We start from the raw sequence: 45608 nt of genomic DNA, 5'->3' as shown, positions 1-45608 counted from the left end.
AAGCTGTGGTCATCGACCTGGATCGGGTCGCCCTTCGGGCGCCATTGACGGCCCGGGTTGGGCAGCCGGCCGACCATCTCCTTCTTCTTCGTGTCTACGCTGATGACCGGCTTGCCATCGGCCAGGTGGTGCTCGGCCTGCTCGTTGATATAGCGAAACTGGGCGTCGCGGTCGGGGTGTTGTATTCCCTCCAGGGTCTTGGCCTGGGCCTGCAGACTGAACCCGCTGTCCTTCAGTAGTCTCCCCACCGTCGTCGCGGAGACGGGGTGTCCCTGCCGGGTCAGCTCGTCCGCCAGATTGCGCAAGGACTTCGTCGTCCACCGCAGCGGAGACATCGGATCGCCCCGCTCATCCGGCTCCACCAGTGCCATCAGCGCCGGCACGATCTCCGGATCCAGCATCTCGGTTCGTTTGCGGCCGCCGCCCGGCCGCCGAATCCGTCCCGCTGACCCAACGGTATCGCCGACCTCCAGCTCGACAACACCACGGCGGACCGTGGTCTCGCTGGCCCCCGCGACCCGTGCGACAGCCCGAACGCCCCCATGCCCCAGCAGTCTCGCCTCGGACCCCATCAGTAAGCGCCGCTGCCGTTCGTCCAGGTGCGGCAGCAGCACCTCGAACCGGACAGCGAGCCGCCCGAGTTCCCCCTCCGAAATCGCCATACCAGACCAACGAGACATAGACCGGTAGGCGACAACTTGATTCCTTACGGCTCCACCTGCTGAGGAACAGCTTCCGATACGCGGCCCGGCAGGACTGGGAGAAAATCGCGAAGGCGCTCAGGCCCGTCTACACCGCGCCGACCGAGGAAGCCGCGCTGGAGCGGTTCGTGGAGTTCACCGATGCCTGGGGCGGGAAGTATCCGGCGATCGTGAGGCTCTGGGAGGCGGCCTGGGCAGAGTTCGTGCCCTTCCTCCGGTTCGACGTGGAGATCCGGAAGATCATCTGCACCACCAACGCGATCGAGAGCATCAACGCGCGGATCCGCAAGGCCGTCCGGGCCAGGGGGCACTTCCCCACCGAGCAGGCAGCCCTCAAGTGCGTCTACCTGGCCGTCATGAGCCTGGACCCGACCGGCACCGGACGCAAACGCTGGACCATGCGCTGGAAGGCCGCGCTGCAAGCCTTCGACATCATCTTCGACGGCCGGCTCACCGCCGGACGTCGCTGAACAAAACCAATTGAGTCCCACCGTTTACTACACAGACCCGACGACGAACGCGCAGCCAGGACCGTGCGGTCCGGTAAGCGCATCGGAAAGGCCGGATACCGCTGCCCGCTTTCCCTGGCCCTACGAGAGGGGCCAGGGAAAGCGGGGAGCGGCCGGATTCCCGGCTTCGGCCTGTACGCGTCGATCTCCCGCGTTCAAGCCATCAAAGGCCTGGCCCGGGCGCACCGCACCGACCGGCCCCGCGCCTTGTCGCCCGTCAGCGACCACGCAGGTGCGTCAGCCGATGATCGCGACCGGAGCGTCCCATGCGTTGCGGTCAACGGTGATGGTGTGACCGCCGCGGGTTTCCTTGCTGTTGACCATGTACTGGTGGCCGCGGCTGTGGTTGGTGTACTGGGTCGGCTTCCACGGCCAGTCCGTGGTGGTTGTGTTCTTCTTGTCCCACAGTGCGTACCAGAGGTTGCCCGGCAGGTCCGTCTTGTTCGTGGCGGTGGCGATGGCCGCGGCGCTGGAGCTGCTGAAACCGTACAGGCCGCCACGGTAAGTGGCGTTGCGCAGCGTTTTGGTGAAGGAGCGCACGTAGTGAGGGTGGCGTCGTTGCACGCCTTGTCGGTGATGTCGTACGACTCCATGTTCAGGTAGATCGGGCTGCCGGCTTTCATCCCGAGCGCTGACGCCTTGGCCACCGCGTCCTTGGCGTTGCTCGCGCCGACGGAGGCAGCCGTGGAAGCGGTGAACCTCTCCGGGTTGGCGCTCTTCTGGCAGGGCGGCTGCGCGCCGACGTAGAGCGGGATGACCTTCCACCCGATGGCGTTGACCGACTTCACCCAGGACTTGGTCAGGTTGGGCTGGGCGCAGCCACGGTTCTTGCCGCCGATGTAGACGGCGGCGGCGCCGTAAAACTTCGTGTTCCACGCCTTCATCGCACTGAGCGAGGGTGCGGTGCACGTGTCGAACGCCCGACCGGTGTACGTCTTCTGCGCCGGCCAGGCCGTAGCGGCCATGGATGTCTGCGCCGCGAAACCGGCACCCGCGACCACCACGACCCCAGTGGTCGCCCACGCGATGTAACGGCTCTTCCTGGACAGCCGATGTCTGGACATTCCCCACCCCATTCAGTGCGGCCTGTGGCCGCCTCCGACGTACCCGGGACAGCGGCCTGTCCTCTGACAGAGGCCTGACGCAGTCCCGGGTTCAGTTCCGCGCCCACAATGGCGCGACGACCACGCTCCGAAAGTCCGGAGCGCATCGCACAGTAGCCGACACGGGTGTCGTGATCAGGACGAACGCAAGACCCCGCGTGACAGCGAAATGCCTCTCGCCTACCGATCTTCACCTACGTCGACGAACCGAGCAGAACATCGCCGCTCGCCAGGGAGAGTTCCGCGGCTACCAACGCGACAGAAGCCCGAAGGACAGGAACCATGCAAGACCTTCTCCCGCTCCCCCGAGGCCAAGCTTCCAGCCCGCTCAGGCCAGGGGAAAGTACGTCCTCGGCCGACCCGTGACGTCACGTAGACCGTCCACGAGCGACGGTCTCCTCGCCCACAGCGCTTCGGACCGCAGAACATGCCAGGCAAGGACACCAGGTGGGGCGGGTGGGACCCTTCCACGACGCTCCCACGGCGGCGTCGTTACAAAACCCCAGGTCAAAGCCGTTCAGAGCTCATCTTCGATGCGCGAGGACCCGCGTTCGCCACACCCCCGTGAGGCGAACGCCACACGCAAAAACGCCCCCGGAAAACGCGTTTCCCCAGGTCAGAACGATTCTCCCTGGGGACGCTGGGTGGGGCGGGTGGGACTCGAACCCATAAGCGTGACGCCTCTCACCTGCGACGATGCCGAAACAACGGACATAGCCGCCCGTTTCCATCCCGCTGCATCCCCCTCGATCCGGCTCGGATGGGGATCGGTTAGGCGTTCGCCACACCACCCGTTCTCCGTCGCGTACGCGCCCTGCTGCCGAGGTGCACGGCGAGACTGCCACCTTGCAGCGCTATCGGATCGTCTCCGTAAAGCGGTCGGCCAAGCTGTCCCTCTTGGCCGTAAGAAGTGACGCTCCGTAGCGAGGTGCGTCCTTGCCGGCATCCGGCGTCCGGTCCAACCGAGGGCGACTCGTGGACGAATGCGACGATTCCGATGGACTCCCTCGAAGCTCCTCCGAACCAAAGCGGGTTGTGGTGACCGTTTCCTCGATGGAGCTTCGATGCATCCACAGGATGTCGAAGACCCTTTGCTTGGCGAATCGTTTGATCACGCCGGTATCGTGGCGCGCCAGACGGCTATCTATGAGTACACGGGGTGTGGATCATGTCGTTCTAAGAGGAGTGGGGCGAGCTGAAGGCGGCCGCCGCGATGAGGCTGAACTCGGCCGGCGACAGTGGCGGTTCAGGGGCGGCGAAGGGCTCGGCCGACTATGTGGTCTCGGACGACGAGTTGGGGGACATCGGCCACGCAGCGTTCGGCCTGTTCAACGGCCTCGAGTCGACCGGTAAGCACGCGAAGGTGGCAAGTGAGACCGCTGGTACGAGCCTCAAGGGCGACGGGTTCGATACCGGTGCGGCGTTCACGGAAGTGATCGGGACCTGGGAGACGCAGGTGAAGACCCTCCTTCAGGCGTGCGCCCATATCTCCAACCACCTCGACTACACGAAGGCCTCGAAGAAGGCCGACGACGAGTGGATCGAGACACAGCTGCGCATCGTCGGTCCCGTCGCCCCAGAAGCGGACGGGGCCGTTCCCGCCTCGCAGATCAGCAAGTACTTCCAGTAAGGAGCCGCTGCCATGCCCACCTTCGAACAGCTCCTCACTGCCAGACTCGGCCCACTCGACACGGCGGTGACCCAGTGGACCGAGATGATCGGCAAGCTGACCTCACCGCTCCAGACCGACGCATCGGCCATGAAGACCAAGGCCGACAAGTCCAGCTGGAAGGGCGAGAACGCCACCGTCACCAAAGAGTTCGTCACCAAGACCGCCAAGGAATTCGGTGACGCCATCACCGAGGCCGAGTCCGTACGCGACCTCCTCAAGGACGCCCACACCCTCTTCAAGACAGCCCAGGACGACCTCAAGCACACCTACGAGAATCCCCCTCCGGGTATCATCATCTACCCCGACGGCGTCCTCAGCCATCGAATACACCCTGACCGCCGGGCCAAGGACAGCACCGAACCCCTGGCCACCGAGGCACAGTTCGAACAGCTGCGCGGCAAGATCAACGGCATCCTGAAACGCGCCAACGAAGCCGACGAGCTCTGTGCCTGGGGCCTACGCACCCTGATCAAGCACCACCCCAACGACTTCGGAAGCACCGACCTCAGCGGTGTCGCCGACGCCAAGAGGATGCGCGCCGAGGAGCAGCAGCAGGCGGAGAACGGCCGCGAGGCCGCCAAGCTCTACGCCCGCTGGGAACACCTCGACGACGACGAGCGCGAGCGGCTCCTCACACTCGCCGAGGAAGGCAAGGACTCGCCGGCCTTCGCCGAACAGCTGATGACGAAACTCAGCTACCAGGGCCGCGAACAGCAGGACGCCGTGCTGCTGCTCGCCAGCAGCCTGGAGTCGGGCGGCCGCGACGGCCAACTTTCCAGCACCGACGCCCGCCTCTACAAGGCCCTCTCCGGCTCCCTTGCCACCGCCACCGGACCCGACTCCTCGATCGGCTCCCCCGGCGGCGTCACCTCGGCGTGGACCGACAAGCTCATCACCACAGCCCGAGACGGCAACGGCCTGCCCACGCGCCACCCCGGGGCCATCGGGGGCGGCGCCGCGACCCTGAAGGACCTCACGGACCTGATGGCCGCCGACGTCGGCGACAAGGCGTACGACCCGAACGACAAGAACGCCTCCCCGTACGACAAGGACAAGGGCGACCCGGTCTACAGCCAGGCATTCCTGACCGAAGTCGGCGACACCATCCGTGAGTGGGAGACGGACAACGACGACGCCTACGACGGCGTCATGAAGAACTGGCAGGGCACACAGGAAGACCCGATGAAGGGTCTGATGAACGCGATGAGCCGCAACCCCTCCGCGGCCACCGGCTACTTCGACCCGAACACCACGGACAACCTCAAGTACTTCCTCGAGGACCGTGACTGGCCGGGCGGCGCTGTCGAGGACGAGATGCCCGACGAGCTGAAGCAGACCTCGGCCCGCACCGAGTTCGGCGCCACTCTGGAGGCTGCCGCCACCGGCCGCGAGCCGGGCAGCCCGCTGCACGCCGTCCCCACCCACCACGACGGCGCGGAGACCGCGGTCTTCGAGCGGATCCTCAAGGAATACAGCGGCGAGGACGCGCCGAAGAACCAGAGCTCCGTGCCCCTGCCCATGCGCACGAGCATGGGCAACATGATCGGTGACTACGCCTCGGACGTGCACCAGATCCTCGGCAAGAACATGGACGGGCCGACCGACTTCAACAACCTCACGATCGAGCGGGGCGACCTCACCCGTCTCATGCGCGGCGTCGCCGAGGACCCCAAGGCGTTCGGTGTCATGCACCACTCGCAGAGTGTGGTGATCGCCGAGGGACTGAACGGCTTCCCGCCGGACTCGTACCGCAAGGAGGATCCCGAGATGCGCGCCTGGGTCAAGCAGTCGGCGTCGGTGCTCGGCCACCTCGACGGCGTGCGCGGCGACGTCATCTACGACCTCGGCCAGGCAGAGAAGGACACCAACGCCTGGAACCAGAGGATGAACTACCACACCATCGGCGCACCCCTGACGGCCATCCCCATCGTAGGCGACGCGCTCCAGCGCACGGTCGACGCCGGCACGGCCGGGTACATGAACGAGCTCAACGCCACGGTCGACGAGGAAACTCGTAAGAACATGGTCAACCACTTCGAGAACGGCGAGAACCAGATGAACGCCATGATGCGGAAGATGGCGACCGAGAAGGGCCTCACGACGGAGGAGCTGGACGCGAGCCCGGGCGAGTACGAGGACGGTCTCCAGACGACTGCCGAGAACTGGTACCAGCAGGGCATCGAGGACGCCCAGAAGAAGATGGGACAGCCGTAGACATGGACAGGAAGTGGCTGCCGCTGACCATCGTGCTCGGCGCCGCCGGGGTGGCCGTCGTGACGGCGAGCTTCTGGCCTGACGGGGAGAAGCCGCCGCTGCCGCAGACGCTGTGTCATGGGGCGCTCAGCCGGCAGACGGCCGAACTGATCGACGACGGCAAGGGGGGCGAGGTCAGCGCGGAGGAGTGGGAGAGAAAGGGCAAGAGCACCGATCACGCGGTGTTCAAGGGGTGCCAGGTGCTGCGCGCCAACGCGGACAGCGACCACCCCCGAGGGGTCTACACCCTGATCATCGAAGACAACCGGAACGACCCTCACTACAAGCCCAAGAACTCTGTCCCCCTCGGCCCCGGCGTCACCGGCTGGGCGCTTCCCGACAAGGCCGAGGCCAACCTGCCCGCCGGCTGTGCCGCCCGCATGGGCTCGACGGCGCCGAACATCACGGTGGCGCTCATTGCGCCCTCGAAAAAGGGGGAAGAAGAGGAGAAGGACCTCGTCGACCGGGACGACCCCGCGATCCGCAACAATGCGGCCGTGGTGCGGGAGGCCGCCACCAAGCTCGCCAAGAAGTACGGCTGCGCCGCCTGACCGTCGCCTGACCGGTCCGCCCGCCTGCCGCCGCACCTCGCCGCCGCGGCAGGTAGGCCAGGCTCGCGGACGACCCATACCGTTGACCCGATCGTCGGCGCCTGTACTGCCCCTCACGCCACCCGGAAGGCAGCGCCACCTGAAGGCCGGCGGCGACAACGGCACCGGCCCTGCCCCAGAGGGGGTGGACGGCAGTTCGAGCACGTGTCTTTTTATCGGAGCCACTGCTCCACCTCACCCAGGAGTCCTGGTCGAGGCTGAGGGGGTGTGCCCGGTAGGTGGGTGTGCCGCGGGCGCGGAAGCGGATACCAGGCAGAATCCGATTGTGACGCCGGCTCCAAGCACGGGCGATCCGGCGCGGCACCCGGAGCGCGTCCCTCCATTCTCCGCCGCAGCCGAAGCGGGCGGGCCCCGGCGCCGGCGTCTGTGATCAGATCCTTTCCACCCGGATGCGATGGCCCGCCAGGAACTTGTCCATGTCGACGGCACCCGAGGTGAAGACGGTGACCTCGAAGCCGCGCTTCGCAGTCTTGACGGCTACGGCAGCCAGGACTGCGTCGATGGCGTCGTACTTGTGCCCATGCAGCCCAGCGGTCTTCAGCATGCCGCGGGCCAGGGAGATCACCTGATCATCAGTGTGCTCCACATCGATTCGGGACAACGCCCAGTCCCACAGCCCTTGGCGCGCACCCAGCTGAGGGTTCCACGCCTCCAGCGTGGTGAGCGCGCTGGTGACGACAGCGATGTCCAGGCGTGGAGCCGCCTTCACCAAGGCCGTCATCTGACGGTCGCCCTGGACCGTCTTCGACAGCGCTTGGGAGTCGAGGACGAAGGCGCGCCGACGCGCAGAGGGAACACCGGCGCGCTTCGAACGGCTCACGCTGCGGCGCCGGGTGAGCGGTGCTCGTCATGCCAGTCGTCGATGGCCGCGATGCGCTCCAGTGCCGCTCGCTCCTCCTCGGCCGATACAGGACGGAACTCTGTCTCCAGGCGGTCCGTCAACTCCCGGAGCCGGTCCATAGCATCCTGATGCGCCGCGGCTGCCGCGATGTAGGCAGACACCCCCCGGGCATCAACCCGCCCCTTGATCGATTCGACCAGCTCATCCGGCACCGTGATCGTAATCTTCCGAGTCGCCATACTCGGAGTATGCCACGCGGCCCCAGCTATACGCGTGGCGTAACACCAGCCGCGCACGACCCCTTCCTCCCGCCGAAACGGGGGCGCCCCATCGCCTTCCACGGCGGCCGTGGGACCACTGTTAACCCTCCCACGGTCGCGACACCAGAAAAGCCCAGGTCACAGCCGTAGAGGAAACACTGTCGACGCGTGAGAGCCCACGTCCGCCACACCCCGTGAGGCGAACACCTAACGCAAAAACGCCCCGAAAAACACGTTTCCCCAGGTCAGAACGATTCTGCCTGGGGATACTGGGTGGGGCGGGTGGGACTCGAACCCAAACGAGTGACGCCTCTCACCTGCGGAAACGTCACAGAGCCGGACATTCACATCCTGCTGCGTCCCGCTCCGTCCTCCTCGATCCCCGGCGACCGGGGTGCCGTGCGGTACGTACCGCACGGCTACGGGGCGCTCCCGGTGACCGCAGTGGGAGGCGGTCCTCCCGGCGCATCCGCCGCACGGCAGCCGACCGCGCGGCTCAGCCGTCGTGCATGCCGTCGACTTCGTTGCCGCTTATCCCTTGCCCGGCGCAGTCACACTCAGTATCGACCGGGCCCGGGGAGCCGCAGGCGTATCGGTTAGCCTTCCGCCCCAACCTTCGTAGTGGGGCCTGGGGGGTGTTGGGTGGAGTGTTCGCGGGCGTCCGGTGACGTTGACGCCCCGGGCGAGTTCGACGGGTACTCGGGCCTGGGCGGGTGCGCGGTTGACGGTGCGCTGGGTGGGGGGGTTCACCGCTCGGTGGCCGTTTCCGTCCGGTGGGGACCCAGGGGTCGGCGCCGGTGCAGGCGCGGTCGGCCAGGAGGGGACTCCCCGGCGTTCGCAGATCCGGACGATCTTGTGGGTGCGGGCTGCGGTCAGATCGTGGGTGCGGCCCGGCAGGGCGGGTGAGATCCACAGCACCTCGCCGGCCGGGTCCGTGACGACCTGGATGTTCGCCCCGTGTCGGCAGTGCTTGGCCGATTGTCGGCACGGCTGTCGCCGACGCGGTCGCACTCTGCAAGCGTCCCGTCGAGGAGGACGAAGTCGGGGTCATGCTCGCGCAGGGTCTTCAGTAGGACCGGGGCGCGGTCGGCGAGCAGCCGGTGACGGCGGTGACGTAGGCGTGGGCGGTGCCGACGGATATCCCGAAGCCCGCGGCGGTCCGGGCGAGGGGTTTCGTGGTGGCGCAGGTACACGAGCGCGACGAGCGCCCTCTGATGCGGCGGAAGTTCGCACCGTCGGTCACCCTCGCGGGTGACGATGAGCATCATGACCCGCTCGACCAGAGCGTGAGGGAGGTCGAGTGCGGCAGGACAGGGAACCAACAGGACTCCTGTGCCGTGGGGTCGAGACGTAGAACACCTCTCCAACGGCACGGGAGCCCTGTCCGTTGCGGGCCCCGCCTGCACACCAGCTCCGTCACCTGATCGGTGGCCATCCTGAAAGGCTCACTGGCCGGTTTTCACGCACACCGGCCCGTCTTCGCGCTCCGGTCGGTGGTTCCGGCTGATCCCCGTGAGGTAGCCCCCACGACCAGCGACACGTGCTCAGGACGAGTGGGCGGCGCGATGCCGACCGTGTCCGAGCGGTACACAACGGCATCCGCAAGCCGATTCATGAGCGGGATGTACTGGAGACCGACCTCGCGTCACCACGCTCCGCCCGGCTCGGCGACACACACCGACGTTCCCGACGCCCCGGCCGCCGTCGACCGCATCGCCTCCAAACCGTCGACACGGATCACACTCTCGATTCGGCCCCCGTCCTCGCTCAGCATGACGCTCAGCACCGGCACAGCCTCCGCACCCGCCATGCGTACCGTGGTACGCCAGGGAAGACGTGGTCCCTCGACCACCACCTCGCCCGCGTCGCCAGGTCCTGTGGTGTAGGAAATCTCGCTCACGCCCACTCCGGTGACCACGTACTCCACCTCGAAAGACCCAGCCGTGGCGTCCGCAGCCGGCAGGCTGAACGCCTCAGCCCCGCTCACCGCGCCCCGCAGAACCCCGGGGTCCTTCCACCGATCGCTCACCACTTGCATCCTTCCAGAGAGAACTGTTCGAACTGGCCCGTGAGCTTCGGGCTCGACAAGCGTCCAGGCACATCCAAATCGACGTCCCCACCAGACAGCGGCCGATATCCGCGCTCATCGATTCTGCCGTCAATCTGGCCAGAAGATCTGCTGGGCGGCGGTCGGCATCACTGCGGGCTCACCGGCCGAAATGGTCCATCGGTCAGGAATGAAGCGCCTTGTCGGAGTACATAAAGGCCAGTGGGCGCTTGACACCGACTGCCGACATATCCGGGGAGGTACTCAAAGCCTTCACGAGCCGCGTCGGCCACGTGGCAGGGGGGACCGAAGTACAGCTCACCTTTCGGGACACCGTGCTCGACCGTGACCGCTTCCCCTGCCTCGACCGCGATCATGCGGGCTCGAGATTAACGCCACTCACCGGCTCCATCAGCAACAAGGTGGCCGAGATCGGGACGATCAATCCTCTTCAGGCAGCAGGTCGTTGAAGACATCGATCAAGTCCTCCAAGAGATGACCGCGTTGATTCGGTTCCCAATCAGGGCCCGTACCTGACCTCATGAACTCGTCAGACAAATAGTCCAGCACTTCTTGAATTGACTGGCTACTCGGCAGCTTCTTTGCACTGGAAATGGCCAGCATTTTCGGTTGCCCCTCGATGAGGGACATGAAATCACCGAACAGGCGCGTTCCACCGGTGAACCAAGCTGGACGAGCGGCTTCAGCGACTCCGTCATGATGTTCCACAGCTTCTCCATCAATCAATGCATGTCCTTGGGACGCGCTGAACGCTTCCCGGCCCAAGGGCCGCGCGATTTCCCGAAGGTCGTGATCACTCGCCCAAACTCGTTGAGAACGACTGTCGCCCCCCGCCCCTTTCCCTGGAACCGCCACTGCAGACCTCTGTGGTCCACCATGTGAGTGATCTTCTTCGGGTCGCGTACAGCGTCGACCATCTTCTCAAGGTTGACCCCCCGACCGTCATTGCGTCCAATCGCTTGGTGCAGGCCGTGTGGCGTGTAGCCGGTGATCTTGTCCGGTTGGTTCTGATGCACGGCGCAATTCGAGGTCCCGTTACAAGCAGAGGGCCCATCGTTACCTGGAGCGGAGGTGGCGGCGTCTTCGGCCTGCCCCCTGGCCTCGCTCTTGATCTCCTCGCGGGCCTTGCTGCCGGCCGACTGCTTCGGGCTGGCCTTCTTCTGCTGGGCCGGCTTCGCCTTCTGCGACGGCTTGGGCCTGGGCCTCGGCTGGGACTTCGGCTGCGGCCTGGGCTTGGGCTTGGCCTTGCGGGCGGCGGCGCGGGCCGCCTGGGCCTTCTTCGCCGCGGCGCGCTGGGCGCTCTGCTTGGCGCGCGCGGCGGCCTGGCGTGCTGCCGCCCGCTTCGCGGCGGCGCGCTGGGCGGCCCGCTTGGCGGCGGCGCGCTTCGCCGCGGCGGCCTTGCGGGCGGCTTCGCGCTTGGCCTTGGCGGCGGCCTTCTTGCGGGCCGCGGCGATGGCGCGCTTGCGGGCTTCGGCCAGGAGCCTCTTGCGGAGGGCCTCGGCCGCCTTGCGGGCGGCGATCTGGGCGGCCCGGCGGGCGGCGGCGCGGATGGCCGCCTGGATCGCGATACGGGCCGCGATACCGATCAGGATGGGGAAGAAGAGGCCTTCAGGGTCGGAGAAGGTGGCGGGTGCGTTGTTGGCGTAGGCGTAGGGGTTGATGGTGGCGGGCTGCTCGTAGTCGACCATGGGGTCGACGGACAGGAAGCGGCCGGTGGCGGGGTCGTAGGGGCGGGCGCCGAGCTGGGTGAGACCGGTGTCCTGGTCTCGGGTGCCGCCGACGAATCCGCGGTGTCCGGGCCAGGTGGACGGGGCCGCGCCGCGGTTCTCGCCGAACGGGGTGAGCAGGCGCCGGGTGACCGGCATACCGACCTCGGTCATGTCGACGGAGGTCTGGGTGGAGCCGTGGTGGTCGGCGAGGAGGACCTCGCGTCCACCGTCGGAGGAGCGGACGGTGGTGGCGCCGTCGGGGTGCGCATAGGAGCGCTGCACCGATTCGGTTCCGTCCGCCTTGACGGTCAGTTCGGTCTCGCCGAGGTAGAGGGTGGTGGCTCCGTCCGCGCCGGTACGCAGGAGACGCTCACCAGAGGCGTCGTAGAAGTAGGAGGTCTTCTTCTCGCCTCCGCCTTCCCTGGGCTCGGTGACGGATTCCAGGTTGCCCTCGACGTCCCAGGCCAGGGACTGGGTGGTGCCGCCGTTCTGGCGGGTGGTGGTGTTGCCGGCCTTGTCGTAGCCGAAGGTGGACCTGGTGGTGCCGTCGATGCCGGTGGAGATGATCTCGTTCAGCCGGTTCGGGCCACCCGCGTCACCGCCGTAGTCGTAGGTGCGGGTGATGTCCTTGGCCGCGTTTCCAGCGGGGTCGTGCTCGACCAGCTTGGTGCGGTTGCCGGACGCGTCGAACTCGTAGGACTGCCAGTACGCCTCGGGCCCGCCGACCGTCTCCTTGCTCGGGCCGTCCGCCGCGCACTTCTCCCGCGCCGTCCAGGCGGAGGTCATGCGGCGCAGCTGGTCGTAGGCGAAGCACTGGGTGTCGGTGCCGGTCTGCCCGTCGGGCATCCCCTCACCGGGGGTGCGGGAGATGCCGGTGACGTTGCCCGCGTCGTCGTACGAGTAGGCGGTGTCGTCGATCCGGCCGGGCTGGACGGAACGGTCGTGGACGACGCGGTCGGTCCTGCGGGTGAAGTCGTTGTAGAAGTAGGTGGAGAAGAGCTTCTTGCCGGCGGGCCCGGCCTCGGAGCGGAGGATCTCTCCGTACTTGGAGTACGTGACGTCGGTGACGTAGTTGGCGGCACCGGAGATGGAGATGGGCAGGTCGTCACCGTTGTACCGGAAGACCAGGCGTTCCTTGGCCATCGGCCCGACCTTGGGCAGCTCGACCCAGGACAGGTTGCCCGTGGACGTGTAGGCGTAGGTGTAGGTGTACTCGCCGGAGGTCTTTCCGGCGGCCGCCGGAATGGTGGTCCTGGTGGTACGCGGCCGGTAGTTGGCGTCGTACTCCGTCACCTCGTCGCGGTAGGCGTTGCCGTCCTTGTCGTAGCGGATGGAGGCGACGGGCAGACCCTTGCCGAGGCTGTCGTAGGTCCACTCGACCCGCTTGGGGCCGCTCGCGGAGTCCTCGCGCAGGCTGGTGGGGCGGCCGGCCTTGTCGAAGGTGGTGACCAGCTTGTTGCCGCGGGCGTCTACGACGGTGGTGAGGTTGTCGCCCCGGTCGTACTCGAAGCGTGTGGTGCCGCCGTCGGGATCGGTTGCCGAGGTCTGCCGGCCCCGGGCGTCGTAGGTGAAGGTGTGCTCACCGCCGCCGGGCTCGGTGACCTTGGTCAGCTGGTCCTGGTCGTCGTAGCCGTAAGTGGTGTCGTGCCAGGCGGACCGGTCGGCCTTGGTGTACTCGCGCAGCTTGGTGTCGCGGCCGTCGGTGTCCTGGTAGGTGGTGGTCACCGTCTCCCCCTTGGGCGGGGTGACGGTGACGGCGTCGCCGTCCTTGACAGTGGTGCTGCGGAACTTCTCGTCGCCGTAGTGGTAGGTGACCTCGGCGGTCTCCTCACCGAGGCCGTCGGAGACGACACGGGTCTGCGAGGGCACCACGTTGTCGCCGACGGTCAGCAGGCTGGGGGCCACGTTCTGGTCGTTGTAGTAGCCGTCGTTGCTCTTGTACGTACGGCCCACGCTGTCGTAGAAGGTGTCGCTCACGATGCGGCCCTCGCCGCCGACCGCGGCGTCCTGCGTCTGGCGGGTTCGCAGCAGACCGTCGAGGATCTCGTAGCTCGTGGCGTACGAACCGTCGTCCTTCAGGGTCCTGTTGGTGACGATCGTCGGGCCGTCGCGCCGGACGGTGTAGTCGTACTCGGCGGACGGGGACTGGGTGGCTTGGTCCCGGTCGATGTCCCAGACCTTCAGCAGGCGCCCGAGCGGGTCGTAGCGCATGTCGACGCGCTTGCCGTTGGCGTCGGTCTCCGCGGTGGGCAGGCCCCGGTGGTCGAACTCAGTGGTCTCGGTGTGGCCGAGCGGGTCGGTGTCGACCTGCTTGGTGGGGACGGCGCCGGTGGCCGGGGTGAAGGCGATCCGGGTCTCATCGCCCTCGACGTCGAAGGTCTTGATCTCCCGGCCGTGGATGTCGTACTCGGTCCGGTCGACCGTGATGTGCCCGTCGCCCGCCGCGTTGAGCTCCTGGACCTCGGTGACCAGGCCCCGGGTCGGAGCGGCCTTGTACGCGCCGCCGTCGTAGAGGGACCGCGTGTCGTCGATGACCTTCTCTCCGGGGGCACCGCACGCTCCGGTGGTGGTGACCTCGCGGGACTCGGTGTCGAGGATGTGCTGTGCGGTGTTGCGGGCGTACTCGATCCGGGTGCACACCTTCTTGCCCGACCCGGTGGTCTCCTCGACCTCGGTGGGCAGTCCGTCGCTGTCGTACGTGGTGGTCTCCGAGCTGCGCCGCCAGGTGGAGTCCTTGACGTGTTCACGGGTTTCGGACTTGACCGGGGACACCATGTACGCCTGGAGCGGGGTGGTGCCGGTGCGCTTGCGCTCGGCGGTCTTCACCGCGGAGGGCGTCAGCTTGGTGGCCGCGGCGATCGCTCCGCCGTCGGAGGCGTAGGTGATCTCCTCGCGCAACTGGCCCTGGAACTCCAAGCGGTCGGCGATTTTGCCGCCCTCGGAGTCCTCGACCTCCACCGAGCGGGTGCCCGACGGCAGCTTGTCCCCGTGCATGCCGCGGAAGTAGCGGTTCTCGGTCAGCTGCTTGACGTCGGTGCCGGACCCCAGCCGGGTGCGGACCTTCTCGTAGCCGCGGTACTGCGACCAGGTGCGCCGCTTGGCCTCGGTGTTCTCCGAGTCGTCGTACGCCCAGGCCGCGCCGCCCAGGTACTCGTAGCTCGTCACCTTGGCCACGGCGTCGGTGACGTTGTCCTCCTCGCGGACCTGCGTGACCACGTACTTGTGGAAGTAGTCGGTGATCGGTTCCAGGGCGCCCTTCGGCGTCCAGTTCTGCGGGTAGCAGCGCAGCGTGTTGGTGTGCGGGGCGGTGGGCATCGTGCCGCCGCGCTTGCACTCCTGCGGGGAGTAGGTGACGCCGATCGTGCCGCCGTTCTCGGTGTCCACGGCGTGGATCCGGTAGCGGGAGAAGGGCTCCAGGCCCTCGAAGCCGTCGACCCGGTTGTCCATCTGCTCACCGCGGAAGGTGACCTTCGGCATGGTCGCGGTGGTGCCGTCCTGGCCGTGGCCGGTGCGCTCGATGGACTTCAGCCACAGGGCGGGCGAGGTGCCGTCCCCCGTGGCGGGGAAGTTCTGGTCCAGGGTGAAAGAGTCGACGTTTTTGAAGCCGGCGTTGTTGACCTGGGTGGTGATCTTCGTGAGGCGCTTGGTGGACCAGAACGTCGGGGAGTTCTTGTCCTTGCACTGTTCACCGGCGTTGCACTGCTGATCGATGGGGGTGTCCGGCCAGTGCTTGGCGTTGGCCAAGGTCCGGTCGGCCTCCGCGCAGGTGAAGTCCGAGCCGGATATGCACCGCTCGGCCACAGTGAACGCGATGCGCGCGGCGGCGTTCTGGGTGAACAGCTTGTCGGCGCGCTGCCCGTAGTCGATGTTCTTCAGGTACGCGCCGCGGTCGTACTTCACGCCGGCGGGCTTGTTGTTCTTGCCGTAGTGGTTGGACTCCTTGGCCCACCACAGGGACATGGCGTCGCCGCGCGGGTCGACGACGTAGTCGAGCATCCAGCGCCAGCCCTGGTCGCAGAACGAGTCGGCGAACGCGGAGGCGTGACACGGCTCGTCCGCGTGGTTGCCGGCGACCGGGACGGTCAGGGCGGAGTTGGTGCGCTGGGCCGCGGCACCGGGCAGCTTGTTGAGGCCGAAGTGGTACTGCGTGCCGTCCGTGGTGGTCAGGACCCAGAACTCGCCGCCCTGCGCACCGTTGTCCGCGCCGGTCCTGCGCTCCAGCTTGGAGCCGTCGTCGTCCGCCGGCCGCCAGGTGCCGCTCGCGTCATCCTTGACCAGCTCGGTCGAGGACCCGTCCAGGGACATCACCATCTGGTCTGACCCGAAACACAGGTCCCCGGTCTTGCCCGCCTGGCCCGGGTTGTTGGCACCGGTGCCCTGGTCGTCCGTGCAGGAGCGGTACTTGCGCTCGATGAAGCCGGGTTCGTAGTCCCAGCCCTCCGCGATCCACGAGGACTGCGCGTTCGTCGAGGCGGTACGCCCGTCGATGGCCTGCGAGGAGTAGCCCAGCGCGACCTCCGGCTCCGGCCCGCCCGGGACCTCCGGCGCGTCCACGGGATACGTCCACGAGAAGCCGCCCGATGAGGAGCCGCCCATCCAGGAACCGGAAGGGGACAGCGACGTGGCGGAGTAGTCGCCGCCCGATCCCGCCGCCTGCGCCACTGCGGCCAGGGTGAGTGGCTGGACCTGGCCCGCACGGGCCTCGGGGAGATCGATCTCGCCGGTCAGCCGACGCGTCGAGGAGTCGTTGTGCCGGGTGACGGACTTCCCGGTGGCGGTGTCGATCAGTTCTAGGCGGGATCCCCAGTTCGCGCCGAAACTGCCCTCGTAATCCCGGTAATCGAAAGCGACTTGGGCCTTGCCCGAGAGTGTGACGCCCGCTGCGGATCTGGCTGTGCTCGCCGCCGGCGAAACGGTGGGAGTCACGGTGAACAGGACTCCGTTGATGCCCGCCTCTTCCGCGGCCTTCCGGTCCTTGACCTCGATTTCCACGAGACCGGCTTCGGCGCTGTCCTCGGTCCGGGCGCCACTCGCCTGATGCAGCGTTACCGGCCCCGTGCCGGTGGAGGCCGTCCCGGCCTTGGCCGGGGCCGCGGCGATCCGTGCGGTCCGCTTACCGGTCGGCCAGCTCGTCCCGGGTGCCTTCCAGTTGCGATTCGCGCCGCTGGAACGTTCCTGCTTCCGCGGCGCGAAGTCCTCGCCGGGTATGGACTTCTCGTGCCGCACGCCCGGCGGTTCGGACTTCTGCTCCGCGGCCTGAGCGACGTTCATGCCTGGGATCAGGGACACCATGAGCGCCACCATGCACACGATGGCGATGGTGACCAGGACTTGGGCCAGGTACCGGATTTTGGGCAGCGTGGTGTCCACGTACACGAGAGGAGTCCTCACAAGATCGCCGAGAGGCGCACAATGTAAAGTTAAAGTGAAGGTAAAGTCAATCCTTGACCTTCTCCTCCACATGACGGTCACTGGCATTGCGCGATCTTTCGCCCGGAAAGACGTGATCCGCGACCGGAGGGGCCATTCGGAGCGCCGCAGCGCACAGACGCAGATGCAGATGCAGGCCAAGACGCCACCCCTGTGCGGATATGGCCTCACCGACTTCTCGACAGGAAACAGTCAACAAATGTCGTACATACCGGGAAGGTTGAGACGGCGGCGCACCAGCGTGCTACTCGCCGGACTTCTCACCGCCACCTGCCTCGCAGGCGCAGTCCCCGCCCACGCCGCACCGGCACAGCCGACGAACGCCCCTCATGACGCGACGGCTCTCATGGCTGCCGAGGCCAAGGCATCGGCACGCGCGACGGCCGAGGGCGAGCCGGTCGAAGTCACCTCCGCCCGTACGGAGACCGGCGAAGTCCACGCCATGCCCGACGGCACCATGCGTCGCACCGAACACACCGCTCCGGTGCGCGTCAAGCGGGCCGGCCAGTGGCAGGCGATCAACACCGACCTGGTCCGCAGCGGTGCCCGGCTCGCCCCCACCGCGGCCCCCGGCGAAGTCACCTTCTCCGCCGGTGGCGACGGGGAGCTGGCCACCTTCACCGACAAGGGGCGCAGCGTCACCCTGAAGTGGCCCGACCCGTTGCCGCAGCCGCAGTTGGACGGCCCCACCGCGACCTACCCGGAGGTCCTTCCCGGCGTCGATCTGGCGGTCTCGGCAAAGCTGGACGGCTTTGGACACGTACTCATCGTGAAGGACGCACAGGCCGCGGCGCAGCCCCGTCTGAAGACCATCACCTACGGCCTCGAAGCGGACGGGCTGCGGGTCGAGAAGGACGAGGCGTCCGACACCCTTCGCGCCGTCACCCCGCAGGGCCAGGAGATCTTCTCCACCTCGACGCCGCGCATGTGGGACTCCTCGACCACCGGCACGGCCCGCCGCGCCGCCCTCGCCCAGGAGTCCGACCCCGGCGTCCAGACCGCCGACCTGCCGCTGACCCTCTCGCCCGACGCCCTGACACTGACGCCCGACCAGGAGCTGCTCAACGGCGAGGCCACCACCTACCCGGTCTACCTCGACCCGAACTTCAACGGCGCGAAGCAGGCGTGGACCATCGCCTACTCCCGCTACCCCTCCACCTCCTACTGGAACGGCGCCAACTGGAACGGCAGTTACAAGGACCAGCCGCGCGTCGGCTACGAGAAGGACACCGGCGGCAAGTCCCGCGCCTTCTTCCGCCTCAACTCCAAGGGTCTGGGCGGGGTCCAGGTCCTCTCCGCCCAGTTCCAGATCACCAACACGTACTCCTGGTCCTGCTCCGGGCGCAGCACCGAACTGTGGCTGACCGGCGGCATTTCGAACCAGACCACCTGGAGCAAGCAGCCTTCCTGGTCCACCAAACTGCAGACCAAGTCCTTCGCCTACGGCTACGACTCAAGCTGCGACGCCCGCGCGGTCGACTTCGACGCGAAGGTCGCCGCCGAGCGCGCCGCCGCGGGAAACTGGGCGAACATCACGGTCGGACTGCGCTCCACCTCGGAGACGGACACCTACACCTGGAAGCGGTTCAACAACAACCCGAAGATCATCATCAGCTACAACCGCAAGCCCAACACGCCTTCCAGCCTGCAGACTTCGCCCTCCACCAGCACGAGTACGGCCTGCAACGTCGCTCCCTACGTCACCCTGGGCAACACGGACGTGACCCTCAGGGCGAAGATCTCCGACCCGGACGGAGGCACCGTCAAGGCGCGCTTCCACCTGTGGCCCACCGGCAAGCACCCCAACGACGCGGCGGACGGGGTCCTGATCATCAACCGCGACGTCCAGGTCACCTCCGGCAGCATGGCCTCCACCGTGGTCTCCAAGAACGACCTCAAGCGCTACGAGGGCTTCGGGTCCGGGGGGCGGTTCTCCTGGAAGGTGTCGGCCCTCGACGCCCACACGTCCTCCGGATACACCCCCACCGGTGGCGGCTGCGCGTTCGGCTTCGACTCCAGCCGTCCCTCGTCCCCGCCAGGCGTGACCTCCACCGAGTTCCCGAACGGTGACGGCGGCACCTGGGGCGCGCCGGCCCGGACCGAAGGATCGTTCACCCTGGCCTCCGGGGGCGTCTCCGACGTCGTGAAGTACAGCTACGGGCTGAACACCAACCCGCCCACCACCGAGGCCGTCCCGTCATCGGCAGGCGGCTCCGTGACGGTCAGGCTCACCCCTACCCACACCGGCCCCCACATCCTGTACGTCGTCAGCCACGACGGGGCCGGCAACAAGTCCGACACCCAGGCCTACCTCTTCTACGCTTCCAGCCCCGGGACCCCCGAGAAGCCGGGTGACCTCAACGGCGACGGCCACCCCGACCTCTACGCCGTGGACTCGACCAGCAACCTGCGCTTCTATCCCGGCAACGGTGAAGGCCGCTTCGGCGCCCGGATGGACGTCTCCACGACCGGACAGTGGGCAGGCTCCCTCATCACCCACCGGGGCGACTGGACGGCGGACGGGTACGAGGACCTGATCACCCGCCAGAGTGACGGCAAACTGTGGCTCTACCCCACCGACGGCCTCGGCCGTGTGGATGAGGAGACCCGCCAGGAGGTCGGCCAGTTCGCCTCTCCGGGCGAGCCCGAGTACATCGACCCCGCCTCCGTCGACCAGCTCGTCTCCCTCGGTGACATGGGCGCCGATCCCGACGCCGCCAAGGTCGACTTCGCCGCCGTGATCGGCGACTCCCTGTGGTACCTGCCCGGCTACACCGGGGGCCACCTCGACTACGGCTACCCCATCGCCGACACCGGCTGGAAGAACATGACCCTGGTCTCCCCCGGCGACCTGGACGGCGACGGCCACCCCGACCTGATTGCCCGCGACACCGTCAGCGGTCAGGTCTGGCTCCACCGGGGCAAGCCCGGCCCGGACGGCGGCACAGACTCGTTCTCCCTCGCCGACCCGGCCACCCGCACCGCCTATGCGACCGGCCTGCCCGCCGCCACCCACCCGCTGATGACTGCGCCCGGAGATGCCAACGGGGACGGCGTCACCGACCTGTGGTCCACCCACCTGGTCACGGGCAACGGCAACCTGATGCTCCACCCCGGCCGGGCAACCGGCGGAGCACAGCCGCCGCTCCTCGTCGGGCCCGGAGGCTGGCACACCATCAGGTCCATCGCCTGACCCTGCCCCGATGACTCCCAGGGCGGTGCGGCCCGAACGCGAAGGAACGGCCCGCGCCGCCCCGGGAGACGGCCGGGCGACGGCAGTGGTCTGGTTGAAATAGCCCCTCAGGCGGCAGGCTTACGCCCGCCGGCCGCCATGAAGAACTCGGTGATCACGGCAATGCTCGGACGCGAGCTCAAGATCGACCAGCATTTGGCGAAGCGCGGCAGCCCCTCGACGGCCGCGGGACCGCACCACGATGCTCTCCCCGGCAATCGCCGTAAAAGGCCACGTCAGACGCATCTGAAGTGTGCTGACATGCTGCGACAGCGGGCCAGTACCGCACGATGCGCGGCTAGTACCGCACGGAAAAAAGCCGCGAAATCTACGTTTCCCCAGGTCAGAACGATTCTGCCTGGGGATGCTGGGTGGGGCGGGTGGGACTCGAACCCACGGCCGACGGATTATGAGTCCGCTGCTCTAACCGGCTGAGCTACCGCCCCGTCTCGGCGTGGCGCGTACAAGTGTGCGCGCCGTCTGCCGCAGCATAGCCGGTCATACGATCTCCTGCTTCGCGTGGTCGGCTTCGCGTGACCATGAAGACTTCGCCCCGTGCCGCCCGGTTCCGAGCGGCACGGAATCACTCCGAAAGAGTCACGTACGGCCACGGAGCACTCCTGCGCGGGCACGCGAAAAAGGGCCCCGAAGGGCCCTCTTCCGTCTCGCTCCCCCGACTGGACTCGAACCAGTAACCCTCCGGTTAACAGCCGAATGCTCTGCCAATTGAGCTACAGGGGATCGCGCTCCCCCGACTGGACTCGAACCAGTAACCTGCCGGTTAACAGCCGGCTGCTCTGCCAATTGAGCTACAGGGGATTGCTGCGTCGCCTCGAACCCTACCTGCCTGGCTGCTGCCGAGCGGCGTGCGTTCGCTGCGACACATACATTAGCGCAAGCAGGGGGGTGCTCCGCCAATCCGTTCCTTCCGGGGTGATCTCGGGTGTCTGCGGGTAGGCGGGCGGGACACGTCCCAGCACACATCGCACGGAGCGAAGGAAGGGTGGCAGCCATGCGGTACCGGCTCACGTTCATCGCCGGAGTGGCCCTCGGTTACGTGCTCGGCACGCGAGCCGGGCGCGAGCGTTACGAGCAGCTGAAGAAGGCCGCGCAGACGCTGGCCGAGAATCCCGCTGTGCGGAACGCGGCGGAGTCCGCCGCGCACGGCAGCCGGGATTTCGCCGGCAAGGCGTACCACTCGGTGAGCGAGAAGGTCGGGGACAAGGTCCCCGTGTCCGTCTCCGAGCGGGTGCGCTCCCTGCGGGAACGCAGCGGCCACAACGGCAGCGACGACTGGGGTACGACGAACACCTGAGGCCCGCTCCCGTACCGGGTGGCACACCGCCCGGTGCGGGAACGGTCCGCGGGTGCGGCAGAATCTAGGCCATGGGCATAGTGGCCGGCTTGGACAGTTCATCCGCCTTCACGCACATCGTCGTCTGCGACACGGACACCGGTGAGGTGCTGCGGCAGGGGTACGCCGCGCATCCCGTCGAGGCCAAGTCCTCCGAGGTGGATCCGCAGGCGTGGCTGCTCTCACTCGGTGAGGCGGCCTCCGGAGGGCTGCTCGAAGGCGTCCAGGCCATCGGCGTGTCCGCGCAGCAGCACGGGCTGGTGCCGCTGGACCGCCAGGGCAATCTCGTACGGCCGGCGCTGCTCGGCAACGACCGGCGGGCTCAGGCCGCCGCGGCCGATCTGGTCGACGGGCTCGGAGGACGGCAGGCCTGGGCCGAGGCCGTCGGCGCCGTTCCGCAGGCCGCGCAGCCCGTGGCGAAGCTGCGCTGGCTGGTGCGGAGCGAGCCGGAGAACGCGCAGCGGGTCGCCGCCGTTCTGCAGCCGCACGACTGGCTGGTGTGGCAGCTCCTCGGCCGGCCGGCCCGCCGGACGACGGACCGCGGTGCCGCGTCCGGCACCGGCTACTGGTCGGCCGGCTCCGAGTCCTACCGGCCCGATCTCGTGGAACTCGCGCTCGGCCATCAGGCCGCGCTGCCCGAGGTCCTCGGCCCGGCGGACTCCGCCGGGATGACCCCGGAGGGGCTGCTGATCTCGGCCGGCACGGGCGAGACGATGGCCGCTGCCTTCGGGCTGGGTGTCGCGGTGGGGGACGCCGTCGTGTCGCTGGGCGCCTCGGGCTCGGTGATGGCCGTGCACCACGAGGCGCTGGCCGACCCTTCGGGAATGATCACTTCTTTCGCCGACGCGACGGGAATGCATCTGCCGGTGGTCCACACCTCGAACGCCGTGCGCGCGCTGCGTGGCACGGCCGAGATGCTGGGGCTGGAAGGGCTGGACGAACTGTCCACGCTGGCGCTGAAGTCGACGCCGGGTGCCTCGGGGCTCGTCCTGCTTCCCTATCTGGAGGGTGAGCGCACCCCGCAACTGCCGCACACCGCGGGGACCCTGAGTGGGCTGCGGCGCGAGTCGATGAAGCCCGAGCATCTGGCGCGGGCCGCCTTCGAGGGGATGCTGTGCTCGCTGGCCGACGCGCTGGACGTACTACGGGGCCGTGGCGTGGAGGTGCGGCGGGTGTTCCTGCTGGGCGCGGCCGCCGAACTGCCCGCCGTGCAGGCCCTGGCACCGGCGGTGTTCGGCACCCAGGTCGTGGTGCCGGAGCCCGCCGAATACGCCGCGCTGGGCGCGGCCCGGCAGGCGGCGTGGGCCCTCGGGGTCTCGCAGGGGAAGCTCGATCCGCGTACCCCACCGGCCTGGCAGGGTGCGGCGGCGCAGGTACTGGAGCCCGGTGAGGAGCTCCCTGTGGGCCGCGCGGTGCGCCAGCAGTACGGGGCGACCCGCGACCAGATCCACCCCGGGGCGTTCGGCGGAACCGCCTGAGCGGCCCTCTTCCGGGATTTGACCGGGGCTTGGGGAAAAGCGTTGGCAGGAGCGGTCCGGAGTACCGGAGTATGGACCGGCCTCTGCCCTTCGCCGACTCCGAGAGACTCGTGTGCTCATAAAACTCCTGCGGACCTACCTGGGTCCGTACAGACGTCCCATCGTGCTGCTGGTACTGCTCCAGCTTCTGCAGACCTGCGCAAGCCTCTATCTGCCCAGCCTCAACGCGGACATCATCGACAACGGTGTCGTGAAGGGTGACACGGGGTACATCCTGGAGTTCGGCGGCGTGATGATCGCCGTCAGCGTCATCCAGATCGTCTGCAACATCGGGGCGGTCTACTACGGTGCCCGCACGGCCTCCGCCGTCGGACGCGACGTACGGGCCTCCGTCTTCGGCCGGGTGCAGTCGTTCTCCGCGCGTGAGGTGGGGCGGTTCGGGGCTCCCTCCCTCATCACCCGTACGACCAATGACGTGCAGCAGGTCCAGATGCTCGTCCTGATGGCGTTCACCCTGATGGTCTCGGCGCCCATCATGTGTGTCGGTGGGGTCATCATGGCGCTCGGCCAGGACGTCCCGTTGTCGGCGGTGCTGCTGGCCGTGCTGCCCGTGCTCGGCATCTCGGTGAGCCTCATCGTGCGCAGGATGCGGCCGCTGTTCCGCACGATGCAGGAGCGGCTGGACACGGTGAACCGTGTGCTGCGTGAGCAGATCACCGGCAACCGCGTCATCCGCGCCTTCATCCGTGACGGCTACGAGGAGGAACGCTTCCGCGGCGCCAACACGGATCTGACGGACGTCGCGGTGTCGACGGGCCGGCTGATGGCCCTGATGTTCCCGACGGTGATGACGGTGGTGAACCTGTCGTCCATCGCCGTGGTCTGGTTCGGTGCGCACCGCATCGACAGCGGCGGGATGCAGATCGGGGCGCTGACCGCGTTCCTCGCGTATCTGATGCAGATCGTCATGTCGGTGATGATGGCCACCTTCATGTTCATCATGGTGCCGCGCGCCGAGGTGTGTGCCGAGCGGATCCAGGAGGTGCTGGAGACCGAGTCGAGCGTGGTGCCGCCCACCGCTCCGGTCACGAAGCTGCTCGAGCACGGGCATCTGGAGGTACGGGGCGCGGAGTTCCGTTTCCCGGGTGCCGAGGAGCCGGTGCTGCGTTCGGTCGATCTCGTGGCGAGGCCCGGGGAGACGACCGCGATCATCGGGTCGACGGGCAGCGGGAAGTCGACGCTGCTCGGTCTCGTCCCACGGCTGTTCGACGCGACGGACGGCGAGGTGCTGGTCGACGGTACGGACGTGCGGAAGCTGGACCCGGTCCTGCTGGCGAAGACCGTGAGCCTGGTCCCCCAGAAGCCGTACCTGTTCTCGGGGACGGTCGCGACGAATCTGCGCTACGGCAATCCGGACGCGACCGACGAGGAGCTGTGGCACGCGCTGGAGGTGGCGCAGGCGAAGGACTTCGTGGAAGGGCTGGAGCACGGTCTCGACGCGCCGATCGCGCAGGGCGGCACCAATGTCTCCGGTGGTCAGCGGCAGCGGCTCGCGATCGCGCGGACGCTCGTGCAGCGGCCGGAGATCTATCTCTTCGACGACTCCTTCTCGGCCTTGGACTATGCGACGGACGCAGCGCTGCGCGGTGCGCTGTCCCGTGAGACGGCGGAGGCGACCGTGGTGATCGTGGCGCAGCGGGTGTCCACGATCCGTGACGCCGACCGGATCCTGGTGCTGGACGAGGGCCGGGTCGTCGGGACGGGCAGCCATCACGAGCTGATGGAAGGCAACGAAACCTACCGGGAGATCGTGCTCTCCCAGCTGACGGAAGCGGAGGCCGCCTGATGGCAGGACCGGGCGGACGGATGATGGCCGGCGGGCCCACCGAGCGGTCCATGGACTTCAAGGGGTCCGGGAAGCGGCTGCTGAGACGGTTCAGCAAGGAGAAGTCCTCGCTGTGGCTGATGCTGGGCGCCGGAACGCTGAGCGTGGCGCTCTCCGTGGCCGGGCCCAAGATCCTCGGCGGGGCCACGGACCTGATCTTCGCGGGTGTCGTCGGACGGCAGATGCCGGACGGCACGACGAAGGAACAGGCCGTCGACGGTCTGCGCGAACAGGGTGACGGCGGGCTCGCCGACATGCTGACCGGGGTGGACTTCGTCCCCGGCGACGGCATCGACTTCGGTGCGGTGGGCCAGGTCCTGCTGGCGGCACTGGTGGTGTACGTCGCGGCGGGGCTGCTGATGCTGGTGTCGACCCGGTTGTCGATCCGGGTGATCAACCGGGTCGTCTTCCAGCTGCGCGAGGACCTGCAGACGAAGCTGTCGCGGCTCCCGCTGTCCTATTTCGACCGGCAGCAGCGTGGCGAGGTGCTGAGCCGGGCCACGAACGACATCGACAACATCTCGCAGACGATGCAGCAGACGATGGGCCAGCTCATCAACTCCCTGCTGACCATCGTCGGCGTGCTGATCATGATGTTCTGGATCTCCCCGCTGCTCGCCCTGGTGGCGCTGATCACGATCCCGTTGTCGGTTCTCGTCGCGGCACGGGTCGGGAAGCGTTCGCAGCCGCACTTCGTGGCGCAGTGGAAGGTGACGGGAAAGCTCAACGCCCACATCGAGGAGATGTACACCGGCCACACCCTGGTGAAGGTCTTCGGGCGTCAGGAGGAGTCCGCGCGGGACTTCGCCGAGCAGAACGAGGCGTTGTACGAGGCGGGCTTCAAGGCCCAGTTCAACAGCGGGATCATGCAGCCGCTGATGATGTTCGTGTCGAACCTGAACTATGTGCTGGTCGCGGTCGTCGGCGGGCTGCGGGTCGCTTCGGGCGCCCTGTCGATCGGTGACGTGCAGGCGTTCATCCAGTACTCGCGGCAGTTCTCGATGCCGCTGACGCAGGTCGCCTCGATGGCGAACCTGGTGCAGTCGGGCATCGCGTCGGCGGAGCGGGTCTTCGGCCTGCTGGACGCCGAGGAGCAGACGCCCGACCCCGACCCGGCCGAGCGGCCCGAGCAGCTGCGTGGCAGCGTCTCGCTGGAGAACGTGTCCTTCCGGTACGACCCGGAGAAGCCGCTCATCGAGGATCTCTCGCTGAGCGTGGAGCCCGGCCACACGGTCGCGATCGTCGGCCCGACGGGGGCCGGCAAGACGACCCTGGTCAACCTGCTGATGCGCTTCTACGAGGTGACGGGCGGCCGGATCACCCTCGACGGGGTCGACGCGGCGAAGATGTCGCGCGACGAACTCCGTTCGGGTATAGGGATGGTGCTCCAGGACACCTGGTTGTTCGGCGGGACGATCGCGGAGAACATCGCCTACGGGTCCTCGCGGGAGGTGACCCGGGAGGAGATCGAGGAGGCGGCGCGGGCGGCCCACGCCGACCGCTTCGTCCGTACGCTGCCCGAGGGGTACGACACGGTGATCGACGACGACGGGGCCGGCGTCAGCGCGGGCGAGAAGCAACTGATCACGATCGCGCGGGCGTTCCTGTCCGATCCGGTGATCCTGGTGCTCGACGAGGCGACCAGCTCGGTGGACACCCGGACCGAGGTGCTGATCCAGAAGGCGATGGCCCGGCTGGCCCACGGCCGTACGAGCTTCGTGATCGCCCACCGGCTCTCCACCATCCGGGACGCGGACGTGATCCTGGTGATGGAGAACGGCTCGATCGTCGAACAGGGCACCCATGACGACCTGTTGGCCACCAAGGGCGCCTACGCACGGTTGTATGCTGCGCAGTTCGCGCAGGCGCTGGCCGAGGTCGACTGACGGATGCGGCCGGCCATGCCGTGACCGCCCGCCGCTCCGCTCAGTCCAGGTAGCCGCGGAGCTGGTCGGCGAAGGCGTGGCCCCGCAGCTTGTCGAGCGTCTTGGCCTCGATCTGGCGGATGCGTTCGCGTGTCACGCCGAAGATCTGGCCGATCTCCTCGAGCGTGCGGGGCCGCCCGTCGTCCAGTCCGTAGCGCAGTTGGACGACCTTCCTCTCCCGTTCGCCGAGGGTGGAGAGCACCGCCTCCAGGTGTTCGCGCAGCAGCAGGAAGGCCGCGGACTCCACGGGCGATGCTGCGTCGCCGTCCTCGATGAGGTCGCCGAAGGCCACGTCGTCCTCCTCGCCTACGGGCGCGTGCAGGGACACGGGCTCCTGGGCGAGGCGCCGCACCTCGACGACCCGGTCGGGCGTCAGGTCCAGCTCGGCCGCGACCTCTTCGGCCGTGGGCTCGTAGCCGCGCTCCTGGAGCATGCGGCGCTGGACGCGTACGACCCGGTTGATCAGCTCGACGACATGCACCGGAACCCTTATGGTCCTGGCCTGGTCTGCGAGTGCACGGGACATCGCCTGGCGGATCCACCAGGTCGCGTACGTGGAGAATTTGTAGCCCCGGGCGTAGTCGAACTTCTCGACCGCCCTGATCAGGCCGAGGTTGCCCTCCTGGACCAGGTCCAGCATGGTCAGGCCGCGGCCCACGTAGCGCTTGGCCACGGAGACCACGAGGCGGAGGTTGGCCTCGATGAGCCGGCGTTTCGCCATCCGCCCCATGACCACGAGCCGGTCCAGGTCGACGGCGAGCCGGGAGTCGGGGTCGGGGGTGCCGGCGAGCCGTTCCTCGGCGAAGAGTCCCGCCTCGACGCGGCGGGCGAGGTCCACCTCCTCGGCGGCGCTGAGCAGCGGGATCCGCCCGATCTCGCGTAAGTACTGGCGGAAGAGGTCGGACGTCGGGCCGCCCGCCTCCGGTCGGCTGCGCGGCTCCGGGGTCTCCACCGGCTCCTCCAGCACCGGTTCCGGCGTGCTCGCCGCCTCCGGGTGACGTGTGACCCGGTTCTGCGCGGGGATCGCCGGGACATGCTCGGTCGTGGGCGGCACGGTCCGGGTCTGCACGGGTGCGACCTCCAGGTGATCGCTGCCGGATCGCGGGATGGAGGTCCGCCCGGGGCGGACCGCCGCGCTCCGATGACTCAGGCACCGCCACCCAGTGTGGGGTACGACACATCTCTGCCACGAGGGGCGTGCGGTGACTTTTTGCGTCCGGGGCGTGACGGGGTGCCGATACGGCTGGGAGCGTCCTCAGAGGGCGTCGGCGCCGTGGCTCCGCAACGACTGGGCGTACTGCTGGAGGACCCAGACCTCGTTCTGCGCGGCGGCCAGGTGGTCCGGGGCGACATTGCTGCCGAGGCGGGCGAGGCTGCCCTGGACGTCGTCGATCCTGCGGTCGACGGCGCGGAGGCGGACCTTGACCAGGTGCTGGCCCGCGTACGACTCGTCGATGGACTTGCCGTGGAAGACCTCGACGGCGAGCTCGGTGACGAGCTTGCGCACCGTGTCGTCGGGGGCCGCGTCGAGCACCTGGACCAGGTACTCGCGGGTCTCGGAGACGCCCAGCTCCGCGCCGCCCGCATCCGCGATGCACTGGCGCACCGCCGCGTACGGCGGTGCGGTGAACTCGTCGACCCCGTAGGCGTCGAAAGCCGGGGAGACCAGGGCGGGCCTCTGCAGGGCGAGCTTGAGCAGCTCGCGCTCCGTGCGGTGGGCGGGGCTGCGGAGGTTGAGGGCGGGGCCGGACGGAGCGGGGGCCTGGCCCCGCTGGTGCTGTGTGCCGGTACGGGAGGGGGCCGGCGCGGGTCCTCGCTCGTCTCCGCGCCCGCGGGCCCACTGGGCGAGCTGGTTGACCCGGTGGACGACGAATTCCTGGTCCAGGATGCCCACGAAGCCGGCGAGCTGGACGGCCACCTCGCGCTGCACACTGCTCGTCTTGATCTTGGCGACGACGGGCGCGGCCTCGTCCAGGGCGGCTGCGCGGCCGGCCGGGGTCTCCAGGTCGTAGCGGCCGACGATCTGGCGGAGCGCGAATTCGAAGAGCGGGGTGCGTGGCTCGACCAGGTCCCGGACGGCGTCGTCGCCCTTGGCGAGCCTCAGGTCGCACGGGTCCATGTTGTCGGGCGCGATCGCGATGTAGGTCTCGGCGGCGAACTTCTGGTCGTCCTCGAAGGCGCGCAGGGCGGCCTTCTGACCTGCTGCGTCCCCATCGAAGGTGAAGATGACCCGGGCGCTTCCGTTGTCCATCAGGAGCCGTCGGAGGATCTTGATGTGGTCGCCGCCGAAGGCCGTCCCGCAGGTGGCGATGGCCGTGGTGACCCCGGCGAGGTGGCAGGCCATCACGTCGGTGTAGCCCTCGACCACGACCGCCCGGCTGGACTTCGCGATGTCCTTCTTGGCCAGGTCGATGCCGTACAGCACCTGGGACTTCTTGTAGATCGACGTCTCGGGGGTGTTGAGGTACTTCGGGCCGTTGTCGTCGTCGCGGAGCTTGCGGGCGCCGAAGCCGACGATCTCGCCCGAGGTGTCGCTGATCGGCCACATCAGCCTGCCGCGGAAGCGGTCGATGGGGCCCCGGCGGCCGTCCTGGGACAGGCCGGAGCTGATGAGCTCCTTGTCGCTGAAGCCCTTGCCGCGCAGATAGCGGGTGAGGTGGTCCCAGCCGGCCGGGCTGTAGCCGACGGCGAAGTGGGCGGCGGCGTCCTGGTCGAAGCCGCGTGAGGCGAGGAACTTCCGGCCGATCTCCGCTTCGGGGCCGTTCAGCTGCTCGCGGTAGAACTCGGCGGCGATCTTGTGTGCCTCGACCAGCCGGATGCGTTCGCCGCGCTGGTGGGAGGGGTTGTAGCCACCCTCCTCGTAGCGCAGGGTGATGCCCGCCTTGGCGGCGAGGCGCTCGACCGTCTCGGAGAAGGTGAGGTGATCGATCTTCATCACGAAGGCGATCGTGTCGCCGCCCTCCTGGCAGCCGAAGCAGTGGAACAGGCCCTTGCCCGGGCTCACCTGGAAGGAGGGGGACTTCTCGTCGTGGAAGGGGCAGAGGCCCTTGAGGTTGCCGCCGCCCGCGTTGCGCAACTGGAGGTACTCGGACACGACGGCGTCGATCGGGACCGCGTCCCGGACCGCCTTCACGTCGTCGTCATTGATCCTGCCTGCCACGCCTGAAGTCTACGGGTGGGGCCGGGCGTCCGGGACCGGCCGGCAGCGGGGATCCCGCCCCGGGCGCCGGCCCGGTCCCGGATCCCCGGGCCACGGGTCAGAGCAGGGATCCCAGGGGCACGGACGGGTCGCCCAGGGCGTGCGGGTCGACCGGCCGGGCCGCCTTGACCAGCTTCTGGATGTTCTCGGTGACGTCCCACACATTGACGTTCATTCCGGCGAGGACCCGGCGGTCCTTCAGCCAGAAGGCGATGAACTCGCGCTTGCCGGCATCGCCCCGGATGACGACCTCGTCGTACGAGCCGGGCGGCGCCCATCCGGAGTACTCCAGTCCGAGGTCGTACTGGTCGGAGAAGAAGTACGGCACCCGGTCGTACGACACGTCCTGGCCGAGCATGGCCTTCGCTGCGGCCGGTCCGCTGTTCAGGGCGTTCGCCCAGTGCTCCACGCGCAGCCGGCCGCCGAAGACCGGGTGGTCCACGGACGCGATGTCGCCGGCGGCGAAGATGTGCGGGTCGGAGGTGCGCAGGGAGGCGTCGACGACGACACCGCCGCCCTCGGCCGGGCTCGCCATGTCGAGCCCGGCCGCCTCGGCGAGCGAGGTGCGCGGGGCCGCGCCGATCGCGGCGAGCACGTCGTGCGCGGGGTGCTCCTCGCCGTCGTCGGTACGGACGGCGAGGACCAGACCGTCCTGCCCGGTGATCTCGGTCAGGCGGGCGCCGAAGTGGAAACGGACACCGTGCTCCGCGTGCAGGTCGGTGAAGATCTGCCCGACCTCGGGACCGACGACGTGGTGCAGCGGGGTCGCCGAGGGTGCGACGACGGTGACCTCGGCGCCGTACTCGCGGGCCGCCGCCGCGATCTCCAGGCCGATCCACCCGGCTCCGGCGATCACCAGGTGGCCGTTGTCGCGGCCGAGGGCGGCGAGGACGTTGCGCAGCCGGTCGGAGTGGGCGAGGCGGCGCAGATGGTGGACGCCGACCAGGTCGGTGCCCGGGACGTCGAGGCGGCGGGGCTCGGCCCCGGTGGCGAGCAGCAGCTTGTCGTAGTGGACGACCGTGTTGTCGCCGAGCTGCACGGACCGGCCGGCCCGGTCGATGGAGGTGACCATCTGGCCGAGGTGGAGCTCGATGTCGGCCCCGGCGTACCAGGCGGTCTCGTGGACGAAGACGGAGTCCCGTTCGTCCTTGCCCAGCAGATAACCCTTGGACAGCGGAGGCCGCTCGTACGGATGGTCGCGCTCGTCACCGATGAGGATCACCCGACCGCTGAAGCCCTCCGTACGGAGTGCCTCGGCCGCCTTCGCTCCGGCGAGCCCTCCGCCGATGATGACGAACGTCCGATGTGCGTCGACCACTTGGTGCCTCCTCAAGACTTGGCTGCGCGGCGCCGCCACCTGCGAGCGTCCCGCACGCAGCGTGATGACGAAAGAGGGTGTGTGCCCCGATCAGGTCACGGCCGTCGGCATGTGGCCCGGTCAAGGTCCAGTCTGCCCAATGCCCGTGAGCGTTCCGTGAAGGGACCGCGCGGAGGCGTCCGTCAGTGCGGCGATCTGGTCGACGAGCACCCTCTTGCGGGCCCTGTCGTCGGGTGCCGTGGTGTACAGCGCGCGGAACTGGGGTTCCAGTCCTTCGGGCGCCCGGGCGGTGAGGGCGGCGGCGAGCTCGGCGATGACGATCCGCTGCCCGGCGCGGATGACCTCCTGCTCGGCGCGCTGCATGACGTAACGGTCCGCGACGGCCTTGAGGACGGCGCACTCGTTGCGTGCCTCGCGCGGGACGATGAGCTCGGCGCCGTATCTGCCGAGCCGTCCCGGCCCGTGAGCGGTGTGGGTCGCGGTCTCGGCGGCCAGGCAGAACCGGCCGATGAGCTGGCTCGTCGCGTCCTTCAGCCGGGCCTGGGCGACCGCGGTGCCGTCGTAGCCGTGCGGCCACCACTCCTGGGTGGTGAGCCGGTCGAGAGCGTCGGCGAGCTCCTGGGGGTCGGTGTCGGCGGGGACGTACCGTCCGATGGCGACGGTCCAGATCTCCGCGCGCTCCGGCTCGGCGAAGAGGCAGCCTGGGTCGATGTGTCCGGCGTGCAGTCCGTCCTCGAAGTCGTGCACCGAGTAGGCGACGTCGTCGGACCAGTCCATCACCTGGGCCTCGAAGCATTTTCCGTCCTGCGGCGCGCCCTTGCGGACCCAGTCGAAGACCGGCAGGTCGTCCTCGTACACCCCGAACTTGGGTGAGCCGGGGTCGGTGGGGTGCGCGCCACGTGTCCAGGGGTATTTGGTGGCGGCGTCCAGGGCGGCCCGGGTCAGGTTGAGCCCGACGCTGACCAGCTCGCCGCTGCGGGGGTCACGGACGAAGCGCTTGGGTTCGAGGCGGGTCAGCAGGCGCAGTGACTGGGCGTTGCCCTCGAAGCCTCCGCAGTCCGACGCGAAGTCGTCGAGCGCCTGCTCGCCGTTGTGGCCGAAGGGCGGGTGACCCATGTCGTGGGAGAGGCAGGCCGCTTCCACGAGGTCGGGGTCGCAGCCGAGCGCGGCGCCGAGCTCCCGGCCGACCTGGGCGCACTCCAGGGAGTGGGTGAGGCGGGTGCGGGGGCTGGCGTCCCAGACCCGGCCGCGGGTGCCGGGCGTGACGACCTGGGTCTTGCCGGCGAGCCTGCGCAGGGCGGCGGAGTGCAGCACGCGCGCGCGGTCACGCTGGAACGCGGTGCGGCCGGGCCGCTTGTCGGGCTCGGTGTCCCAGCGCTCGGTGTCAGCGGTGCCGTAGGGCGTGTCCCTGGGGTGGTGCGTACCGTCCATGTCACCGACAGTAGCCCGGGGTGCCGACAGGAGGGGTCAGGCGGAGGCCAGGAGGGGCGGGTGCGTCAGGGCTCGGCAGGCGGGTGCGGTGCCGGTCAGGGCCTGGTCGTAGCGGTGCAGCAGGAGGCGTGCCATCGCCGGGTGCGCGCCGAGCGGTGCGGCGGCGATGCCCGGCGCGGCGGCGGCCGAGACGGTCGCGAAGCGGCCGGGGGCCGTGAAGTACGAGGCGAGGGCCACTCGGTGGCGGCCGCGGGTGGCGAGTGCGCGCAGGGCGGCCGGGACGTCGGGGGTGGCGGCCGAGGCGTAGGCGGGGACGACCGGCACGCCGCCGAGGCGGTCGCTGAGCAGGGCGGCGGTGCGGCGGGCGTCGACGTCCGAGTCGGGGTCGCGTGACCCGGCGGCGGCGAGCACGACGGCGGTGTCGCGGCTCGTACCGTCCTCGTCGCGCCAGCCCGCCTCCAGGAGACGCTCGTACAGCGCCTCGACGAGCAGCGGGTGCGGCCCGAGCGGGGCCGCCACACGGGTGCGGAGGTGGCCGGCTGCCGCGGCGGCGAGGGGCAGGTCGTGCCGGACGTGGTGGCCGCGGCCGAGCAGCAGCGGCACGAGCACGGCGTCACCCTGCCCGATGCCGTCCAGGGTGTCCGGCAGCAGGGGCGCGTTCAGCTCGATGTGACCGAGCCGGACGTCGAGGGCGGGTCGCAGCTCCCGCACCCGGTCCAGAAGCTCCAGGACGGTGCGCAGGGCCTGTGGGTCCCGGCTGCCGTGCGCGACGGCGACCAGGGTGGGTGCGGATCGTCGGACGGGGTGCATGGGCCTGCGGGTCATGCACCGATGGTGCCGGGCGCACGTTGCCGGGTCGTTTCGCACCGGTGACGGGTGTTTGCCTCCGTCTCACGGGAGGGCGCCTCCCGGTGTCAGTCCCTGGTCGCACCGGGCCCGCGAACCTTTCGCGTGCGTCGTTCGTCCCCTTCTCCGAGGGATCGGGTACGAGCGCGGGGGGCGCCGCATGCGGCTGAGGACACCGATGAAGCTGCGCCATGGGGTGCGCGGTGCGCTGAGAGGGCTGGCCGCCGCGCGGCCGCGGCTGCCGCGGACCCGGCAGGGGCAGCGGCGGCTGGTGCAGGCGCTGATGGTCGCCTGCGCGATGGCGCTGGCCCCGGCGTCCTGGCTGCACACCACGGCCGACGCCCGGGTGCGGACGACGGCCGACGCCCCGGCGCAGCAGGTCGCGGTGGTGTTCGGGGCGGGGCTGCGGGAGGGCCGGCCGTCGCCGTACCTCGCGCACCGGCTGGACGCCGCCGCGGAGCTGTACAGGGCCGGCAAGGTCCGGGTCGTGCTGGTCACCGGGGACAACAGCCGCGTGGAGTACGACGAACCGGATGCCATGCGTACGTACCTCACGGCGCAGGGGGTCCCGGACGAGCGGATCGTCAGCGACCACGCGGGGTTCGACACCTGGGACTCCTGCGTCCGGGCCAAGAGGATATTCGGGGTCGACCGGGCCGTCCTGGTGAGCCAGGGCTTCCACATACGGCGGGCGATCGCCCTGTGCCGCTCCGCCGGGATCGACGCGTACGGGGTGGGAGCCGACGACGTACACGACGTCACCTGGTTCTACGGCGGGACACGGGAGGTGTTCGCGGCGGGCAAGGCGCTCCTGGACGTGGTGTTCGAGCCGGACCCGCACTTCCTGGGGCCGCGCGAGCCGGGGGTGGCGGAGGCGCTCGCGGGTGACCTCACGGCGGCGGGCGGGGCGGGCTGAGGTGCGCGTACCGGGGGCGTAACCGGAGGCACCGGTGCTCGTAATACCGGCCTCGCACGCTGGACGCATGGCCCGCACCGAGACGTCCACCCACTGCCCGTACTGCGCGCTCCAGTGCGGGATGAAGCTGCGACCGGTCGCCGACGGCGGGGTGGTCGAGGTCGTGGAGCGTACCGAGTTCCCCGTCAACCGGGGAGCCCTGTGCGGCAAGGGGCGCACCGCGCCCGCCGTCCTCGCCGCCGGGGTGCGGCTGACGGGGCCCCTCGTGCGCGACGCGGGCGGGGCGCTGGCCCCGGCGAGCTGGGACGAGGCGTTGGAGCGGATCGCGGACGGGCTGCGCGGGACGCGGGCGGAGCACGGCGCGGACGCCGTGGGTGTGTTCGGCGGGGGCGGGCTCACCAATGAGAAGGCGTACGCCCTCGGGAAGTTCGCCCGGGTGGTGCTCGGCACCTCGCAGATCGACTACAACGGCCGCTTCTGCATGTCGTCCGCGGCCGCCGCTCACCAGCGGGCGTTCGGCCTCGACCGGGGGCTTCCGTTCCCGTTGGAGGACGTCCCGCGGACGGGCTGCGTGATCCTGGTCGGCTCGAATCTCGCGGAGACCATGCCGCCCGCGCTGCGCTATCTGACCGAGCTGAGGGAGAACGGCGGGCGGCTGATCGTCATCGATCCGCGTCGCACCAGGACCGCCGAGCAGGCCGACCTGCACCTGGCCCCCCGGCCGGGCACGGATCTGGCCCTCGCGCTCGGCATGCTGCATCTGGTGGTGGCGGACGGGCGGGTGGACGAGGACTTCGTCCGCACCCGGACGAGCGGCTGGGACCAGGCCAGGGCGGGCGCCATGGCGCACTGGCCGGAGCTGGTGGAGCGCCTCACCGGGGTGCCCGTGCCGCAGCTGCGTGAGGCCGTGGAGATGTTCTGCGGGGCGGAGAGCGGGATGGTGCTCACCGCGCGGGGGCCCGAGCAGCAGGCCAAGGGCACGGACACGGTGGGGGCGTGGATCAACTTCTGCCTGGCCACCGGCCGGGCGGGCCGCCCGCTGTCCGGCTACGGATGTCTGACCGGCCAGGGCAACGGCCAGGGCGGCCGGGAGCACGGCCAGAAGGCCGACCAGCTGCCCGGCTACCGCAAGCTCACGGACCCGGCGGCCCGGCGCCATGTGGCGGGGGTGTGGGGCGTGGACCCCGACACGCTGCCGGGGCCGGGGCGCAGTGCGTACGAGCTGCTGGACGCGCTGGGACGGGATGTGCGGGCACTGCTGGTCATGGGGTCGAATCCGGTCGTCTCGGCGCCGCACGCGGGGCACGTCGAGGAGCGGCTGAGGTCGCTGGACTTCCTGGCCGTCGCGGATGTGGTGCTGTCGGAGACGGCGGCGCTGGCCGACGTGGTGCTGCCGGTGACGCAGTGGGCCGAGGAGAGCGGGACGACGACCAGCCTGGAGGGCCGGGTGCTGCTCCGGCGACAGGCGGTCACACCGCCGGACGGGGTGCGCAGCGACCTGGAGGTGCTGAACGCCCTGGCCGGGCTCCTGGGGCACGGGAAGGGCTTCCCGGCCGATCCCGCAGAGGTCTTCGACGAGCTGAGGCGCGCGTCGGCGGGCGGTCCGGCCGACTACGCGGGCATCACCTACGCCCGGATCGCGGCGGAGGACGGGGTGTTCTGGCCCTGCCCGGACGAGGGGCACGCGGGGACGCCCCGGCTGTTCCTGGAGCGGTTCGCGACGGACGACGGGCGGGCCCGGTTCGTCCCGGTCACGCACCGGGCCGCCGCGGAGGAGACGGACGCGGAGTATCCGGTGGTGCTGACCACGGGGAGGGTCGTGTCCCAGTACCAGTCGGGGGCGCAGACCCGCCGGGTGGCCGAGCTGAACGCCGCCGCGCCGGGCCCGTTCGTGGAGCTGCATCCCCGGCTCGCCGAGCGGATCGGGGTGGCCGAGGGTGAGGACGTCGCGGTCACCTCGCGGCGCGGACGGGCGGTGGCACCGGCCCGGATCACGGTCGCGATCCGTCAGGACACCGTGTTCATGCCGTTCCACTGGCCGGGCGCGGGCCGGGCGAACTCCCTGACGAACCCGGCGCTCGACCCGGTGTCGCGCATGCCGGAGTTCAAGGTGTGCGCCGTGCGGGTGGAGGCCGCCGGCTGAGCCGGTCGCCGCCCGGCACGGGCGTGCCGCCGGTGCGCGGGGAACGGGGCACGGCGGTGGCGGCGAGGTGGACCCAGGCGCGGACGGGCTCGGCGGGTCCGGGCTCACCGGAGGCGCCGCCGGGTGTGTCCGGCAGCGGCCCGGGGACGGCCCGGCGGGCCACCCGCTCGTACGGATTGCGCGGGTGGTGCGGCCCCAGATGCTGCTCCAGGTCGTCCAGGAGCCCGAGCAGTTCCGCGTTACGCCCCGGGCGCGGCGGTGACCAGGGCGCCCCGGACGGTGCCGTGGCCGTCGATCGCGTACGGGTGGCCGGGGCCTCGTGGAGGAGTGCGTCCCGCAAGGAAGGGCAGCCGGACGTCCGTCACAGCGAGGCCGCGGGCGCCGTTTCCGCCGCCACCCAGGCGAGGTAGCGGTCGCTGCCGCGTACGACGGGCATCGCGATGATCTCCGGTGTCTCGTAGTCGTGGGCCTCGGCGAGGTGCGCCTCGAGCTCGTCGTACCGCTCGGCCGTCGTCTTGAGGAGCACCTGCCACTCCTGCCCGGTCTCGACGGCGTCCTGCCACCGGTAGACGGAGGTCACGGGCGCCGAGATCTGGGCGCAGGCGGCGAGCCGCGCCTCCACCGCTCCCCGGGCCAGGGTGTGGGCCTTCTCCTCGCTGTCCGTCGTGGTCAGTACGGCCAGCCATGCGGGTCCGGTCATCCTGGTCCTCCTCGTTCTCGGCGTCCGTGACCGTTCGATTGTCGGCCCCGAGAGGCTTTGAGCGTGTCAGCCGCCGTACGGGTGCCGGGTCCTGGCCTCGCGCAGGGCGCGGCCCCACCAGACCAGCTGGTCGAGCATCCTCTTGGCCGCACCGTCGACCGGGGCTGGGTCCTTGGGCGCGCCCCGGTCGTCGAAGAGGGCGCCCGCGTTGTGGAAGGAGACGGTGTCGCGCACGGAGACGGCGTGGAGTTCGGCGAAGACCTGGCGCAGGTGCTCGACGGCCCGCAGGCCGCCGGAGACCCCTCCGTACGACACGAACGCGACCGGCTTGGCCTGCCATTCGGCGAAGTGCCGGTCGATGAGGTTCTTCAGCGGGGCCGGGTAGGAGTGGTTGTACTCGGGTGTCAGTACGACGAAGGCGTCGGCTCGCGCCAGCAGCGGGGACACCTCGACAGCCCCGGTGGCGGGCGGCTCGGTCTCGGCGACATCGATCAGTTCGGTCTCGATGTCCGGGTGGCCGGCCGCCCGTTCGAGGAACCAGGCGGCGACGACGGGCCCGAAGCGGCCCTCGCGGTTGCTGCCGAGGATGACGGCCACCTTCAGCGGGGCGGCGTCGGACAGGGTGGGAACAGGTGTGGTGAGGTCCATGCACCGCAGCCTCACACCTCAAGTGGGATTGAGGTCAAGTGCCGGTCCACGCCCTCTACGCTGGCGGCCATGACGACTCCCGCACCGGACCTCTACGTCGAGTTCGACGGCCGCCCCGCGACTGCGGGGGACCTGCGGATTCCCGCCTTCGCGGGGTACGGCCATTTCACCGCGATGCAGATCAGGGACCGTACGGTGCGTGGGCTCGCCCTGCACCTGGACCGGCTGGACTCCGCGAACAGGGAACTGTTCGGGCTGCCCCTGGACGGGGAGCTGGTGCGTGAACTGATCGGGCACGCACTCGACGGCGCCGGGACGCGGGACGCGTCGGTCCGGGTGCACGGCTTCCTGCCGCCCGACAGCGCGGCGACCGTACCGATGGTGACGGTACGAGCGCCAGTCCGGGCGGACGGTGCGCCGCGGAGCCTCATGTCGGTCCCCTTCGCGCGCTCCGTGCCACACATCAAGCGCCCCGGGGAGTTCGGCCAGATCTACTACGGGCAGCAGGCCCGGCGGGCGGGCTTCGACGAGGCGCTGCTCACTTCGCCCGGCGGCATGGTGACCGAGGGGGCGGTCACCAACATCGGCTTCTGGGACGGCACTTCGGTGGTCTGGCCGGACGCACCGGCACTGACCGGCATCACCATGGCGCTGCTGGAGAGCGGACTCGCACGGGCGGGCCGGCCCTCCGTACGCCGCGCAGTGCCCCTGGTCGGACTGGGCGCCTACCGGGCGGCGTTCGTCGCCAACTCACAGGGCATCGCACCGGTCCACCGGATCGACGACACCTGCTTCGCCGTCGACGAGGAACTGATGCAGCTGCTCGGGCAGGTGTACGAGGACGTCCCTCGTGAAACGGTCTGATCCCCTCGGCATGCGGGACCATGGGGCCATGCAGATCCATATCGAAGCGTCGGAACTCCCGGGCCGTACCTGCGGCCCTGACACCGACTTCGCCGGTTTCGCCAACATCCACGTCGGCGTGCAGCGCAAGGACCGGCCCGGCGAGCTGCTCGGCCTGCATCCCGGCGACGCGGCACACGCCTCCTGGGACCTGGACTGCACCGTCGCGTCCACCTCGGAGGGCGTCGAGGTCTCGGGACCGTACGTCCAGAACCGGCTCGGAGGACGCTTCGTCTACCTGTCCTGGGGCACCGTCGACGCCGCCGGCGCCTTCACCATGTTCCGCCGGGCCAAACTGATGATGAGCGACATCGCCCCGGAGATCCTGGAGGCCGCCTCGCGGACGGGCCACCTCACCGCGCGACTGCGCCTCAGCGACGACAGGGGGCAACCGCGGTGCGCCCGCGTACGCCCGCCGGACATCACCTGGTCCGCGACGGACGGGAGCGGCTCCCGCGTGACCTGAGGCGTCGAGGACGGAGGGGCATGACACCGCCCTCGACGGTCCCGGGGGGGGGTGGGCCGTGAGGGCGGTCGCCGGGGGGTCGGCGGGGGACTGCCGTCCCGTGGGGGGTACAGACCGTGTGCCCGGCCGACGCGAGGACATTCGTGTGACCTGCGTCACATATAACTGAGTGGGGGTCACCCGATCGGCGCCGGGCGGGCCCTACGATCTCCACCACCGCCGCGACCTGCGCCGAGCCGGACACACAGGCGCGCTCCGCAGGTCCGTACGGGTGAAAGCCGACCAGACCTCAGCGTGCGAGCGAGGGCCGGGGCCCGTTACCTCGGAGGCAGGACACATCCGTCTGCCCGGAGGAATTCCATGCGCAGCCCCGCCCGTCTCGTGACCGGTACCGCCGCCGCGACCCTCACCGCCGCCGCGCTCGGCCTCGCCGCCCCCTCGGCGTCGGCGTCGGCGCCCCTGACCTCACTCCAGTCCGCGTCCGTGTCCGTGTCCGCGTCACCGTCCTCGGGCGGGCTCGGCAGACCGGAGACCACCGCCGCGACGGCCGTACCCCGGGCTGCGGACTGCGGGCCCGAAGGCACGGCCGGGGCCGGCCCGGTGGCCGCCTGCGACAGCGGCGGGGCGACGGTGCGGGCGGAGGGCCCGGAAGCGGCGGAGGGCCCGGAAGCGGACGGGGGCTGGGAGCAGCCGGTCCAGAGCCCGGTGGACGGACTCGGTCCGGTGGACGGTGCGGACACCGCCGACGGCCTGGAGCCGCCCGAGGAGCCCGCAGCTACTTCAGGGCTTTCCTGGCCGGGCACGGAGGAGCCGGACACGGAGGAGCCGGACACGGTGATCCCGGACCTGGTGGAGCCGGACACGGAGACGGCCGAGGCCGACACCGGGTACAGGGCCGGCGCGGGCACGGGGACCGCCCCCGGCACGAAGCCGCGGACCCGCCCGGAACCCCCTTCCCGGACCGACCCCGGTTCCGCGAAGCCGCCGGTGCCCCCCAGGCACCGGCCCACCACCGCGCCCAGCCCCAGCCGGCCCTCCGGGCACGTCGGGACGGGTGTGGGCGGCAGCGCCGCCCCCGACACCGCCCAGCTCGCCGCGGGCGCCGGCCTCGTCGGGGCGGCGGTCGTCGCCGGTGCGCTGCTCCTGCGCCGCCGCCGCGCGGACGGCCCGCACCGCTGAGGGCGACCGGCAGAGGACGAGACGTGGACAGGACGGCACTGAAGGCGAGAGCCTGGCTGGCGGGCATCACCGCGCTGTGCGGCATCTGGCTGGTCGGCAACGGTGCCGCCACCCGGACCGTCGCCCCGCAGCCGTCCACCGCCGAGGCCTTCGGGGCGGGCTCCCAGCCACGGCCGGATACACGGGTCACCGCACCGCTGAGTCCCTCCGAACCAGTCAGGATCCGCATCCCGGGCATCGGCGTGGACGCGCCCCTGAGGGGTCTCGGGCTGGGCGCGGACGGCAGACTCGACGCACCGCCCGCCGAGGACCGCAACCTCGCGGGTTGGTTCGAGGGCGGCACGCCGCCCGGCACCGAGGGCACCGCGATAGTGGCCGGTCATGTCGACAACGCGCAGGGGCCGGCCGTCTTCTACGCCCTCGGATCCCTGAAGAAGGGGGCCGTGGTCGAGATCGACCGCGGGGACGGCCGCACCGCCGTCTTCTCGGTCGACGCGGTCGAGGTGTACGAGAAGGACGCGTTCCCGGACAAGCGGGTCTACGGCGCCACCTCGCAGGCCTCGCTGCGGCTGATCACCTGTGGCGGCGGTTTCACCCGCGAGACGGGCTACCTGGGCAACGTGGTGGCGTACGCCCACCTCACCGAGGTGCGGTGATCAGGAGGTCCACTGGTCGAAGCCCAGCTTGGCGACCAGGGAGAACACCACGACCAGCAGGACCCCGCGAACGAAGCCGCTGCCCTTCCTGAGGGCCATCCGCGCCCCGAACATGGCGCCCGCCAGATTGAACACGGCCATCAGCGCGGCCAGCTGCCACAGGACGGTGCCCTGGTAGGCGAACATCGCCAGCGCGCCGGCGTTGGTGCAGACGTTCACGATCTTGGCGGTGGCGGACGCGGTGACCAGGTCGAGGTGGAGCACCGCGGTCAGCGCGAGCACCAGGAACGTGCCCGTGCCGGGCCCGAACAGCCCGTCGTAGAAGCCGATACCGCCGCCGACCAGCACGATCGCGGTGACCGCACGCGCCCGGGTGACCTTCCGGTCCGTGCCGTCACCTGCCGCCGCCGTGCCGAAGGACGGCCGCAGCAGCACGAAGGCCGCGACGGCGAGCAGCACCACCATGATCACCGGGCGCAGTACGTCGCTGCTGATGCCCGCGGCGAAGAAGGCGCCGGTCATCGATCCCACGAGCGCCATGAGCCCGATACGCACGGCGGTCCCCACCTGGACGGGCGCCTTGCGTACGTAGGTGACGGCGGCGCCCGAGGTGCCGACGATGGCGACGGCCTTGTTGGTGCCGAGGACGTAGGCGGCCGGGACGTGCGGGAGACCCAGCAGCAGGGCGGGCAGGAGGAGCAGGCCACCGCCCCCCACCACCGCGTCGATCCAGCCGGCCGCCAGGGCTGCCAGACAGAGGACGACCAGGGTGGTGAGCGATATCTCGGGCATGACCATGACCCTAAGCAGTGGCGGGTACACCGTCCAACCTCGCCCTCACAGAGCGTGTCAGGACGCGCTGAGCGCAAGGTTCCCCCCGGGAAACAGGAGAGATGCGGTCGGGTAACACCCGCCGCGCACTCTCTTGGACATGAGGACACAGACGGAGAACACGGCGCGGGTGGTGGTGATCGGCGCCGGGATGGCGGGCGCGCGGCTCGCCGCCCGGGTCCCCGGTGTCACCGTCATCGGCGAGGAGTCGCACGCACCGTACAACAGGGTGCTGCTGGCCGAGGTGCTCGCCGGCCGGTACGAGCCGGACGTGATCGCGCTGCCTCCCGCCGAGGTGCGGCGCGGGGTGCGGGCCGTCCGGATCGACCGGGCCGGCCGGCGGGTGCACTGCGACGACGGCAGCGTCATCGGGTACGGGCGTCTGGTGCTGGCCACCGGCTCCAACCCGGTACTGCCACCGCTGCGGGGCCTCGGCCACACACTGCCGGACGGGGTGCACCCCTTCCGCACCCTGGACGACTGCCTGGCCCTGCGTGCCGCCGTACGCCCGGGTGTTCGCGCCGTCGTCATCGGCGGCGGGCTCCTCGGGGTGTCGGCCGCCCGGGCTCTCGCCGAAGGCGGCGCCCAGGTGGTGCTGGCCCAGCAGGGTGAGCACCTCATGGAGCGGCAGCTGGACCCCGAGGCGGCCGGGATGCTGCGCCGTCATTTGGAGGCCCTCGGAGTCGAGGTGCACACCGAGTGCCGGGTGCGCGGGCTGCGCTGCACCGACGGTGACACACCGGCGGTGCGGGCCGTGGAACTGGCCGACGGCTACGAGCTGGAGGCAGAGATCACGGTCCTGGCCTGCGGGGTACGCCCCAGGGCAGGTCTGGCGCAGGCGGCCGGGCTCGAGGTCCGCAAGGGCATCGTCGTGGACGACGAGCTGCGCACCTCGGATCCGTACGTCCACGCCGTCGGCGACTGCGCCGAACACGCCGGGACGGTCTACGGGCTGGCGGGTGCCGCGCTCGAACAGGCCGACGTACTGGCCGAGGTGCTGGCCGGACGCCCCGCCCGCTACGGGGGCACCCGGGCCCTGACCCGGCTCACCCTGCGCTCCCCCGCCGCCGTGCCCGTCCCTGCCGGAACCACCGGAGCCACCGTCGCCTCCGGCGGACTCGACCTGGCCGCCTTCGGCGACTCCCGTCCGATGCCCGGCGACGACGTGATCCGGCTGGCCGACGCCACCCGGGGCGCCTATCGCACGGTCGTCGTCCGGGGCGACCGGCTGGCCGGCGGGGTGCTGTTCGGCGATCTCGCCGCGGTCGGCACCCTCGCCCGGACCTGGCAGGACGACGACCCCCTCCCCGCCGACATGTCCCTGCTCCACCTGCTCACCAACGACGGAGGCTTCTGATGCCGGTGTCCACTCCCCCGACCTCCCCCACCGCGGGCGTGCCGACGATCGTGGTCGTCGGACACGGCATGGTCGGACAGCGGTTCCTGGAAGCGCTCGCCGACCGCGGCCTGACCGCCGCGGCGGGCACCGCCAGGGTCGTCGTGCTCTGCGAGGAGCCCCGTCCCGCGTACGACCGGGTGCAGCTGACCTCGTACTTCTCCGGAAAGACACCGGAGGACCTCTCGCTCGTGGAGCAGGGCTTCATGGAGCGCCACGGCATCGAGCTGCGCGTCGGCGACCCGGCGGAGAGCGTCGACCGTGAGGCGCGCACCGTCACCGCGCGCTCCGGGGAGAGCTTCTCCTACGACACGCTGGTGCTGGCCACCGGCTCGTACCCCTTCGTCCCGCCCGTCCCCGGCAAGGACGCCGAGGGCTGCTTCGTCTACCGCACCATCGAGGACCTCCTCGCGATCGAGGAGTACGCGAAGACCGCGAAGACCGGTGCGGTCGTCGGCGGCGGGCTCCTCGGCCTGGAGGCCGCGGGCGCGCTGAAGGGACTCGGACTCGACACGCACGTCGTGGAGTTCGCCCCCCGGCTGATGCCGGTCCAGGTCGACGACGGCGGCGGCGCCGCGCTGCTGCGCACCATCGAGAACATGGGGCTCTCCGTCCACACGGGCGTCGGCACCCAGGAGGTCACCGCCGGCGAGGACGGCCGCGTGAACGGCATGGCCCTGTCGGACGGTTCCTCGCTGGAGACCGACCTCGTCGTCTTCTCCGCCGGTGTACGCCCCCGGGACCAGCTGGCCCGCGACTGCGGTCTGGCGGTCGGCCCGCGCGGCGGCATCATCGTCGACGAGGAGTGCCGCACCTCCGACAGCGACGTCTTCGCGATCGGTGAGTGCGCGCTGGCATCGGACGGCCGGGTCTACGGGCTGGTGGCGCCGGGTTACGAGATGGCGCTGGCCGTCGCCGAGGTGATCGCGGGCAACGCGGCCTCCTTCACCGGTGCCGACCTCTCGACGAAGCTGAAGCTGCTCGGTGTGGACGTCGCCTCCTTCGGCGACGCGCACGGCGCGGCCGAGGGCTGCCTCGACGTCGTGTACGCGGACTCCCGCTCGGGTGTCTACAAGAAGCTGGTGATCGGTCAGGACGGCACACTGCTCGGTGGTGTCCTGGTCGGTGACGCCGACCAGTACGGCACGTTGCGGCCGATGACGGGCACGGTCCTGCCCGTCGCCCCGGAGCAGCTGGTGCTGCCCGCCGGCGCGGGCGGCCCGGTCACCCTCGGCCCGTCCTCGCTGCCCGACGAGGCCGTGATCTGTTCCTGCCACAACGTCACCAAGGGCGCGATCTGCGAGCACACCACACTGCCCGAGGTGAAGAAGTGCACCAAGGCCGGCACGGGCTGCGGCAGTTGCGTCAAGGTCATCGGCCAGTTGCTGCCGCAGCCCGAGGACCAGGGGCTGTGCGGCTGCTTCGCCTACACCCGCAGCGAGCTGTACGAGATCGTCCGCACCCTGGGCATCAAGACGTACGCCGACCTCCTCGACTCCCACGGCCGCACGGAAGCGCGCGGCGGTGACGGCTGCGAGGTCTGCAAGCCCACGGTCGGCTCGGTCATCGCCTCGCTGGCGCCGACGGTCGGCGCGAGCGGCTACGTCCTGGACGGCGAGCAGGCGGCCCTGCAGGACACCAACGACCACTTCCTCGCCAACCTCCAGCGCAACGGCTCCTACTCGATCGTGCCGCGCATCCCCGGTGGTGAGATCACCCCGGAGAAGCTGATCGTGATCGGTGAGGTGGCCCGGGACTTCGGCCTCTACACGAAGATCACCGGTGGCCAGCGCATCGACCTGTTCGGTGCCCGCGTGGACCAGCTGCCGCTGATCTGGACCCGCCTGGTGGACGCCGGCTTCGAGTCCGGACACGCCTACGGGAAGTCGCTGCGGACGGTCAAGTCCTGTGTGGGGCAGACCTGGTGCCGCTACGGCGTGCAGGA

Annotated in this window: 33 protein-coding genes, 3 tRNA genes and 2 pseudogenes (1 of these 38 only partly in view); 17 read left to right on the top strand and 21 right to left on the bottom strand. The window is 69.8% G+C overall.

Going from position 1 to position 45608, the window contains the following annotated elements; translation table 11 throughout:
• On the bottom strand, nucleotides 1-662 hold a 662-nt coding region (locus ACFYSH_RS22920; protein ID WP_388754800.1), incomplete at its 3' end, for an ISAzo13 family transposase.
• A 50-nt stretch (nucleotides 663-712) separates the two neighbouring features.
• Here ACFYSH_RS22920 and ACFYSH_RS22915 point away from each other — a divergent pair.
• Nucleotides 713-1171, top strand: a pseudogene (locus ACFYSH_RS22915) (transposase); the annotation flags it as partial.
• Between the two features lie 276 nt (nucleotides 1172-1447).
• Here ACFYSH_RS22915 and ACFYSH_RS22910 read toward each other — a convergent pair.
• A pseudogene (locus ACFYSH_RS22910) lies at nucleotides 1448-2274 on the bottom strand (glycoside hydrolase domain-containing protein).
• Between the two features lie 1252 nt (nucleotides 2275-3526).
• Here ACFYSH_RS22910 and ACFYSH_RS22905 point away from each other — a divergent pair.
• The 3 genes from ACFYSH_RS22905 to ACFYSH_RS22895 are packed head-to-tail and all read left to right on the top strand — an operon-like array spanning nucleotide 3527 to nucleotide 6789.
• On the top strand, nucleotides 3527-3943 hold the full coding sequence (locus ACFYSH_RS22905; protein ID WP_359472589.1) for a hypothetical protein: 417 nt from the start codon (nucleotides 3527-3529) through the stop codon (nucleotides 3941-3943).
• A 12-nt stretch (nucleotides 3944-3955) separates the two neighbouring features.
• On the top strand, nucleotides 3956-6199 hold the full coding sequence (locus ACFYSH_RS22900; protein WP_388754797.1) for a DUF6571 family protein: 2244 nt from the start codon (nucleotides 3956-3958) through the stop codon (nucleotides 6197-6199).
• A gap of 2 nt (nucleotides 6200-6201) precedes the next feature.
• A complete protein-coding gene (locus tag ACFYSH_RS22895; RefSeq protein WP_388754794.1) occupies nucleotides 6202-6789 on the top strand; it encodes a hypothetical protein in 588 nt (195 codons plus the stop codon).
• Between the two features lie 430 nt (nucleotides 6790-7219).
• On the opposite strand, the gene ACFYSH_RS22890 is transcribed toward ACFYSH_RS22895, so the two are convergent.
• From ACFYSH_RS22890 to ACFYSH_RS22860, 7 genes are all read right to left on the bottom strand, one after another.
• On the bottom strand, nucleotides 7220-7669 hold the full coding sequence (locus tag ACFYSH_RS22890) for a hypothetical protein (protein WP_359472583.1): 450 nt from the start codon (nucleotides 7667-7669) through the stop codon (nucleotides 7220-7222).
• Entirely contained in the window at nucleotides 7666-7929 is a 264-nt protein-coding gene (locus ACFYSH_RS22885) for a hypothetical protein (protein WP_359472581.1), read from the bottom strand. The genes ACFYSH_RS22890 and ACFYSH_RS22885 overlap by 4 nt, the downstream gene beginning before the upstream one ends.
• A 552-nt stretch (nucleotides 7930-8481) precedes the next feature.
• Entirely contained in the window at nucleotides 8482-8868 is a 387-nt protein-coding gene (locus tag ACFYSH_RS22880; protein WP_388754806.1) for a hypothetical protein, read from the bottom strand.
• Nucleotides 8869-9016: 148 nt separating this feature from the next.
• Nucleotides 9017-9193 carry a hypothetical protein gene (locus tag ACFYSH_RS22875; protein ID WP_388754790.1) on the bottom strand — a complete coding sequence of 59 codons (177 nt, stop codon included), beginning with the start codon at nucleotides 9191-9193 and terminating at the stop codon, nucleotides 9017-9019.
• A gap of 402 nt (nucleotides 9194-9595) precedes the next feature.
• Nucleotides 9596-9979 carry a hypothetical protein gene (locus ACFYSH_RS22870; RefSeq protein WP_359472579.1) on the bottom strand — a complete coding sequence of 128 codons (384 nt, stop codon included), beginning with the start codon at nucleotides 9977-9979 and terminating at the stop codon, nucleotides 9596-9598.
• A gap of 459 nt (nucleotides 9980-10438) precedes the next feature.
• A complete protein-coding gene (locus tag ACFYSH_RS22865) occupies nucleotides 10439-10726 on the bottom strand; it encodes a hypothetical protein (RefSeq protein ID WP_388754787.1) in 288 nt (95 codons plus the stop codon).
• 14 nt (nucleotides 10727-10740) lie between these two features.
• Complete coding sequence (locus ACFYSH_RS22860) at nucleotides 10741-17103, bottom strand: RHS repeat domain-containing protein (protein WP_388754784.1); 6363 nt, start codon at nucleotides 17101-17103, stop codon at nucleotides 10741-10743.
• Between the two features lie 253 nt (nucleotides 17104-17356).
• Here ACFYSH_RS22860 and ACFYSH_RS22855 point away from each other — a divergent pair, with 253 nt between their 5' ends.
• On the top strand, nucleotides 17357-20350 hold the full coding sequence (locus ACFYSH_RS22855; RefSeq protein WP_359472573.1) for a VCBS repeat-containing protein: 2994 nt from the start codon (nucleotides 17357-17359) through the stop codon (nucleotides 20348-20350).
• A 411-nt stretch (nucleotides 20351-20761) separates the two neighbouring features.
• On the opposite strand, the gene ACFYSH_RS22850 is transcribed toward ACFYSH_RS22855, so the two are convergent.
• The 3 genes from ACFYSH_RS22850 to ACFYSH_RS22840 all read right to left on the bottom strand — a co-directional run bounded on the left by ACFYSH_RS22850 (nucleotide 20762) and on the right by ACFYSH_RS22840 (nucleotide 21208).
• Nucleotides 20762-20835: transfer RNA gene (locus ACFYSH_RS22850), tRNA-Ile, on the bottom strand.
• Between the two features lie 222 nt (nucleotides 20836-21057).
• Nucleotides 21058-21130 (bottom strand) — tRNA-Asn (locus tag ACFYSH_RS22845).
• 5 nt (nucleotides 21131-21135) lie between these two features.
• Nucleotides 21136-21208, bottom strand: a tRNA-Asn gene (locus ACFYSH_RS22840).
• 193 nt (nucleotides 21209-21401) lie between these two features.
• Between ACFYSH_RS22840 and ACFYSH_RS22835 the strand changes: the two genes are divergently transcribed.
• The 4 genes from ACFYSH_RS22835 (at nucleotide 21402) to ACFYSH_RS22820 (ending at nucleotide 26992) form a co-directional block, all read left to right on the top strand.
• Entirely contained in the window at nucleotides 21402-21704 is a 303-nt protein-coding gene (locus ACFYSH_RS22835; protein ID WP_359472562.1) for a YtxH domain-containing protein, read from the top strand.
• 71 nt (nucleotides 21705-21775) lie between these two features.
• Nucleotides 21776-23221 carry an FGGY family carbohydrate kinase gene (locus ACFYSH_RS22830; protein WP_359472560.1) on the top strand — a complete coding sequence of 482 codons (1446 nt, stop codon included), beginning with the start codon at nucleotides 21776-21778 and terminating at the stop codon, nucleotides 23219-23221.
• A gap of 112 nt (nucleotides 23222-23333) precedes the next feature.
• The gene (locus ACFYSH_RS22825) at nucleotides 23334-25067 is read left to right on the top strand and encodes an ABC transporter ATP-binding protein (RefSeq protein ID WP_359472558.1); all 1734 of its coding nucleotides are present in this window, start codon (nucleotides 23334-23336) and stop codon (nucleotides 25065-25067) included.
• Nucleotides 25067-26992 (top strand): ABC transporter ATP-binding protein, encoded by a 1926-nt coding sequence (locus tag ACFYSH_RS22820; RefSeq protein ID WP_388754779.1) that lies wholly within the window; start codon nucleotides 25067-25069, stop codon nucleotides 26990-26992. Before ACFYSH_RS22825 ends, ACFYSH_RS22820 begins: the two co-directional genes overlap by 1 nt.
• A 40-nt stretch (nucleotides 26993-27032) precedes the next feature.
• On the opposite strand, the gene ACFYSH_RS22815 is transcribed toward ACFYSH_RS22820, so the two are convergent.
• The 5 genes from ACFYSH_RS22815 to ACFYSH_RS22795 all read right to left on the bottom strand — a co-directional run bounded on the left by ACFYSH_RS22815 (nucleotide 27033) and on the right by ACFYSH_RS22795 (nucleotide 33804).
• Nucleotides 27033-28100 carry an RNA polymerase sigma factor gene (locus tag ACFYSH_RS22815; protein ID WP_388754776.1) on the bottom strand — a complete coding sequence of 356 codons (1068 nt, stop codon included), beginning with the start codon at nucleotides 28098-28100 and terminating at the stop codon, nucleotides 27033-27035.
• A gap of 186 nt (nucleotides 28101-28286) precedes the next feature.
• On the bottom strand, nucleotides 28287-30191 hold the full coding sequence (gene dnaG / locus ACFYSH_RS22810) for a DNA primase (protein WP_359472552.1): 1905 nt from the start codon (nucleotides 30189-30191) through the stop codon (nucleotides 28287-28289).
• Between the two features lie 97 nt (nucleotides 30192-30288).
• Nucleotides 30289-31548 carry an FAD-dependent oxidoreductase gene (locus ACFYSH_RS22805; RefSeq protein WP_359472550.1) on the bottom strand — a complete coding sequence of 420 codons (1260 nt, stop codon included), beginning with the start codon at nucleotides 31546-31548 and terminating at the stop codon, nucleotides 30289-30291.
• A 120-nt stretch (nucleotides 31549-31668) separates the two neighbouring features.
• Nucleotides 31669-32979 carry a deoxyguanosinetriphosphate triphosphohydrolase gene (locus ACFYSH_RS22800; protein ID WP_388754773.1) on the bottom strand — a complete coding sequence of 437 codons (1311 nt, stop codon included), beginning with the start codon at nucleotides 32977-32979 and terminating at the stop codon, nucleotides 31669-31671.
• 36 nt (nucleotides 32980-33015) lie between these two features.
• Nucleotides 33016-33804 (bottom strand): sirohydrochlorin chelatase, encoded by a 789-nt coding sequence (locus ACFYSH_RS22795; protein ID WP_359472546.1) that lies wholly within the window; start codon nucleotides 33802-33804, stop codon nucleotides 33016-33018.
• A 199-nt stretch (nucleotides 33805-34003) separates the two neighbouring features.
• Between ACFYSH_RS22795 and ACFYSH_RS22790 the strand changes: the two genes are divergently transcribed.
• A complete protein-coding gene (locus tag ACFYSH_RS22790; RefSeq protein ID WP_388754770.1) occupies nucleotides 34004-34741 on the top strand; it encodes a vancomycin high temperature exclusion protein in 738 nt (245 codons plus the stop codon).
• 67 nt (nucleotides 34742-34808) lie between these two features.
• A complete protein-coding gene (locus tag ACFYSH_RS22785; protein ID WP_359472542.1) occupies nucleotides 34809-36884 on the top strand; it encodes a molybdopterin oxidoreductase family protein in 2076 nt (691 codons plus the stop codon).
• Here the strand turns inward: ACFYSH_RS22785 and ACFYSH_RS22780 are convergent.
• The 3 genes from ACFYSH_RS22780 to ACFYSH_RS22770 all read right to left on the bottom strand — a co-directional run bounded on the left by ACFYSH_RS22780 (nucleotide 36847) and on the right by ACFYSH_RS22770 (nucleotide 38232).
• Nucleotides 36847-37224 (bottom strand): gamma-glutamylcyclotransferase, encoded by a 378-nt coding sequence (locus ACFYSH_RS22780; protein WP_388754767.1) that lies wholly within the window; start codon nucleotides 37222-37224, stop codon nucleotides 36847-36849. The genes ACFYSH_RS22785 and ACFYSH_RS22780 overlap by 38 nt on opposite strands.
• A gap of 21 nt (nucleotides 37225-37245) precedes the next feature.
• Nucleotides 37246-37584 (bottom strand): divalent-cation tolerance protein CutA, encoded by a 339-nt coding sequence (gene cutA / locus ACFYSH_RS22775; RefSeq protein ID WP_359472540.1) that lies wholly within the window; start codon nucleotides 37582-37584, stop codon nucleotides 37246-37248.
• Between the two features lie 66 nt (nucleotides 37585-37650).
• Nucleotides 37651-38232, bottom strand: coding sequence for an NAD(P)H-dependent oxidoreductase (locus ACFYSH_RS22770; RefSeq protein ID WP_359472538.1), 582 nt, complete (start codon nucleotides 38230-38232; stop codon nucleotides 37651-37653).
• Between the two features lie 69 nt (nucleotides 38233-38301).
• On the opposite strand from ACFYSH_RS22770, the gene ACFYSH_RS22765 reads away from it, so the two are divergent.
• The 4 genes from ACFYSH_RS22765 to ACFYSH_RS22750 all read left to right on the top strand — a co-directional run bounded on the left by ACFYSH_RS22765 (nucleotide 38302) and on the right by ACFYSH_RS22750 (nucleotide 41436).
• The gene (locus ACFYSH_RS22765; protein ID WP_359472536.1) at nucleotides 38302-39096 is read left to right on the top strand and encodes an aminotransferase class IV; all 795 of its coding nucleotides are present in this window, start codon (nucleotides 38302-38304) and stop codon (nucleotides 39094-39096) included.
• 28 nt (nucleotides 39097-39124) lie between these two features.
• The gene (locus ACFYSH_RS22760; RefSeq protein WP_359472534.1) at nucleotides 39125-39601 is read left to right on the top strand and encodes a DUF5990 family protein; all 477 of its coding nucleotides are present in this window, start codon (nucleotides 39125-39127) and stop codon (nucleotides 39599-39601) included.
• Nucleotides 39602-39961: 360 nt separating this feature from the next.
• Entirely contained in the window at nucleotides 39962-40780 is an 819-nt protein-coding gene (locus ACFYSH_RS22755) for a hypothetical protein (protein WP_388754762.1), read from the top strand.
• 23 nt (nucleotides 40781-40803) lie between these two features.
• The gene (locus ACFYSH_RS22750) at nucleotides 40804-41436 is read left to right on the top strand and encodes a class F sortase (protein WP_388754759.1); all 633 of its coding nucleotides are present in this window, start codon (nucleotides 40804-40806) and stop codon (nucleotides 41434-41436) included.
• On the opposite strand, the gene ACFYSH_RS22745 is transcribed toward ACFYSH_RS22750, so the two are convergent.
• Nucleotides 41437-42228, bottom strand: coding sequence for a TSUP family transporter (locus ACFYSH_RS22745; RefSeq protein WP_359472528.1), 792 nt, complete (start codon nucleotides 42226-42228; stop codon nucleotides 41437-41439). It abuts the gene before it with no gap.
• A gap of 139 nt (nucleotides 42229-42367) precedes the next feature.
• Here ACFYSH_RS22745 and ACFYSH_RS22740 point away from each other — a divergent pair, with 139 nt between their 5' ends.
• Nucleotides 42368-43624 carry an NAD(P)/FAD-dependent oxidoreductase gene (locus tag ACFYSH_RS22740; RefSeq protein WP_388754756.1) on the top strand — a complete coding sequence of 419 codons (1257 nt, stop codon included), beginning with the start codon at nucleotides 42368-42370 and terminating at the stop codon, nucleotides 43622-43624.
• On the top strand, nucleotides 43624-45608 hold the 5' portion of the coding sequence (nirB, locus tag ACFYSH_RS22735; protein ID WP_388754753.1) for a nitrite reductase large subunit NirB. Its footprint extends 601 nt past the window's final position; the window shows 1985 of its 2586 coding nt (coding positions 1-1985); the start codon lies at nucleotides 43624-43626; its stop codon lies beyond the right edge, outside the window. The genes ACFYSH_RS22740 and nirB overlap by 1 nt, the downstream gene beginning before the upstream one ends.

Source organism: Streptomyces sp. NPDC005791 (assembly GCF_042871485.1).
Lineage (GTDB): Bacteria > Actinomycetota > Actinomycetes > Streptomycetales > Streptomycetaceae > Streptomyces.
The sequence above is the reverse complement of the archived record's forward strand: the minus strand, read 5'-3'. Positions and strand labels throughout refer to the sequence as shown.

Bases quoted from the DNA above. Each gene is read 5' to 3' on its own strand.
- ACFYSH_RS22905 (WP_359472589.1), top strand. From the start codon at position 3,527: ATGAGGCTGAACTCGGCCGGCGACAGTGGCGGTTCAGGGGCGGCGAAG.
- ACFYSH_RS22900 (WP_388754797.1), top strand. From the start codon at position 3,956: ATGCCCACCTTCGAACAGCTCCTCACTGCCAGACTCGGCCCACTCGAC.
- ACFYSH_RS22895 (WP_388754794.1), top strand. From the start codon at position 6,202: ATGGACAGGAAGTGGCTGCCGCTGACCATCGTGCTCGGCGCCGCCGGG.
- ACFYSH_RS22885 (WP_359472581.1), bottom strand. From the start codon at position 7,929: ATGGCGACTCGGAAGATTACGATCACGGTGCCGGATGAGCTGGTCGAA.
- ACFYSH_RS22855 (WP_359472573.1), top strand. From the start codon at position 17,357: ATGTCGTACATACCGGGAAGGTTGAGACGGCGGCGCACCAGCGTGCTA.
- ACFYSH_RS22835 (WP_359472562.1), top strand. From the start codon at position 21,402: ATGCGGTACCGGCTCACGTTCATCGCCGGAGTGGCCCTCGGTTACGTG.
- ACFYSH_RS22830 (WP_359472560.1), top strand. From the start codon at position 21,776: ATGGGCATAGTGGCCGGCTTGGACAGTTCATCCGCCTTCACGCACATC.
- ACFYSH_RS22820 (WP_388754779.1), top strand. From the start codon at position 25,067: ATGGCAGGACCGGGCGGACGGATGATGGCCGGCGGGCCCACCGAGCGG.
- ACFYSH_RS22800 (WP_388754773.1), bottom strand. From the start codon at position 32,979: ATGGACGGTACGCACCACCCCAGGGACACGCCCTACGGCACCGCTGAC.
- ACFYSH_RS22795 (WP_359472546.1), bottom strand. From the start codon at position 33,804: ATGACCCGCAGGCCCATGCACCCCGTCCGACGATCCGCACCCACCCTG.
- ACFYSH_RS22790 (WP_388754770.1), top strand. From the start codon at position 34,004: ATGAAGCTGCGCCATGGGGTGCGCGGTGCGCTGAGAGGGCTGGCCGCC.
- ACFYSH_RS22785 (WP_359472542.1), top strand. From the start codon at position 34,809: ATGGCCCGCACCGAGACGTCCACCCACTGCCCGTACTGCGCGCTCCAG.
- cutA (WP_359472540.1), bottom strand. From the start codon at position 37,584: ATGACCGGACCCGCATGGCTGGCCGTACTGACCACGACGGACAGCGAG.
- ACFYSH_RS22770 (WP_359472538.1), bottom strand. From the start codon at position 38,232: ATGGACCTCACCACACCTGTTCCCACCCTGTCCGACGCCGCCCCGCTG.
- ACFYSH_RS22765 (WP_359472536.1), top strand. From the start codon at position 38,302: ATGACGACTCCCGCACCGGACCTCTACGTCGAGTTCGACGGCCGCCCC.
- ACFYSH_RS22760 (WP_359472534.1), top strand. From the start codon at position 39,125: ATGCAGATCCATATCGAAGCGTCGGAACTCCCGGGCCGTACCTGCGGC.
- ACFYSH_RS22755 (WP_388754762.1), top strand. From the start codon at position 39,962: ATGCGCAGCCCCGCCCGTCTCGTGACCGGTACCGCCGCCGCGACCCTC.
- ACFYSH_RS22745 (WP_359472528.1), bottom strand. From the start codon at position 42,228: ATGCCCGAGATATCGCTCACCACCCTGGTCGTCCTCTGTCTGGCAGCC.
- ACFYSH_RS22740 (WP_388754756.1), top strand. From the start codon at position 42,368: ATGAGGACACAGACGGAGAACACGGCGCGGGTGGTGGTGATCGGCGCC.